At 74.7% G+C, this 56,399-nt stretch carries 50 protein-coding genes; 26 read left to right on the plus strand and 24 right to left on the minus strand.

The window, feature by feature from the left end; all coding sequences use genetic code 11:
• Positions 1–282 precede the first annotated feature (282 nt).
• Positions 283–2,154 (plus strand): putative nucleotidyltransferase substrate binding domain-containing protein, encoded by a 1,872-nt coding sequence (locus G8D98_RS10790; RefSeq protein WP_166102879.1) that lies wholly within the window; start codon positions 283–285, stop codon positions 2,152–2,154.
• Entirely contained in the window at positions 2,151–2,846 is a 696-nt protein-coding gene (locus G8D98_RS10795; protein ID WP_166102882.1) for an exonuclease domain-containing protein, read from the plus strand. The genes G8D98_RS10790 and G8D98_RS10795 overlap by 4 nt, the downstream gene beginning before the upstream one ends.
• Before the next feature lie 24 nt (positions 2,847–2,870).
• On the opposite strand, the gene G8D98_RS10800 is transcribed toward G8D98_RS10795, so the two are convergent.
• Positions 2,871–3,038, minus strand: coding sequence for a hypothetical protein (locus tag G8D98_RS10800; RefSeq protein WP_166102884.1), 168 nt, complete (start codon positions 3,036–3,038; stop codon positions 2,871–2,873).
• Between the two features lie 80 nt (positions 3,039–3,118).
• Between G8D98_RS10800 and G8D98_RS10805 the strand changes: the two genes are divergently transcribed.
• Positions 3,119–4,048, plus strand: a complete 930-nt coding sequence (locus G8D98_RS10805) for a LysR family transcriptional regulator (RefSeq protein ID WP_166102887.1) — start codon at positions 3,119–3,121, stop codon at positions 4,046–4,048.
• A gap of 15 nt (positions 4,049–4,063) precedes the next feature.
• On the opposite strand, the gene G8D98_RS10810 is transcribed toward G8D98_RS10805, so the two are convergent.
• Both G8D98_RS10810 and G8D98_RS15360 read right to left on the minus strand, forming a co-directional pair.
• A complete protein-coding gene (locus G8D98_RS10810; RefSeq protein WP_166102890.1) occupies positions 4,064–6,652 on the minus strand; it encodes an MMPL family transporter in 2,589 nt (862 codons plus the stop codon).
• Between the two features lie 29 nt (positions 6,653–6,681).
• Positions 6,682–7,329: a TetR/AcrR family transcriptional regulator gene (locus tag G8D98_RS15360; protein ID WP_187566631.1), complete on the minus strand. Its 648-nt coding sequence runs from the start codon at positions 7,327–7,329 to the stop codon at positions 6,682–6,684.
• A gap of 114 nt (positions 7,330–7,443) precedes the next feature.
• Here G8D98_RS15360 and G8D98_RS10820 point away from each other — a divergent pair, with 114 nt between their 5' ends.
• Positions 7,444–9,159, plus strand: a complete 1,716-nt coding sequence (locus tag G8D98_RS10820; protein ID WP_166102893.1) for an aminotransferase class V-fold PLP-dependent enzyme — start codon at positions 7,444–7,446, stop codon at positions 9,157–9,159.
• Between the two features lie 27 nt (positions 9,160–9,186).
• On the opposite strand, the gene G8D98_RS10825 is transcribed toward G8D98_RS10820, so the two are convergent.
• The gene (locus tag G8D98_RS10825; protein ID WP_166102896.1) at positions 9,187–9,999 is read right to left on the minus strand and encodes an HAD-IIA family hydrolase; all 813 of its coding nucleotides are present in this window, start codon (positions 9,997–9,999) and stop codon (positions 9,187–9,189) included.
• A gap of 36 nt (positions 10,000–10,035) precedes the next feature.
• Between G8D98_RS10825 and G8D98_RS10830 the strand changes: the two genes are divergently transcribed.
• Positions 10,036–10,539, plus strand: coding sequence for a GNAT family N-acetyltransferase (locus G8D98_RS10830; RefSeq protein WP_166102898.1), 504 nt, complete (start codon positions 10,036–10,038; stop codon positions 10,537–10,539).
• Positions 10,540–10,542: 3 nt separating this feature from the next.
• Here the strand turns inward: G8D98_RS10830 and G8D98_RS10835 are convergent, their stop codons facing one another.
• Positions 10,543–12,627, minus strand: coding sequence for an NAD(+) synthase (locus G8D98_RS10835; protein WP_166102901.1), 2,085 nt, complete (start codon positions 12,625–12,627; stop codon positions 10,543–10,545).
• Between the two features lie 39 nt (positions 12,628–12,666).
• Positions 12,667–13,287: a TetR/AcrR family transcriptional regulator gene (locus tag G8D98_RS10840; protein WP_166102903.1), complete on the minus strand. Its 621-nt coding sequence runs from the start codon at positions 13,285–13,287 to the stop codon at positions 12,667–12,669.
• A 76-nt stretch (positions 13,288–13,363) separates the two neighbouring features.
• On the opposite strand from G8D98_RS10840, the gene G8D98_RS10845 reads away from it, so the two are divergent.
• Complete coding sequence (locus G8D98_RS10845) at positions 13,364–13,996, plus strand: ATP-binding cassette domain-containing protein (RefSeq protein ID WP_166102906.1); 633 nt, start codon at positions 13,364–13,366, stop codon at positions 13,994–13,996.
• Positions 13,993–15,972, plus strand: coding sequence for a YhgE/Pip domain-containing protein (locus G8D98_RS10850; protein ID WP_166102909.1), 1,980 nt, complete (start codon positions 13,993–13,995; stop codon positions 15,970–15,972). Before G8D98_RS10845 ends, G8D98_RS10850 begins: the two co-directional genes overlap by 4 nt.
• Before the next feature lie 12 nt (positions 15,973–15,984).
• Here G8D98_RS10850 and G8D98_RS10855 read toward each other — a convergent pair whose 3' ends face one another.
• Positions 15,985–16,446, minus strand: a complete 462-nt coding sequence (locus G8D98_RS10855; RefSeq protein ID WP_166102912.1) for a DUF2231 domain-containing protein — start codon at positions 16,444–16,446, stop codon at positions 15,985–15,987.
• Positions 16,447–16,602: 156 nt separating this feature from the next.
• Here G8D98_RS10855 and G8D98_RS10860 point away from each other — a divergent pair, with 156 nt between their 5' ends.
• From G8D98_RS10860 to G8D98_RS10875, 4 genes are read left to right on the plus strand one after another with little or no spacing between them, the layout of a single operon-like run.
• Entirely contained in the window at positions 16,603–17,829 is a 1,227-nt protein-coding gene (locus G8D98_RS10860) for an MFS transporter (RefSeq protein WP_229661887.1), read from the plus strand.
• A gap of 4 nt (positions 17,830–17,833) precedes the next feature.
• Positions 17,834–18,631, plus strand: a complete 798-nt coding sequence (locus tag G8D98_RS10865) for a crotonase/enoyl-CoA hydratase family protein (RefSeq protein WP_166102915.1) — start codon at positions 17,834–17,836, stop codon at positions 18,629–18,631.
• 22 nt (positions 18,632–18,653) lie between these two features.
• Complete coding sequence (locus G8D98_RS10870; protein ID WP_166102918.1) at positions 18,654–19,490, plus strand: SDR family NAD(P)-dependent oxidoreductase; 837 nt, start codon at positions 18,654–18,656, stop codon at positions 19,488–19,490.
• Positions 19,487–20,446 carry a 2-hydroxyacid dehydrogenase gene (locus tag G8D98_RS10875; RefSeq protein WP_166102922.1) on the plus strand — a complete coding sequence of 320 codons (960 nt, stop codon included), beginning with the start codon at positions 19,487–19,489 and terminating at the stop codon, positions 20,444–20,446. The genes G8D98_RS10870 and G8D98_RS10875 overlap by 4 nt, the downstream gene beginning before the upstream one ends.
• A gap of 63 nt (positions 20,447–20,509) precedes the next feature.
• On the opposite strand, the gene G8D98_RS10880 is transcribed toward G8D98_RS10875, so the two are convergent.
• Entirely contained in the window at positions 20,510–20,938 is a 429-nt protein-coding gene (locus tag G8D98_RS10880) for a pyridoxamine 5'-phosphate oxidase family protein (RefSeq protein ID WP_166102925.1), read from the minus strand.
• Positions 20,939–21,033: 95 nt separating this feature from the next.
• On the opposite strand from G8D98_RS10880, the gene G8D98_RS10885 reads away from it, so the two are divergent.
• Positions 21,034–22,188 (plus strand): flavin-containing monooxygenase, encoded by a 1,155-nt coding sequence (locus G8D98_RS10885; protein ID WP_205859764.1) that lies wholly within the window; start codon positions 21,034–21,036, stop codon positions 22,186–22,188.
• A 6-nt stretch (positions 22,189–22,194) separates the two neighbouring features.
• On the opposite strand, the gene G8D98_RS10890 is transcribed toward G8D98_RS10885, so the two are convergent.
• The 5 genes from G8D98_RS10890 to G8D98_RS10910 all read right to left on the minus strand — a co-directional run bounded on the left by G8D98_RS10890 (position 22,195) and on the right by G8D98_RS10910 (position 28,236).
• The gene (locus G8D98_RS10890; RefSeq protein WP_166102928.1) at positions 22,195–23,457 is read right to left on the minus strand and encodes a saccharopine dehydrogenase family protein; all 1,263 of its coding nucleotides are present in this window, start codon (positions 23,455–23,457) and stop codon (positions 22,195–22,197) included.
• A gap of 38 nt (positions 23,458–23,495) precedes the next feature.
• On the minus strand, positions 23,496–24,914 hold the full coding sequence (gene xylB / locus G8D98_RS10895) for a xylulokinase (RefSeq protein ID WP_166102931.1): 1,419 nt from the start codon (positions 24,912–24,914) through the stop codon (positions 23,496–23,498).
• A gap of 75 nt (positions 24,915–24,989) precedes the next feature.
• Positions 24,990–25,784 carry a carbohydrate ABC transporter permease gene (locus G8D98_RS10900; protein WP_229661903.1) on the minus strand — a complete coding sequence of 265 codons (795 nt, stop codon included), beginning with the start codon at positions 25,782–25,784 and terminating at the stop codon, positions 24,990–24,992.
• 134 nt (positions 25,785–25,918) lie between these two features.
• Positions 25,919–26,875, minus strand: a complete 957-nt coding sequence (locus G8D98_RS10905) for a carbohydrate ABC transporter permease (protein ID WP_166102935.1) — start codon at positions 26,873–26,875, stop codon at positions 25,919–25,921.
• Positions 26,872–28,236 (minus strand): ABC transporter substrate-binding protein, encoded by a 1,365-nt coding sequence (locus G8D98_RS10910; RefSeq protein WP_166102938.1) that lies wholly within the window; start codon positions 28,234–28,236, stop codon positions 26,872–26,874. Before G8D98_RS10910 ends, G8D98_RS10905 begins: the two co-directional genes overlap by 4 nt.
• A 140-nt stretch (positions 28,237–28,376) precedes the next feature.
• Between G8D98_RS10910 and G8D98_RS10915 the strand changes: the two genes are divergently transcribed.
• The 6 genes from G8D98_RS10915 to G8D98_RS10940 all read left to right on the plus strand — a co-directional run bounded on the left by G8D98_RS10915 (position 28,377) and on the right by G8D98_RS10940 (position 34,888).
• Positions 28,377–29,330, plus strand: a complete 954-nt coding sequence (locus G8D98_RS10915) for a sugar-binding transcriptional regulator (protein ID WP_166102940.1) — start codon at positions 28,377–28,379, stop codon at positions 29,328–29,330.
• Positions 29,331–29,457: 127 nt separating this feature from the next.
• Positions 29,458–30,600, plus strand: a complete 1,143-nt coding sequence (locus tag G8D98_RS10920) for an ROK family transcriptional regulator (protein ID WP_205859765.1) — start codon at positions 29,458–29,460, stop codon at positions 30,598–30,600.
• Positions 30,601–30,721: 121 nt separating this feature from the next.
• Entirely contained in the window at positions 30,722–31,813 is a 1,092-nt protein-coding gene (locus tag G8D98_RS10925; RefSeq protein ID WP_166102946.1) for a substrate-binding domain-containing protein, read from the plus strand.
• 31 nt (positions 31,814–31,844) lie between these two features.
• Positions 31,845–32,639: an ATP-binding cassette domain-containing protein gene (locus G8D98_RS10930; RefSeq protein WP_373868501.1), complete on the plus strand. Its 795-nt coding sequence runs from the start codon at positions 31,845–31,847 to the stop codon at positions 32,637–32,639.
• Positions 32,636–33,910, plus strand: a complete 1,275-nt coding sequence (locus tag G8D98_RS10935) for a sugar ABC transporter permease (RefSeq protein ID WP_166102949.1) — start codon at positions 32,636–32,638, stop codon at positions 33,908–33,910. Before G8D98_RS10930 ends, G8D98_RS10935 begins: the two co-directional genes overlap by 4 nt.
• 72 nt (positions 33,911–33,982) lie before the next feature.
• The gene (locus G8D98_RS10940; RefSeq protein ID WP_166102952.1) at positions 33,983–34,888 is read left to right on the plus strand and encodes a sucrase ferredoxin; all 906 of its coding nucleotides are present in this window, start codon (positions 33,983–33,985) and stop codon (positions 34,886–34,888) included.
• Positions 34,889–34,920: 32 nt separating this feature from the next.
• Here the strand turns inward: G8D98_RS10940 and G8D98_RS10945 are convergent, their stop codons facing one another.
• A complete protein-coding gene (locus G8D98_RS10945) occupies positions 34,921–37,056 on the minus strand; it encodes a DUF998 domain-containing protein (protein ID WP_166102955.1) in 2,136 nt (711 codons plus the stop codon).
• 67 nt (positions 37,057–37,123) lie between these two features.
• Between G8D98_RS10945 and G8D98_RS10950 the strand changes: the two genes are divergently transcribed.
• The 4 genes from G8D98_RS10950 to G8D98_RS10965 are packed head-to-tail and all read left to right on the plus strand — an operon-like array spanning position 37,124 to position 41,415.
• Positions 37,124–37,849: an HAD-IA family hydrolase gene (locus tag G8D98_RS10950; protein WP_166102957.1), complete on the plus strand. Its 726-nt coding sequence runs from the start codon at positions 37,124–37,126 to the stop codon at positions 37,847–37,849.
• 10 nt (positions 37,850–37,859) lie between these two features.
• Entirely contained in the window at positions 37,860–39,536 is a 1,677-nt protein-coding gene (locus G8D98_RS10955) for an FAD-binding dehydrogenase (RefSeq protein WP_166102960.1), read from the plus strand.
• Positions 39,533–40,240, plus strand: coding sequence for a DUF6498-containing protein (locus G8D98_RS10960; protein ID WP_166102963.1), 708 nt, complete (start codon positions 39,533–39,535; stop codon positions 40,238–40,240). The genes G8D98_RS10955 and G8D98_RS10960 overlap by 4 nt, the downstream gene beginning before the upstream one ends.
• On the plus strand, positions 40,237–41,415 hold the full coding sequence (locus tag G8D98_RS10965) for an MFS transporter (protein WP_166102965.1): 1,179 nt from the start codon (positions 40,237–40,239) through the stop codon (positions 41,413–41,415). Before G8D98_RS10960 ends, G8D98_RS10965 begins: the two co-directional genes overlap by 4 nt.
• On the opposite strand, the gene G8D98_RS10970 is transcribed toward G8D98_RS10965, so the two are convergent.
• The 5 genes from G8D98_RS10970 to G8D98_RS10990 form a co-directional block, all read right to left on the minus strand.
• Positions 41,412–42,068, minus strand: coding sequence for a proteasome activator (locus tag G8D98_RS10970; protein ID WP_229661886.1), 657 nt, complete (start codon positions 42,066–42,068; stop codon positions 41,412–41,414). The two genes, G8D98_RS10965 and G8D98_RS10970, sit on opposite strands and share 4 nt — an antisense overlap.
• A gap of 72 nt (positions 42,069–42,140) precedes the next feature.
• Complete coding sequence (locus G8D98_RS10975) at positions 42,141–43,358, minus strand: MFS transporter (protein WP_166102968.1); 1,218 nt, start codon at positions 43,356–43,358, stop codon at positions 42,141–42,143.
• A 115-nt stretch (positions 43,359–43,473) separates the two neighbouring features.
• The gene (locus G8D98_RS10980) at positions 43,474–46,341 is read right to left on the minus strand and encodes an ABC transporter permease (RefSeq protein ID WP_166102971.1); all 2,868 of its coding nucleotides are present in this window, start codon (positions 46,339–46,341) and stop codon (positions 43,474–43,476) included.
• The gene (locus tag G8D98_RS10985; protein WP_166102973.1) at positions 46,338–47,066 is read right to left on the minus strand and encodes an ABC transporter ATP-binding protein; all 729 of its coding nucleotides are present in this window, start codon (positions 47,064–47,066) and stop codon (positions 46,338–46,340) included. Before G8D98_RS10985 ends, G8D98_RS10980 begins: the two co-directional genes overlap by 4 nt.
• Positions 47,063–47,707, minus strand: coding sequence for a PadR family transcriptional regulator (locus G8D98_RS10990; RefSeq protein WP_166103198.1), 645 nt, complete (start codon positions 47,705–47,707; stop codon positions 47,063–47,065). The genes G8D98_RS10985 and G8D98_RS10990 overlap by 4 nt, the downstream gene beginning before the upstream one ends.
• 171 nt (positions 47,708–47,878) lie before the next feature.
• Here G8D98_RS10990 and G8D98_RS10995 point away from each other — a divergent pair, with 171 nt between their 5' ends.
• Positions 47,879–49,411, plus strand: coding sequence for an AMP-binding protein (locus tag G8D98_RS10995; protein ID WP_166102976.1), 1,533 nt, complete (start codon positions 47,879–47,881; stop codon positions 49,409–49,411).
• Here the strand turns inward: G8D98_RS10995 and G8D98_RS11000 are convergent.
• From G8D98_RS11000 to mobA, 3 genes are all read right to left on the minus strand, one after another.
• The gene (locus G8D98_RS11000; protein WP_166102978.1) at positions 49,404–49,763 is read right to left on the minus strand and encodes a DUF1304 domain-containing protein; all 360 of its coding nucleotides are present in this window, start codon (positions 49,761–49,763) and stop codon (positions 49,404–49,406) included. The two genes, G8D98_RS10995 and G8D98_RS11000, sit on opposite strands and share 8 nt — an antisense overlap.
• A gap of 81 nt (positions 49,764–49,844) precedes the next feature.
• Complete coding sequence (locus G8D98_RS11005; protein ID WP_166102983.1) at positions 49,845–50,825, minus strand: NAD(P)H-quinone oxidoreductase; 981 nt, start codon at positions 50,823–50,825, stop codon at positions 49,845–49,847.
• Between the two features lie 9 nt (positions 50,826–50,834).
• Positions 50,835–51,401 carry a molybdenum cofactor guanylyltransferase gene (gene mobA / locus G8D98_RS11010; protein WP_166102985.1) on the minus strand — a complete coding sequence of 189 codons (567 nt, stop codon included), beginning with the start codon at positions 51,399–51,401 and terminating at the stop codon, positions 50,835–50,837.
• Positions 51,402–51,463: 62 nt separating this feature from the next.
• On the opposite strand from mobA, the gene G8D98_RS11015 reads away from it, so the two are divergent.
• Together G8D98_RS11015 and G8D98_RS11020 are read left to right on the plus strand one after the other, a co-directional pair.
• Entirely contained in the window at positions 51,464–51,883 is a 420-nt protein-coding gene (locus G8D98_RS11015; RefSeq protein WP_166102987.1) for a MerR family transcriptional regulator, read from the plus strand.
• 34 nt (positions 51,884–51,917) lie between these two features.
• Positions 51,918–52,913, plus strand: a complete 996-nt coding sequence (locus tag G8D98_RS11020; protein WP_166102989.1) for an aldo/keto reductase — start codon at positions 51,918–51,920, stop codon at positions 52,911–52,913.
• Positions 52,914–52,916: 3 nt separating this feature from the next.
• Here the strand turns inward: G8D98_RS11020 and G8D98_RS11025 are convergent, their stop codons facing one another.
• Together G8D98_RS11025 and G8D98_RS11030 are read right to left on the minus strand one after the other, a co-directional pair.
• Entirely contained in the window at positions 52,917–53,675 is a 759-nt protein-coding gene (locus G8D98_RS11025) for an IclR family transcriptional regulator (RefSeq protein ID WP_166102992.1), read from the minus strand.
• Between the two features lie 43 nt (positions 53,676–53,718).
• Positions 53,719–54,174 (minus strand): MarR family winged helix-turn-helix transcriptional regulator, encoded by a 456-nt coding sequence (locus tag G8D98_RS11030; protein WP_229661885.1) that lies wholly within the window; start codon positions 54,172–54,174, stop codon positions 53,719–53,721.
• Between the two features lie 84 nt (positions 54,175–54,258).
• Here G8D98_RS11030 and G8D98_RS11035 point away from each other — a divergent pair, with 84 nt between their 5' ends.
• A complete protein-coding gene (locus tag G8D98_RS11035; protein ID WP_166102997.1) occupies positions 54,259–56,166 on the plus strand; it encodes an ABC transporter ATP-binding protein in 1,908 nt (635 codons plus the stop codon).
• Positions 56,167–56,399: the final 233 nt, after the last annotated feature.

The following is a 56,399-nucleotide window of genomic DNA, read 5'->3' on the forward strand; positions in this document are numbered from 1 at the left end:
CCGCCGTCGGCTCCGCCGTCGGCTCCGCCGTCGTGCTCGCCGGGGATGCCGGGCTCGCCGGCGCCGCTGTCGGCCGGACCTTCGGCGCCGCCGTCGGCTCCGCCGTCGTGCTCGCCGGGGATGCCGGGCTCGCCGGCGCCGCTGTCGGCCGGGCCCTCGGTCGGGTAGTCGCTCATCTGCTCACCCTTTCCGTCGGGGCGCCCTGGTGGCACCCGCTGACAGCCATTCCAGCAGGTCACCGACGCGTTGTGGGGGTTGGGTCCCGGCTGGGACCATGGGCACATGGCGCTCGAGGTGGAGCTGGCGGAGGTGCGGGACTTCCTCGCGCAGCACGAGCCGTTCGCCGGCCTGCCCGCGCCGGTGCTCGAGGACCTCCCCGCCCGGATGTCGATGCGGTACGTCCGGCGCGGGGCGCCGGTCATCGCCCGGGGGGAGGACAACCACCACCTGGTCCTCCTGCGCTCCGGGGCCGCGGACGTCCACGACGCCCAGGGCACCCTCGTGGACCGGGGGGAGGCGGGCACCTCCTTCGGCTCGATCACCCTGACACAGGGCAACCCCTCGACCTTCGCGGTCACTGCCATCGAGGACTGCCTGCTGCTCCTCCTGCCGGCCGAGGACTTCCACGCCCTGTGTCGCGCGCACCCGGACTTCGCCGCGTTCTTCGACGCCCAGCGCCGCCACCGGATGCAGGGGGCGGTCGCCGCGCTGCAGCTGTCCGCGTCGGGCACGGCGATCCTCAAGACGACGGTGCGCGAGCTCGTCGCGCGCGAGCCGGTGTCGGTGCCGTCGGCGACGAGCATCCGCGAGGCCGCGCGGGTCATGGCCGAGCAGCGCGTCTCCTCGGTGCTCGTCATGGAGCGAGGCCGGGTCGCGGGCATCCTCACCGACCGTGACCTGCGCACCCGCGTCGTCGCCGGTGGGGTCGACGCCTCGGCCCCGGTCGCCCAGGTGATGACGGCCGACCCGGTGACCACCTCGGTGGAGTCGCTGGCCTTCGAGGCGCTGCTGACGATGACGAGCCGGCACATCCACCACCTCCCGCTCGTCGACGCCGAGGGACGGGCCGCCGGGGTCGTCACGACGACCGACCTGCTGCGCCTCGAGGAGGCCAACCCGGTCTACCTCGCGGGGGACATCGTCAAGCAGCCCGACGTCGAGGGGGTCGCCCGCTCGGCCTCCCGGCTGCCCCGGGTCGTCCAGGGTCTCGTCGAGCAGGACGCCTCCGCCGACGACATCGGGCGGGTCGCCACCGCCGTCGGCGACGCCGTGGAGCGGCGCGTCATCGCGCTCGCCGAGGCCGAGCTCGGCCCGCCGCCCGTCCCTTACTGCTGGGTGGCGCTCGGTTCACGCGCCCGGCTGGAGCAGGCGCTGGCCTCCGACCAGGACACCGCGCTGCTCGTCGACGACGCCCTCGACGAGGACGGGCAGGCGTGGTTCGAGGCGCTCGCCGAGCGGGTCACCGAGGGGCTGGTCCGCTGCGGCTACCCGCGGTGCCGGGGCGAGGTGATGGCGACCAACCCCCGGTGGCGCAAGCCGGTCGCCGCGTGGGAGCGGGAGTTCTCCTCGTGGCTGAGCGCGCCGACGCCGGAGGCGGTGCTGCACTCCTCGATCTTCTTCGACATGCGCGCGGTCCACGGGCAGGAGGAGCTCCTCGTCCGGCTGCGGCGGCACGTGCTGCGGGCCACCCCCGGCGCGCAGACCTTCCTCGCCCACCTGGCGCGGCACGCCGGGGCCCACGAGCCGCCGCTGGGCTTCTTCCGGGGGTTCGTCCTGGAGAAGGCCGGCGAGCACCGGGACACCCTCGACATCAAGCGCGGCGGCATCCTGCCGGTCGTCGAGCTCGCCCGGGTGCACGCGCTCGCGGTCGGGTCCGCGGCCGTCAACACCCGGGCGCGGCTCGCGGCGGCGGCCGAGGGTGGCGCCCTGAGCGCCGAGCTCGCCGAGGACCTGCGCGACGCCTTCGAGTTCATCGGGTACGTCCGGCTGCGCCACCAGTCCGAGCAGGTGCGTGCCGGGCAGGTGAGCGACAACTTCGTCGCGCCGGACAGCCTCTCCAGCTTCGAGAAGCGCCACCTGCGCGAGGCCTTCGCGATCGTGCGGTTCGCCCAGCAGGCGCTCGGGCGGCGGTACCTGACCCAGTTCGTCTCGTGACCTGGCCGGGGCGCTCGGTGGCGGCTCGCCGGCGGCGCGCGGCCGGGCGTGCGGCCCCCGGCCCGCTGCGCGAGTACCTCGCCGTGCCGTCCCCGTCCCGCGAGACACCCCTGGAGGACCTGCCCCTTCTCGCGCTCGACCTCGAGACCACGGGGCTGGACCCCCGCTCGGACCGGGTGCTCTCGGCCGGCTGGGTGCCGGTCGACGGCGACCGCATCGTCCTCGGCGGGGCCCGCCGGCTGCTCGTCCGGGACGCCGGCGAGGTGGGGCAGAGCGCCACGGTCCACGGCATCACCGACGACGCGCTGGGGGCCGGGCGGCCCCTCGAGGAGGTCGTCGGCGAGCTGCTGGGCGCGCTCGCCGGCCGGGTGCTCCTGGCCCACTTCGCCCGGGTCGAGACGCGCTTCCTCGACGCCGCCTGCCGACGGTTCTGGGGTGCCCGGATGCCCGTCGAGGTCGTCGACACCCTGGAGCTGGAGCGTCGCCTGCTCCCCGGGGGCGGGGAGGCGCCGCAGGCACCGGGGGCGCTGCGGCTGTGGACCGCTCGCGCCCGTCGTGGGCTGCCGCTGTACTCGGCGCACGAGGCGCTGACCGACGCCCTCGCCTGCGCCGAGCTCTACCTGGCCCAGCGCAGCGAGCTCGAGCACGCCACCCCGGAACGGACGACGGCCCTCCGCCACGTCGTGGCGTGAGGGCCGGTCCTGCCCCGGAGAGGGCTAGATGATGCGGGGCGCGGAGGCCTGCGCGAGAGTGCGTGCCTCCTGCGCCGCGCGGACGAGGTCGTGGTCGACCCGGCCGTCGTAGCCACGGTCGGGGGCGTGCGCGGCACGCAGGTTGGCAGCGAGCGCGCGCGCCTTCTGGACGGAGAGCGTTGCGGCGTTCATGCCTCCATGATGACCCCGCAAACCATCCAGGACAACGTGACTTTGCTTCACTATCGCTAAGCAGAGCTTAAGATAGGTGGATGCTCGACCCGCACCGTCTCACCGTCTTTCGCGCCGTCGTCGCCAGCGGCTCGGTCCAGGCCGCTGCCGACAACCTCGGCCTGACCTCCTCGGCCGTCAGCCAGCACCTCGCGGCCCTCCAGCGGGAGACCGGGCTCACCCTCTTCCAGCGGTCGGGGCGGGGCATCGTCCCCACCGAGGCCGCGCTCGTCCTCGACGCCCGCAGCGACGAGCCGATGAGCCAGTGGGACCGGCTCGAGCGGGTCGTGGCGGACCTGCGGGACGGGCGGGCGGGGCAGCTCTCGATCGGCTACTTCGCCTCGGCCGGCTCGGCGTGGATGCCCCAGCTCGTGGCCCGCCTCCGGGCCGAGTACCCCGACCTCGTCCTCGAGCTGCGGCTCAACGAGGTCGAGCAGCGCGGGCCTCGGCCCGACCTCGACCTCGTCATCGACCCACCGGGCGCCCCGGTGCCCGCGGGGCTGCGCCGGGTCGAGCTCACCGTCGACCCGTTCGTCGCCGTGCTCCCCCGGGAGCACCCGCTCGCCGGCGCGGAGAGGATCGCCCTGACCGACCTGCGCGGTGAGACCTGGGTGAGCAACGACCACCCGAGCTCGGTCGGTCACCGGATCCTCGTCGCGGCCTGCGCGGCGGTCGGCCTGCGCCCCCGGTTCAGCGTCCAGGCCCAGGACCACCACACGGCGATCGGGTTCGTCGCCGCCGGTGTCGGGGTCTCGGTCATGCCGGGGCTCGCGGCGCGGGCGCTCCCGGCGGGCGTCGCCCGCGTCGAGATCGCGCCGCCGGCCCCGGTGCGCCACCTCTCGGCGGTGGTGCGTCCGCTCGGTGGCTCGGCCGCGCCGGTCGAGCGGGCCGTCCAGCTGCTCGAGGAGCTCATCGCCCGTCCCGAGCGCACCGCCGGTGACCCGTACGGGTCACCGGCGGGCGTCGGGTAGGGCAGCCGCTCGCGCTCAGGCGGGGCGCCCGCCGGCGGCCGCCTCGGCGCGCTCGTCCTCGGCTCGCTCCGCGGCGTCCTCGGCCTCGAGGTGGTCCAGGAGGCGCAGGCCCTCGACGTCGAGGTCGGGCAGCAGCCGGTCGAGCCAGCGCGGGATCCACCACGCCCGCTCCCCGAGCAGGTGCATGAGCGCCGGGGTCAGCGTCATCCGCACGACGAACGCGTCGATGAGGACGCCGACGGCGAGCCCGAAGCCGATCGGCCGGACCATGACCAGGTGGCTGAAGGCGAACCCGAGGAAGACCGACGTCATGATGACCGCCGCCGCGGTGACCACCCGCACGCCGTGGACGAACCCGGAGCGGACGGCGGAGCGGGCGTCCTCACCGTGGGCGCGGGACTCGTGCATGCCCGAGACGAGGAACATCTGGTAGTCCATCGCCAGGCCGAACAGGACGCCGATGAGGATGATCGGCATGAACGACAGCAGCGGCCCGGGCTGGGTGACCCCGAGGTAGTCGCCGAGCCAGCCCCACTGGTGCACCGCCACGGTGGCGCCGAACGCGGCGGCGACGGACAGCAGGAACCCGCCGGTGGCCACGAGGGGCACGACGAGCGAGCGGAACACGACGGTGAGGATGACCAGCGAGAGGCCGACGACGACGACGAGGTAGGTCGGCAGCGCGTTGCCGAGCCGGTCGGAGATCTCGATGTTCGCCACGGTCTGGCCGGTGAGCCCGATCTGCGTCCCGTCCTCCTGCTCGAGGTCCTCCGCCGCGCTGCGGATGCCGTCGATGGTGTCGGGGGTCTGCTCGTCGGCGGGGCCGGTGCTCGGGACGACCTGGAAGGCGAGCGTGTTCGTGTCGTCGCTGACGCCGAAGGGCACGACGCTCACGACGCCGTCGACGTCGGCCAGGGCGGTGGCGATCCGGGCCTGCTCGGAGAGCACCTGGGCGTCCGAGCGCGCCTCGTCCTGCTCGGGCAGCTCGGCCACGGCGACGACCGGGCCGTTCATCCCCGGGCCGAACTCGTCGGCCACCTCGGTGTAGGCGGCGTACGCGCTCGACCCGGTCGGCTCGCTGCCGCCGTCGGGCAGGCCGAGGCGCATGCTGAGCACCGGCACGGCGAGGACGCCGAGCAGCGCCACGACGCCGACGATGGTCAGCCAGTGGTGGCGGGTCACACCGGCGACGTACCAGCCGCCGTGCTCTTCGGGCCGGTCCTGCGCACCCTGGCGGCTGCTCGCGTCACCCGGCGTCGAGTACCCGGCCCGGCGCCAGCCCCGCCGGGAGATGACCCGCGTGCCCATGAGCCGCAGGACGGCCGGGCTGACCGTCACCGCGACGAGCACCGCGACCGCGACGGTGGCGGCGGCGACGACACCCATCTCGGCGAGGATCGGGATGCCCGAGAGGACGAGCGCGGCGAGCGCGATGACGACCGTGGAGCCGGCGAAGGTCACCGCGGAGCCGGCGGTGGCGACCGCGCGGGCCACCGAGCGCCGCAGCGGCATCCCGTGGAGGATGTTCGCCCGGTGCCGGTTGACGATGAACAGCGCGTAGTCGATGCCGACGGCGAGGCCGAGCATGAGGGCCAGGGCCGGCGTCGTGCTGTTCAGCTCGACGAGCGAGGTGAACGCCATGGCACCACCGAGCCCGACCCCGACGCCGAGCAGCGCGACGAGCAGCGGGAGACCGGCCGCGACGAGGCTGCCGAGGACGAAGACGAGCACGAGCAGCGCCACGGCGAGGCCGATGACCTCACCGGGGCCGATGAACTCCAGCTCCTGGGTGATCTCGACGCTGTAGGCCGGGGTGATGCCGGCCGCCTCGAGGATCGGGTCGCCGGTCTCGGGGATGCGCTCGCGGTCCTCGGCCGCGATCGACTGGGCGTTGTCGTCGAACTGGATCTGGACGACGGCGTAGCGGCCGTCCTCGCTGACCAGCCGGGTCGACGCCGAGGCCTGCTGGAGCGCCAGGCCGTCCTCGTACTGCTGCTGCCCGGCGTCCAGCTCGGCCTCGTTCTCGGTGATCTGCGTCTGCCCCTGCTCGATCTGGGCCTTGCCCTCGGCCACCTGGGCGCGCAGGGTCGGGATGCGCGGGTCCTGCGGGGCGGCGGCCTGCAGCTGCGCGAGCGCCTCCTCGGCCTGCTCGACCTGGGCCCGGGCGTCGGCGAGCTGGGAGCGCGCCTGCTCCAGCTGGGCCCGGCCCTGCTCGAGCTGCTTCTCGGACGCGGCCAGCTGGTCGGCGGAGGCGTCGATCTGCTCCTGGGTCTCGAAGGGGTCGGTCGCGCCCTCGACGTGCGGCAGCGACGTCCAGGCGTCGATCGCCTCGGCGACCGCCTTCTGCTGGGCGTCGGTGAAGGAGCCCGAGTCGCTCTCCAGGACGATCCGGCCCGACCCGCCGGCGGCGGCGGGGATCTCGGTGCCGAGCTGGTCGATCACCCGCTCGAACTCGGTGCCGGGGATCGAGATCTGGCTGGTCAGCGGGCGGCCGATGGTGCCGGCGAGAGCACCGGCGACGGCGAGGACGACGAGCCAGATGGCGAGCACGGGCCAGGCGTGCGCGGCGCACCAGCGCCCGAGGCGGTACAGGGCGGTGGACATGGTTCCTCCGGTCGGGGTGCAGGGGTCGGTCAGCGAGACCCGACGGCATCGCCGGCGTCGGGGAGCAGCGGGGTGGTGAGCAGGCGGACGGCGTCGGCGAAGCCGTCCTGGAAGCTCGGCGTCGGGGAGGGTGAGCCGTCGACGGCGTGCCGGGCCCAGACCCGCAGGGCCGCCTCGCCGGCGCCCACGGTGGCGCTCGCGATGGTGGCGACGTGCAGCTCGGAGAGCGTGGGCCCGAGGCGCTCGCGCAGCCAGCCCTCGAACCAGTCGAGCCAGGCGTGCAGCTCGCCGAGGATGAGCGCCCTGGCGTGCGGCGAGGCCTCACCCGCGGCGGCGAGGACGCCGATCCGCTCGACGAGCGCGAGGTCGGAGGGGCCCTGCACGACCGAGAGGAGGGCGTCGCGGACGGGGAGGGTCGCGGAGGTGGCCTCGAGCCGGCGGCTCAGCGAGGCGAAGAACTCGCTGACGCTCGCGGTGAGTACGGACTCCACGGAGGGGAAGTAGTTGAAGAAGGTGCGCCGGGAGACCCCGGCCCGGTCGGCGACCGCCTCCGCGGTGACCGCGTCGACCCCCTCGTCGTGGACGATCCGGTAGGCGGCCAGGGCGAGGGCCCGGCGGGTCTGCTCGCGCTTGCGGTCGCGCAGCGAGCCGGTCACGCAGCTCACTGGTCCAGGCACCCGTTCACCGTAGGCTGGCTTGCACGCCGGTGCAAATCTGCACCACGATGCAGTGGCGCCGGGTGGGCCCCGAGGCCCGACCCGGCCGGCCCGGCGGCGTGGGACGCTGGAGGCATGGAGAGCACCGCGGCCGAGCGGCGCGCCGAGGCACTGCTGAGGCTCGTGCGGGAGTCGGTCATCGGGGAGGACCACGTCATGCGCACGCCGTACGGCGCGCGGCGGGTCACCTACGCCGACTACACCGCCTCGGGTCGGGCGCTGTCCTTCGTCGAGGACTTCATCCGCGCCGAGGTCCTGCCCGCGTACGCCAACACCCACACCGAGTCCAGCGGGACGGGGCTGCAGACGACGCGGCTGCGCGAGGACGCCCGGCGGATCATCAAGGACGCGGTGCACGGCGACGACGACACCGTCGTCGTCTTCACCGGCTCGGGCTGCACCGGGGCGGTCGACAAGCTCGTCGGGCTGCTCGGCCTGCGGGTCCCGAGCGCGCTCGAGGACCGCTGGCAGCTCTCCGGGCAGATCCCGGCCGACGAGCGGCCCGTCGTGTTCATCGGGCCCTACGAGCACCACAGCAACGAGCTCCCGTGGCGCGAGACGGTCGCCGACGTCGTGACCATCCGCGAGGACGCCGACGGCCGGATCGACCAGGAGGACCTGCGTGCCCGGCTCGAGGAGCACGCCGGGCGGCCGCTGCTCGTGGGGTCCTTCAGCGCGGCGAGCAACGTCACGGGGATCGTCAGCGACACCTACGGCATCTCCGCCCTGCTGCACCGCCACGGGGCGCTCGCCTGCTGGGACTTCGCCGCCGCCGCGCCCTACGTCGACGTCGAGATGACGGCGCCGCCCGGCGCGGACCCGCTGGCCTACAAGGACGCCGTCTTCCTCTCACCGCACAAGCTCATCGGCGGCCCGTCCACCCCCGGGGTGCTCGCCGCCCGCCGCGAGCTGTTCGCCAACCGGGTCCCCGTCGTCCCCGGCGGCGGCACCGTCGCCTACGTCAACCCCGAGGAGCACGCCTACCTCTCCGACCCGGCCCACCGCGAGGAGGGCGGCACGCCGGCGATCGTCGAGTCGATCCGTGCCGGCCTGGTCTTCCAGCTCAAGGAGGCCGTCGGGGTCGAGACGATCCGCGCCCGGGAGGAGCGCTTCCTGCGCCGGGCGGTCACCGCGTGGCAGCAGGAGCCGGCCCTGGAGATCCTCGGCAACCTCGAGGCCCCCCGGCTGTCCATCGTCTCGTTCGTCGTGCGGGCGCCGAGTGGACGGCACCTGCACCACAACTACGTCGTCGCGCTGCTCAACGACCTCTTCGGCATCCAGTCCCGGGGCGGCTGCTCGTGCGCCGGCCCCTACGGCCACCGGCTGCTCGGGATCGACCTCGAGCGCAGCCACGCCTTCGAGCGCGAGATCACCGGCGGGTGCGAGGGGATCAAGCCGGGGTGGGTGCGGGTGAGCTTCAACTACTTCATCTCCGACACCGTCGCCGACTACGTCGTCGAGGCGGTGCGGATGGTGGCGCGTGACGGGTGGCGGCTGCTCGGCGACTACACCTTCGAGCCCGCGAGCGGTCTGTGGCGTCACCGCAGCGGTGTCGTCGAGCCACCGCTGCGCCTCGACGCGGTGCGCTACGGCGACGACGGCACCGTGACGATGCCGCGCTCGGACGCGACCGGCGGGGAGGAGATGCTCGCGGGGCACCTCGCGCAGGCGGCGCGCATCCTCGCCGCCGCCCGGCCTCCGGCCCTCGACGAGCACGACCGGCAGGTCTCCGCCGACTTCGAGCAGCTGCGGTGGTTCGACCTGCCGGTGGGCGGTGTGACCCCCGGCTGAGCGGGCCCAGCGCGGGCCGGTGCCGGCTCAGCCCTCGACGTCGTCCCCGTCGGCGAGGCGCTCGACGAGCGGGACGAGGTCGGCGACCGAGTCCAGCACCCGCGTCGGCCGGTAGGGGAACTGCTCGACCTCGGCCGCGCCGGTCGAGCCGCTGAGGACGAGCACGGTGCGCAGCCCGGCCTCGAGGCCGCTGACGATGTCGGTGTCCATCCGGTCCCCGACCATGACCGTCGTCTCCGAGTGCGCCTCGAGGCGGTTGAGCGCGCTGCGCATCATCAGCGGGTTCGGCTTGCCGACGAAGTACGGGCGGCGGCGGGTCGCCGTGCTGATCAGGGCGGCGACCGACCCGGTCGCCGGCAGGGTGCCCTGGGCCGAGGGGCCGCTCGGGTCCGGGTTGGTCGCGATGAACCGGGCGCCGGCCTCGATGAGCCGGATCGCCGTCGTGATCGCCTCGAAGGAGTACGTCCGGGTCTCGCCGAGGACGACGTAGTCGGGGTCGCGGTCGGTGAGGACGTAGCCGATGTCGTGGAGGGCGGTGGTCAGCCCGGCCTCGCCGACGGCGAACGCCGACCCGCCCGGCCGCTGTTCGGCGAGGAAGTCCGCCGTCGCCAGCGCCGAGGTCCAGATCGACTCCTCGGGGACGTCGATACCGCTGCGGCCCAGACGGGCCCGCAGGTCTCGAGGGGTGAAGATCGAGTTGTTCGTCAGGACGAGGAAGGGCCGCCCGCTCGAGCGCAGCGCGGCGACGAACTCCGCGGCCCCGGGAATGGGGTCCTCCTCGTGGACGAGCACGCCGTCCATGTCGGTCAGCCAGGTCTCGACCGGTCGCGCAGGGGTCATGCGGTCATCATGGCGGGTCCGCGTAGCCTCGCGCGCATGACCCACGACGCGACGCACCCCGCCTCCGGCGTCCGCCCGGCGGTGCCCGAGGACGTCCCCCACATCCTCCGGCTCGTCCGGGACCTCGCCGAGTACGAGCGCGAGCCGGACGCGGTCGAGGCCACCGAGGAGCACGTGCGGACCGCGCTGTTCCCCGAGCAGGGCACGCCGACGACCTTCGCCCACGTCGCCGAGGTCGACGGCGAGGTCGTGGGGATGGCGGTCTGGTTCCTCACGTACTCGACGTGGACCGGGCGCAACGGGATCTGGCTCGAGGACCTCTACGTCGACCCGGTGCGCCGGGAGAGCGGTCTGGGCCGGGCGCTGCTGGCCGCGCTCGCCCGGGTCTGCCGCGAGCGCGGCTACCGGCGGCTGGAGTGGTGGGTGCTCGACTGGAACACTCCGAGCATCGGGTTCTACGAGTCGCTCGGGGCGGTCGCCCAGGGGGAGTGGACGACCTACCGGCTCGACGGTGCCGCCCTCACCGCCCTCGCCGGCTGAGGCTCACCCGCGCGGGACTCGCTCCTCGAGCTCGGCGAGCCACGCGGCGGCGGCGGCGTCCGAGGGCATCCGCCAGTCCCCCCGGGGGGAGAGCGAGCCCCCCGCGACGACCTTGGGCCCGTTGGGCAGCGCCGAGCGCTTGAACTGGCTGGCGAAGAACCGCCGCAGGAAGACCTCGAGCCACTGCCGGATCTCGGGCAGGGCGTACGCGGTGCGCTCGCGCTCGGGGTAGCCGGCCGGCCAGGCGCCGGAGCCGGCGTCCCGCCACGCGTGCTCGGCGAGGAAGGCGATCCGGCTCGGCCGGCACCCGCGGCGCAGGACGTGGAAGAGGGTGAAGTCGTGCAGGGCGTAAGGGCCGATCGTGTCCTGCGTGGACTGGATGGGCGCCCCCTCGCTCGCCGGGACGAGCTCGGGGCTGATCTCGGTGTCGAGGATGCCGAGGAGGGTCTGCCCGACCTGCGCGTCACCGAGCTCGCCGGAGGCGACGACCCAGCGGATCAGGTGCTGGACCAGCGTCTTGGGCACACCGGCGTTGACGCCGTAGTGCGACATCTGGTCGCCGACGCCGTAGGTGCACCAGCCCAGGGCCAGCTCGCTGAGGTCGCCGGTGCCGAGGACGATGCCCCCGCGGTGGTTCGCGGTCCGGAAGAGCACGTCGGTGCGCAGCCCGGCCTGGACGTTCTCGAACGTCACGTCGTAGACCGGCTCGCCGTCGCCGGCCGGATGGTGCAGGTCGCGCAGCAGCTGGGTGGCCAGCGGGCGGATGTCGACTTCCTCCCACTCGATCCCCAGACCGTCCATGAGCCGCACGGCGTTGCCCCGCGTCTCCTCGCTCGTCGCGAATCCGGGCATCGTCAGGCCGAGGACGTGCTCGCGCGGCAGGCCCAGCCGGTCGCACGCCTTGACCGCGACGATGAGCGCGTGGGTGGAGTCCAGCCCGCCGGAGACGCCGATGACGATCCGCGGTGCCCGGGCCGGGTCCCCGCGGCCGATGGCGCGCAGCCGCTGCTCGAGCCCCGAGACCTGGATGTTGTAGGCCTCGTAGCAGTCCAGGGCCAGGCGGGCCTCGTCGTCGGGGACGAAGGGGAAGCGGTCGACGGTGCGTCGCAGCCCGAGGTCGCCGGTGGGCGCCTTGACCCGGAAAGGCACGACCCGGAAGCCGGCGTCGTCGGCGGAGTAGGCACGCGCGGTGTCGTCGAAGGAGCCCTGGCGCATCCGCTCCTGGCGCAGACGGTCGAGGTCGACGTCGACGACGGTGCGCCGGGGGCCGTCGGGGAAGCGCTCGGACTGCCCGAGCAGGTCGCCGAGCTCGTAGGCCATCGTCATGCCGTCCCAGGACAGGTCGGTGCTCGACTCGCCGGCGCTCGCGGCGGCGTAGAGGTAGGCGGCGTCGCACCTGGCGCTCGCGCTGCGCGCGAGGAGGTGACGGTCCTCGGCGCGGCCCACGGTGATCGGCGAGGCGGACAGGTTGAGCAGCACCGTCGCGCCCGCCAGCGCTGCCTCGTGGCTCGGCGGGACCGGAACCCACAGGTCCTCGCAGACCTCCGCGTGGACGACGAGCCCGTCGAGGTCCTCGGCGGTGAAGAGCAGGTCCGGGCCGAACGGGATCTCGCCGTCGACGTCGGCGCCGGGCCACTGCGGCCGGACGAGGAACTGGCCCTGCTGACCCGCCCCGGAGGCGAACCATCGCTTCTCGTAGAACTCCCGGTAGTTCGGCAGGTACACCTTCGGCGCCACCCCGAGCACCTCTCCGCGATGGATGACGACCGCGCAGTTGAACAGCCGGTTGCCGTGGCGCAGCGGGGCGCCGAGCACGACGAGCGGCGTGAGCGTGGCGGTGGCGCGGGCGACGGCACGGACCGCCTCGTCGACGGCGTCGAGGAGGACGTCCTGGAGGAAGAGGTCATCGAGGGCGTACCCGGAGAGGGACAGCTCGGGGAAGAGGGCCACCGCGACGCCGTCCTCGTGGCACGCCCGCACCTGCTCGACGACGCGCCGGGCGTTCTCGGCCGGGTCGGCCAGGGCGACCGGCAGGGTGCAGGCCGCGGCCCGCGCGAACCCCTGGGCGTAGACGTTCCGGAAGTCCATGCCGTTCAGGCTAGTCGGCGGCGGCGCCGGCCGGCCGCGTCAGTCGGCGAGGACGACCGCCTGCATGAACCTCGACGCGGACTCGACGAGGTCCTCGAGGGAGGCGTCCTCGGGGGTCTCCAGAGCGCGCAGGGCGACCTCGTTGAGGCCTCCGACGACGCAGACCGCCTCGAGGTGGGTGAGCCGGCGCACGGAGGTGCCCGCCGCGCGTGCCTGGTCGAGCATCCGCAGGAGGGTCTCGGCGTGCCGGTCGACGACCTCCTGGCGGGCCGCCACCCCGCGCTCGCCGATCGTCGTGACGTCGACGACGTGGGCACGCCCGAGCACCCGGTCCTCGGTGACGAAGGTGAGGAAGGCGCGGGCGGCGTCGTGCAGCTGCACGGTGGCCGGGGTGGCGCCGGGGCTCAGCGCGGCGTCGACGGCGGCCATGAGCTCGTTGCTGCGCGCGTGGTAGAGGGCGAGGAAGCACTCCTCCTTGTCGGCGAAGTGCTCGTAGAAGGTGCGCTTGGAGGTGCCGGCCAGGCGCGCGATGTCGGCGATCGTGCTCGCGGCGAGCCCCTTGCGCGCGACCGCCTCCGCCAGGCCCGCCGTCAGCCGCTCACGCACCGGCGTCGACCGGTCGGCCGGCGCGGTGACGGTGCTCCGAGTGGCGGTGTCCATGGCGGTACCGTACAGTACCACCGATCCGGTACCGCTGGGTACCGCCGTCCCCGTCCGTCCTCCCGAGGAGTCCTCCGTGCAGCTCGTCGCCGACGAGGTGACCGTCGCCGGCACCCGTAGCCCGCTCGTGCGCCCCACGTCGTTCACCGCGCCTCCGGCCCGGGTCACCCCCGTCGCCGGAGACCCCGGCTACGGCCAGGTCGCGCTCGCCCTGGCCCTCGCGGGCCGGATGCCGCTCGCCGCGGGCAGCGTCCTCCTCGACGGTGTCGCCGACCCCCGCCTCCTGCAGCGGCACGTCGCGCTCGTCGACGTCCCCGAGGTCTCCGCGCCCGAGGACGGGCTCGCGCTGCACCACGTCGTCGCCGAGGAGCTCGCGTTCGCCGGGCGCCCCTCGGGACGAGACGCCGTCGCCGAGTTCCTCCGGCGCCACGGGGTGCTCGCCGCGGCGGGCGAGCCGTTCGAGCGGCTCGCGCCCGAGGAGCGCGTGCGGGTGCTCACCTCCGCCGCGGCCGAGCGGGCGGCCACCCGGGTGCTCGTCGTGACCAACCCCGACCGCCGCGGAGGCGACCCCACCCGGTGGTGGCCCCTGCTCACCGAGCACGCCGCCGACGGGCTCACCGTCGTCGTCCAGCTCACCCACGCGACGATGCGCCAGCTCGGCCTGCCGGTCGGCGCCGAGCTCGGCTCGACGGACGTGGTGGCGGCGTGACCGCGCTCCGGCTCGCGCTCACCGAGCTGCGGCGCATCGCTGCCAGCCGGGTCGGGCGCCTCGCCCTGGTCGCCATGGTCCTCGTCCCCTCGATCTACGGAGGGCTCTACCTCTACGCCAACGACGACCCCTACGGGCGGCTCAGCGAGGTGCCCGCCGCGCTCGTCGTCGAGGACGAGGGCACGACCCTCTCCGGCGGTGAGCGCCTGGAGGTCGGCGACCAGGTGGCCGACGAGCTGCTCGAGGCCCGCACCTTCGACTGGGCACGGGTCGCGCGCGAGCGGGCCGAGACGGGCCTCGAGGACGGCGACTACGACCTCGTCCTCGTCCTGCCCGCGCAGTTCTCGGCCGACCTCGCGAGCAGCGCGACGAACCACCCCCGGCAGGCGACCCTGGAGATCCGCACCAACGACGCGAACAACTACCTCGCGCGCACCATCGCCAACACCCTCGTCAGCCAGGTGACCGCCTCGGTCGCCGAACAGGTGAGCAGCACCGCGGCCAGCCGCTTCCTCGAGGGGTTCGCCGACATCCACGCCGAGGTGTCCGACGCCGCCGACGGAGCCGTCCAGCTCGCGAAGGGGGCCTCCTCGGCGCACGACGGCGCCGGCACCCTCGCGACCGGAGCCGACCGGCTCGTCGGCGGCCAGGAACAGCTGGCCTCCGGAGCGGACGACCTCGCCGACGGCGCCGACGACCTCGCCGACGGGCTGGCCACCCTGCGCTCGAGCACCACCGAGCTGCCGAGCCAGACCCGCGAGCTCGCCGACGGCGCACGGCAGGTGGCGCAGGGCGACGCCGAGGTGGCGGCGGCGGGACGGCAGGTCGCCGACGCCACCGACGACCTGCTCGCCGACCTGAAGCAGACCCGTAGCCGGCTCGCGCAGGACCTGCAGGACGCGGGCCTGACGCCGGAGCAGCGCACGGCCGTCCTCGAGCGGGTGGACGCCCTCTCCGGGCCGGTCGAGGAGGCCAACGCCCGCGTGCAGTCCACCGCCGACGACCTCGACACGCTCTCCGAGGGCGCCGACCAGGTCGCCGACGGTGCCGAGCGGCTGGCCGCGGCCGCGCCCGAGCTGACCGACGGCATCGCCCGGGCGGCCGACGGCAGCACCCAGCTCTCCTCCGGTGCCCGGCGGCTGGCGGACGGCGAGCAGGACGCGCTCTCGGGGTCGCGCCGGCTCGCCTCCGGGGCCCACGACCTCGACGACGGGCTGGACGAGCTGTCCTCGGGTGCCTCGACGCTGGCCGACGGGCTGGCCGAGGGCGTCCGCGACATCCCCGACCCCTCGGCGAAGCAGCGGCGGGCGATGGCCGAGACCATCGGCAGCCCGGTGGCCGTCGACCGGGACGCCGAGGCGGCGGCCGGCAGCTACGGCGCGGGCCTCGCCCCGTTCTTCATGAGCCTCGCCCTGTGGATCGGCGGGTTCGTCCTCTTCACCCGGATGCGGGCCCTGTCCACCCGGGCCCTCGCGGCCGGCCAGCCGGCCTGGCGGGTGGCCCTCGGCGGCTGGCTCGGGCCGGCCCTGCTCGGGGCGGCGCAGGCGGTCGTCGCGTTCGGTGTCGTCGCCCTCGGCGTCGGCATCGACGTCGCGCACCCCGTCCTGCTCGTGCTGTTCATGGTCGGGGTCTCGGCGGCCTTCCTCGCCGTCATCCACGTCCTCATGGCGCGCTTCGGCGTCGTCGGGCAGTTCCTCGCGCTCGTCCTCATGGTGCTGCAGCTCGTGAGCGCGGGGGGCACCTTCCCGTGGCAGACGCTGCCTGGGCCGCTGCACCCGCTGCACCACGCCCTGCCGATGTCCTACGCCGTCGACGGGGTGCGCCGGCTGATGTACGGCGGCCCGCTGCCCCAGCTGGCCCTCGACGTGGCCGTGATCGGTGGCTGGGCCCTGGGCGCCCTCGCGCTCGCGACGCTGGCAGCGCGGCGGGCCGGGACGTGGACGGCCTCCCGGGTCAAGCCCGAGCTGGCCGCCTGAGAGGCGGGCGCGCTACGGCGCGGGCTGGGAGCCGATGCCGCTCCACACCGCCTTGGCTCCCGAGTGCCCGACGAGGGTGACGTCGACGGCGAGGCCGAGCGCGGCGAGGACCCCGAGGACGGCGAGGATGCGGAACGCCCCGACGGCGGTGCCGCGCCGCCAGAGCCACCACAGGAGGACCGCGACGACCGTGGCGGCCAGGGTGACCCAGGGCAGGACCTCCCCGAGCTCGGCGTGCTCCTCGACGAGCCCGCCCGAGCCGACACGGTGCTCGAGCTCCTCGCCCGAGGACGCCGCGACGAACGCGGCGAGCGTCGTCAGCGCACCGACGGCGGGGGTGAGCCAGCCGCTCCAGGTCCGGAAGCGTCCGCTCACCGAGAACGCCAGCAGCAGGAGGGCGGTGAGCGGGGCGAGCACGACGACGGCGTGCACGACGAGCGCGTGCACGGGGATTCCGGCGATGGTGTCGAACACGAGGACCTCCTCGTCGGGCGCGGCAGGCTCCGCGGCTGGGTCCACTGTGCCCGGTCGCCGCGCCCCGTGCATCACGTCCGGGTCACGGCTGGCCGAACTGACGATGGCCGAAGGCGGCGGCGGAATGCCGGCGGCGCCCGGGACCTTGCAGTCCTCGTGCCCGACGCCCGCCGCCCCGCCCTCGCCATCACCGCCCTCGTCCTCGGCGGCGTCGCCATCGGCACGACCGAGTTCGTGACGATGGGGCTGCTGCCCCAGGTGGCCGACGGCGTCGCGGTCTCGATCCCCGAGGCCGGCCGGGCGATCTCGGCCTACGCCGCGGGCGTCGTCGTCGGTGCGCCGCTCATCGCCGCGCTCGGCGCGACGCTGCCGCGCCGGGCGCTGCTCGTCGGGCTCATGGTGGCGTTCGCGGTGGGCAACGCGCTGAGCGCGCTGGCCCCCGGCTTCGGCACGCTCGTCGGGGCCCGCTTCCTCACCGGGCTGCCCCACGGGGCGTACTTCGGGGTGGCGGCGCTCGTCGCGGTCGACCTCGTCCCGCGGGGGCGCGCCGGCCGCGCCGTCGGCCGGGTGATGCTCGGCATCCCCATCGCCAACATCCTCGGCGTCCCCGCCGCGACCTGGCTGGGCCAGCATCTCGGCTGGCGGAGCGCCTTCTGGGCGGTCGGCGCCCTCGGGCTGCTCACGGTCGCCCTCGTGGCGACGCAGGTGCCCCACCTGCCGGGCGACCGGTCCCGGACGGTGCGGACCGAGCTCGGGGCGCTCGGCAGCCTCCAGGTCGTCCTCACCCTGCTCGTCGGCGCGGTCGGGTTCGGCGGGATGTTCGCGATGTACTCCTACATCACCCCGACGGTCACGGGCGTCACCGGCCTGCCCGACGCGTCCGTCCCCGCGGTCCTGCTCCTCTTCGGCGCCTCCGGGTTCGCCGGCAACCTCCTCGCCGGGCGGCTCGGCGACTGGTCGGTCCTGCGCGGGGTGGTCATCGGGATGTTGGGCCTCGCGGTCTCGCTGGCGGCCTTCGCGCTCGCCGCCCCCCACCCGGTGCTGGCGCTGCCCGCCCTCGCCCTGACGGCGGTGCTCACCTCGGTGCTCGTCGTCAACCTCCAGCTGCGGCTCATGCAGGTCGCCGGAGCGGCCCAGACCCTCGCCGCCGCGAGCAACCACGCGGCCCTCAACGTCGCCAACGCGCTCGGTGCGTGGCTCGGCGGCGTCGTCATCGCCGCCGGCTACGGCTACACCGCGCCGTCGTGGGTGGGTGCGGGGCTGGCGCTGCTCGGCCTCGGGGTGCTCGCGGCCTCGGTCCTCCTCCACCGCCGCGACACCCGGCGGGCGGGCGTCGCGAGCGGCCCGCACAGTACGGCCCCCGAGCCGGCGCCCGTACGCTGAGCCCATGCCCTCCACCGTCACCTGCACCGTCGAGGGTGGCCTCGCCCAGGTGCGCCTCGAGCGCCCGGACAAGCTCAACGCCCTGACCCTGGACACCCTCGAGGCGCTCGTCGCCACCGCACGCTCGCTCCGGGGGGACCGGACGCTGCGAGGCGTCGTCCTCGCCGGCTCGGGTGACTCCTTCTGCGCCGGGCTGGACTTCGCGGCCGTGCTGAGCGAGCCGCCGCGGGTCGCCCGCGCGTTCCTTCCGCGACCGTGGCGGGGCACCAACCTCTTCCAGGAGGCCTGCTGGGCCTGGCGCCGGCTGCCCGTCCCCGTCGTCGCGGCCGTCCACGGGCACTGCTACGGCGGGGGCCTGCAGATCGCACTCGCCGCGGACCTGCGGATGACCACGCCCGACGCCCGGTGGTCGGTGCTCGAGGCACGGTGGGGCCTGGTTCCCGACATGAGCGGCATCCAGGCGCTCGCCCAGCAGGTCCGGATGGACGTCGCCAAGCGGCTGACGATGACCGGCGAGGTCGTGAGCGGCGCGCGCGCGGTGGAGCTCGGGCTGGCCAGCGAGGTGCACGACGAGCCGGTGGCCGCCGCGACGGCGCTGCTCGAGCAGGTGGCCACCCGCTCCCCGGACTCGGTCGCCGCCACTAAGCGGCTCTTCGAGCGCACCTGGAGCGCCGGGGCACGGCGCACGTTCGCCCGTGAGCGGGTGGAGCAGGCCGTCCTCCTCGCCCGTGCCAACACGCGGGCCGCGCGCGAGGCTGCCCTGCGGGGTGCCACCCCCACCTTCGGTCCCCGGGCCCGCTGAGCCGGCGGGATATCGTCGGCGGATGCCCACCGCACGCACGACCGCACCGCGTCGCGTCCTCGTCACCGGCGGGGCCTCCGGGCTCGGCCGCGCGCTCGTCGGCCTCCTCGCGGCGCGCGGAGAGAGCGTCCTGGCCGCCGACCTGGCGAAGGACCCTCCCGAGGACCTCCCCGACGGTGCCGGCTACCAGCGGCTCGACGTGCGCAGCCAGCAGGACTGGGACGCCGCGCTCGCGCGGGTGCGCGAGGAGTGGGGCGGGCTGGACCTGCTCGTCAACAACGCGGGGGTGGCCACCGGCGGGCGCATCGAGGTCGAGGCGATGGCCGACTGGGAACGCGTCGTCGACGTCAACCTCCTCGGCGTCGCGCGCGGCTGCCACACCGTCACCCCGCTGCTCAAGGAGCAGCGCAGTGGACACATCGTCAACGTCGCCTCGCTCGCCGGGCTGGTCCACGCCCCGGGGATGAGCAGCTACAACGCGACCAAGGCCGGCGTCGTCGCGCTGAGCGAGACCCTCGGCTTCGAGCTGGCGCCTTGGGGCATCGCCGTCTCGGTCGTCTGCCCCGCGTTCTTCAGGACCAACCTGCACGCGTCGTTCGCGGGCAAGGACACGGCGATGCAGGAGATCGGCACCCGGCTCATCACCGGGGCCGGCGCGGACGCCGACGAGGTCGCCCGCACCGTGCTCGACGGCATCGACCGGCGGCGCCCGCTCGTCCTCACCGACCGCGCCGGGCGGGCCGCCTACTACGGCAAGCGGTTCCTGCGCCCGCTGTACAACCGCACGATGGCTGCGCAGGCCGCGCGGCTGGCCCGCCGGGCCGAGCGCGGGACGAGCGACCCCAGGAGCGTCGGATGAGCCACGTCGTCGTCCCGAGCCGCCTGCCGGGCACCGCCGTCGAGCGCCTCCGGGCGGTGCACGACGTCACCTACCGCGACGAGGACGTCCCGCTCCCGGCGCAGGAGCTCTCCGAGCTCGTCGCCGGCGCGCACGCCCTCGTCGTCACGCTCGGCCAGCGGGTCGACGCGGCGCTGCTCGACGCTGCCGGGCCCGGGCTGCGCGTCGTGGCCAACGTGGCGGTCGGCTACGACAACGTCGACCTCGACGCCTGCCGCGAGCGCGGTGTCACGGTGACGAACACCCCCGGTGTCCTCACCGACGCCACGGCCGACATCGCCTTCGCGCTCGTCCTCATGGTGACCCGCCGGCTCGCCGAGGCCGAGCGCGAGGTGCGCAGCGGTGAGGCGCCGCCGTGGGGGACCTTCCACCTGCTCGGTACCTCGGTGCAGGGCAAGACGATCGGCATCCTGGGCCCGGGGTCGATCGGACTCGCGACCGCCCACCGGGCCCGGGCGTTCGGGATGCGGGTGCTGCTCTCGGGCCGGTCCGAGCCCGACCCGGCAGCGGTCCGGCGCCTCGAGGCGCGGGTCGTGCCGTTCGAGGAGCTGCTCGCCGAGGCGGACGTCCTCTCGGTGCACACCCCCCTGACGCCGGCGACCCGGCACCTGCTCGACGCGGCCGCGCTCGCCCGGATGAAGCCGAGCGCCGTCCTCGTCAACACCGCTCGGGGCCCGGTCGTCGACGAGGCCGCGCTGGCGGCCGCGCTCGAGGCCGGGACGCTCGCCGGGGCCGGGCTCGACGTCTTCGAGGACGAGCCGCGGGTGCACCCGGGGCTCCTCGAGCGCGACGACGTCGTCCTGCTGCCGCACATCGGGTCGGCGACCATCGAGACGCGCACGGCGATGGCCGACCTCGCGGCCGACAACGTCCTCGCCGTGCTCGCCGGCCGGGCGCCGCTCACCCCCGTCCCCTGACCCCGCCGCGAGTGCGGAGGTGGTCGCTCTGGCGACCACCTCCGCACTCACGGCGGGTCGGGGTCAGTCCTCGGGGATCATGTGGCGCCACGGGCGGGTCAGCGAGAAGCGCCGACCGCTCAGCTCGTCGACGGTGATCGCCACGACGTTGAGCTTGACGGTGTCCACCCACGGCCGCAGCGGGAGCTGCTCGACCTCCTCGGCCTCGTGCCCCTCGAGGGTGTGGGCCCGGCCACGGACGACGACGCTGCGGGCCTCGTCCTCGTCGATCTCGTCGATCTCGAAGGCGACGTCGGCGTTCATCGTCAGCCCGAGGAGCTTGCTGCCCTCGGCGGTGCGCACGACGATCCGGTCCTGCGCGTCGATCGCGTAGTTGATCGGCGTGATGTGCACCTCGTCGGCCAGGTGGAAGGCCAGCCGCCCGAACTCGTTGCCGCGCAGCATCTCCCACGCCTCCTCCGGGGCGATCTTGGCGACGGGCGACTCGGTCATCGGGGCCTCCTGGGGCGCGGGGAGAGTACTACGAAGTGTAGTGGAATTCGCCGGGACTGTCCCCCGCGCAGGCCCTCCGGCGTACGCTCCGGGACGTGGCGAAGGACACGGCAGCCGAGCAGGTCGTCGTCGTCGGTGCGGGCCCCGGGGGTCTCGCCGTGGCCGCGGCGCTGCGGGAGCGTGGCGTCGACGCGCTCGTCCTCGAGCAGGCCGACCGGGTGGGCCAGTCCTGGCGGGGGCACTACGACCGGCTGCATCTGCACACCCCCCGTGGGTGGTCCCACCTGCCGGGCTACCGGATCCCCCGGCGGTTTGGCCGCTGGGTGTCCCGGGACGACGTCGTGCGCTACCTCGAGGAGTACGCCGCCCACCACCGGCTGCGGACGCGCCTCGGGACGACCGTGCGCCGGGTCGAGCGGTCCGGCGCCGGACCGACCGGTGGGTCGCGGTGGCTCGTGCACACCACGGAGGGCGAGCCGGTCGCCGCGCGGCACGTCGTCGTCGCGACCGGCTACAACCACACGCCGGTCGAGCCGTCCTGGCCCGGCCTGGACGGGTTCGAGGGCGAGCTCGTCCTCGCGCGGGACTACCGCAACGGCCGGCGCTGGGCCGGGCGCGACGTCCTCGTCGTCGGGACCGGCAACACGGGCACCGAGATCGCCACCGACCTCGCCGAGCACGGTGCGGCACGGGTGTGGCTCGCGGTGCGGACCCCGCCGCACATCCTCTCGCGCACCCGGCTCGGGGTGCCCGCCCAGGCGACCGGCATCGCGGTGCGCCGGCTGCCCCCGGCGTTCGTGGACCGGGTCGGCGGGGTGCTCTCGGGCATCCAGGAGCCCGACCTCACCGAGTACGGGCTGCCACGAGCCGGCAAGGACCTCTACTCCCGGGTGCTCGAGGGGCGCATCCCCGTCCAGGACGTCGGCGTCGTCGGCGCCATCCGGGCCGGCCGGGTCGAGCCGGTCGCTGCCGTGGAGTCCTTCGCCGGCCCCGAGGTCACCCTCGCCGACGGCGCCCGGCTCACCCCCGACGCCGTGGTCGTCGCCACCGGCTACCGGGCCGGGCTCGAGCCGCTCGTCGGCCATCTCGGGGTGCTCGACGGACGAGGCCTGCCCACCGCCCACGGCGCGCAGAGCCCGCAGGGGGCGCCCGGGCTGTGGTTCACCGGCTTCACGAACCCGATCTCGGGGATGCTGCGCGAGCTGCGCATCGACGCCGAGCGGATCGCGCGGGCGGTCACCCGCGGCTGAGGCCGCTCAGGCCTCGAGGCGCTCGACGTCGAGGGTGAAGCCGTGGGCCCGCAGCCGGTCCACGAGGGGGTGGCCGAGGGCGGTCGCGGGCGTGAGGACGCCGGCCGCGTCGGGCAGGCCGGGGTCCTCGGCAGCGAGGGCGAGGGCGCTCTGGCCGAGCATCACCGCCGTGCCCGAGTAGCCCGGGTCGTACGGCGCCGCGACGACCGAGCGGTAGCGCGCGCCGGTGCTCGCCGTGGCCGTGACCTCCATCCGGAACCGACCGGCGGCCATGGCCTGCGGGCTCGGGCCCTCGCCGGGTGAGGGCAGGACGCGCCCGAGCAGCGCACGCGTGGGTGCGAGGGCGAGCCCACCGAGGACGGCGAGCAGGCCGGCCGAGACGGCACCGGCGACGGCCGCACCCCGCGGACCGGGGCCGTAGTCGGTGTACTCGGCGTAGCGGAACCGGGCACCGTAGTGCAGCAGCGAGGCGGAGCGGGCCACGATGCGGGTGTTGAAGGCGGCCATGACGAACGGCCCGGTGAAGTGGCCCGTCTCCGGCTCGCGGCGGACCGGTGAGGACCTCGTGAGGCGCGCACCCAGCCCGGCGAGGCCGGTGCGCCGAGTCGACGGGGTGGCGCTCGGCCCCGCCGGCCGGCCGCCCTCGGCGAGGGCCCACGGGTCGGCGGCGACCCGACGCGCCTGCGGGTCGGCGCGCATCGCGACGGCCTGCCCCCGGACGGAGTCGACGGTGCCGCCGCTGAAGCCGCCGCTCATCCGACGCACCGCGAGCCGGGTGGTGGCGAGCTCGGCGCCGTCCGCCCAGGCGGCATCGGCGCAGAGCAGGACCCCGAGGTCGCTCGGCACCGAGTCGAACCCGCAGGCGTGGACGATGCGGGCACCGGTGCGCTGCGCGGTCGCGTGGTGGGTGGTGACGCTGTGGTGGACGAAGAGGACCTCGCCGGTCAGGTCGAGGTAGTGCGTCCCGGCTCGCGCACACGCAGCGACGAGCGCCCGGCCGTACCTGTCGTAGGGGCCCACCGTCGTGACGAGGACGCGGGTGCGCCCGGCGAGGTCGGCGACCGCGTCCTCGTCGAGCACGTCGAGCACGACCAGTGGCCAGTCGGACGCCTCGCCGGGCAGCTCTACGCGGACCTCCTCGAGGCGCTCGCGCGAGCGCCCGGCGAGGGCGACCCGCAGCCCGGCGGGGGCGTGCTCGGCGAGGTGACGGGCGGTGAGCCGGCCGACGAACCCGCTGGCGCCGACGAGGACGAGGTCGAGGTCGCTCATCCGGTCAACCTACCCGCGCCCGCCACCCGGGCCGGGGGTCAGGCGGACGTCGGGTAGGTGCTCGCGAGGACCTCGGCGTAGCGCGCCTTGGCCTCGGCGCCGCGCTCGGGCGCCGAGGGCTCGGCGGTCGCCTCGACGGGGACCGACCACTCCGGGGCCGCCGCCGCGCCCGAGAGCGCCCACGCCGCCTGCCGGGCGGCGCCCACCGCGACGTACTCGCCGGGGGCGGGGACGGCCACCGGTGCGCCGAGGAGGTCGGGGGCCACCTGCTGCACGGCGGCCGAGTTCGCCGCACCACCGATGAGCAGCACTCGCTCGACGTGACAGCCGGCGTCACGGACGGCGTCCACCGCGCTCGCGAGCCCGAGGAGCATGCCCTCGACGACCGCGCGGGCGAGGTTCTCCGGGGTGGCGTTGGCGCGGGTCAGCCCCTGGATCGCGCCGGTGGCCTCGGGCAGGTTCGGCGTGCGCTCGCCGTCGAGGAACGGCAGCAGGGTGAGCCCGCCGGCCCCGGGCTCGCCGGCGAGCGCCAGCCGGTCCAGCCCCGGCAGGTCGACCCCGAGCATCGCGGCGCCGGCGGTGAGGACCCGGGCCGCGTTGAGGGTGCACACGAGGGGCAGGAAGCCGTTCTCGGCGTCGGCGAAGGACTGGACGAACCCGCGGGCGTCGGCCGTCGGGTGGTCGTGGCGGGCGAACGCCGTCCCGCTCGTCCCGAGGGAGACCACGACGTCGCCGCGGCGCAGGCCGAGCCCGAGCGCGGCGCCCATGTTGTCCCCGGTCCCCGCCGCGAGCGCGAGCCCCTCGCGGGTCCGGCCGACGATCTCGGCGGGCCCGGCGACCCGTGGGACGCCGAGGTCACGGCCGGCCGCCAGGCGTAGCAGGTCGGGCCGGTACTCGCGGGTGGCGGCCGAGAAGTACCCCGTGCCCGACGCGTCGCCGGCATCGGTGGTCCACTCCGTGAACCCGCCACCGGCGGCGAGGATCCGGCCGGTCAGCCAGTCGTGCGGGAGCACCACCCGCGCGGCGCGCTGCATCGACTCCGGCTCCTCGTCCCGGACCCAGCGCAGCTTGGCGGCCGTGATCGCCGCGAGCGGGACGATGCCCACCGCGTCGGCCCAGGCCTGGGGGCCGCCGAGCTCGGCGACGAGGTCGCGTGCGGTGCCGGCCGAGCGGGTGTCGTTCCACAGCAGCGCGGGGCGGACCACCTCGTCGGCGTCGTCGAGCAGCACCATGCCGTGCTGCTGGCCGCCGACGGCGAGCGCGGCGACGCCCTCGAGCAGGCCGTCGGCGGTCGCCTCCTCCCAGGCGCTCCACCAGTGCGCGGGGTCGACCTCGGTGGCGTCCGGGTGGCTGCCGCGACCCATCCGCACCACCTCACCGGTCTCGGCGTCGCACACCGCGACCTTGCACGACTGGGTCGAGGTGTCGACCCCGGCGACGAGTGGGCGGTCGGTCATCCTGGTCCTCCGGTGGTCGGCGTTGGCTCCTGCTCATCCTGTCAAAAGCCCAGCCGCGCCGGGGCTCGGGGCGACCTACTTCACGGCCCCCATCGAGAGCCCCTGGACGAGCTTGTCCTGGGCGGCGAAGCCCGCGGCGAGGACCGGCAGGGACACGACGAACGACGCCGCGCACACCTTCGCGAGGAAGAGCCCCTGGCTCGTGACGAACCCGGTGAGGAAGACCGGTGCCGTCTGGGCCACGGTCGAGGTGAGCACGCGGGCCAGGAGCAGCTCGTTCCAGCTGAAGATGAAGCAGATGAGCGCCGCGGAGGCGATCCCGGGCATGACGACGGGTGCGATGACCTTGCGCAGCGTCGTCGCGAGCCCGGCGCCGTCGACCTGGGCGGCCTCGAGCATCTCGACGGGGACCTCGGCGAGGAAGGAGCGCAGCATCCACACCGCGATCGGCATGTTCATCGACGTGTAGAGGATGACGAGCAGCCAGATGTTGTCGAGCAGCCCGCTGGCCTGGGCGAACAGGTAGATCGGCAGGATGCCCGCGACGATCGGCAGCATCTTGGTGGAGAGGAAGAAGAACAGCACGTCGGTCCAGGCCTTGACCGGCCGGATGGACAGGGCGTACGCGGCCGGGAAGGCCAGGACGATGACGAGCACCGTCGAGAGCACGCTCGCCGTGAGCGAGTTGAGCAGCGGCGGCCACGGCCCGGCGTCGAAGAAGGTCCGGTAGCCCTCGAGGGAGAGCGGCGCGAACAGGTCCGGCGGGTTCTTCGCCGCGTCGGTCTCGCCGTGGAAGGACGTGAGGATCATCCAGGCCACGGGCAGGGCGAAGAGGATCCCGGCGAGCCAGGCGGCGGCCGTGAGCAGCATCGCGGCCCGGGGCTCCTTGCGGTGGCGATACTGCTGGGCGCGCCGACGCTCGGTGGGCTCCTCGGCGCCCGGCGCGGTCCGCATCTCGTCCTTGCGGGCGTCGATGGCGCTCTCGGTCGTGCCCTCGCTCGTGCTCATCGGGACTCCTCCTTGAACAGCGTGAAGGCGGTGCGCAACGCGAGGGTGGCGATGATGATCGTCCCGATCACGACGACCACGCCTGCGGCGGAGGCCCGCCCGTAGTCCTGCGCGGTGTAGAAGGTCTGGTAGATGAAGTACGGCAGGTTGGCCGTGCCGAGACCACCGCTCGTGATCGTGAAGACGTGGTCGAAGTTCTGCACGACGTAGATGGCCCCGAGCAGGGCGGACAGCTCGATGTACTGGCGCAGGTGGGGGAGGGTCATGTGGGTGAAGATCTGCCAGGCGCTCGCGCCGTCGATCCGGGCCGCCTCGACGACGTCCATCGGCCGGCTCTGCAGCCCGGCGAGCAGGATGAGCATCATGAACGGCGTCCACTGCCACACGAGGGCGGCGACGATGGCGATGAGCGGGTTGTTGCTGATCCAGTCCGGCTGAGGGGCGTCGTCGCCGAACACCCAGGTGAGCATGCCGTTGAGCAGCCCGTACTCGGGGTTGTAGAGGGCGTGCTTCCACAGCAGCGCGGCCGCGACCGGCACGACGAGGAACGGCGTGATCATCAGCGTGCGGACCACCCCGCGGCCCCGGAAGCGGCGGTCGAGCAGCAGCGCGATGAGCAGGCCGAGCACGAGGCTGACGAGGACGACCGAGACCGTGAGCAGGATGGTGACGAACACCGCGGACCGGGCGTTGGTGTCGGTGAAGACCCGCGCGAAGTTGTCGACGCCGGCGAACCCGCGCTCGTCGGGGTAGTAGGCGTTCCAGTTCATGAAGGAGACGATGATCGTCCCGAGGAACGGCAGCTGGGTCAGGACGATGACGAACACGAGCGCGGGCAGCAGCGGCAGGCGCCGGGCCCACTTGCCGCTGCCGGCCGGCTGGGTCGTGCGGCCGTCGTCGTCCTCGGAGGTCTCCGGGGCGTCCAGCGGGGTCTCGGCGGCCGACGTCGTCATGAGCTGCTCCGATCCTGGTACCGCTCCGCGACGTCCTCGGCGAGCTCCTGACCCTGCTCGAGGGCGTCGGCCACGCTCATCTGCCCGGCGATCGCGGAGCTGACGTACTGGCTGACCTGCGTTCCGAGGGAGGGGAACTCGGGGATGTCGACGAACTGGATGCCGATCGCGGGCCGGGGCTGCACCCCGGGGTCCTCGGGGTCGGCGGCCTCGATCGCGGCCTTCGTCGGTGCCGCGAACGCCTCGGCCACCTGGAGGTAGTCGGGGTTGTCGTACGTGGAGGCGCGCTTGCCGGCCGGCACCCGGGCCCAGCCGAGCTGCTCGCCGACGAGCTTCTCGTACTTCGCGCTCGAGGCCCACGAGACGAACTTCCAGGCGTTGTCCTTCTTCGTGCTCGCCTGCTGGATGGCCCACGACCAGGTGTAGAGCCAGCCCGAGCTGTCGGTCTCGACGACGGGGGCGGGGGCGTAGCCGATCTTGCCCTTGACCGGAGAGTCCTTGGCCTCGAGGGAGCCGGCGGCCGACGTCGCGTCGTACCACATCGCCACGTTGCCCTGGGTGAGGTTGTTGAGGCACTCGACGAACCCGGCCTGGGGGGCGCCGTTCTCGCCGTGCTCGCGCACGAGGTCGACGTAGAACTGGACCGCCTTCTCGAACTCCGGGGCGTCGACCTTCGGGGTCCAGTCGGCGTCGAACCAGGTGCCGCCGAAGGTGTTGACGACGGTGGTCAGGGGGGCGAAGATCTGGCCCCAGCCCGGCTGGCCGCGCAGGCAGATCCCCTTCATGCCCGGCCGGACACCGTCGACGGCGGCCGCGATCCGCGCGACGTCCTCCCACGTCGGCTTCTCGGGCATCCGCTCGCCGGCCTCCTCGAGGACGTCCTTGCGGTACATCAGGAAGCTGGACTCCCCGTAGAAGGGCTCGCCGTAGAGGGAGCCGTCGCTCGAGAGCGACGTCGTCATCGAGGGGAGGATGTCGTCCTGGTCGAAGTCGGGGTCCTGCGCGACGTAGTCGTCCAGCGGCGCGATCCACTTGGCCTTCGCGTAGATGGGGATCTCGAAGTTCGACAGCGACGCGACGTCGTACTGGCCTGCCTGGCTGGAGAACTCCTGGCTGATCTTGTCGCGCACGTCGTTCTCGGGCAGCACCGTGAAGTTGACCCGGATGCCGGTCTCCGCCGTGAAGTTCTTCGCCGTGAGGTTCTGCAGGTCGACCATCTGCGGGTTGTTGACCATGAGGACGTTGATCGAGTCGCCGCCCCCGCCGACCGCTCCACCGCCCCATCCGGCGCAGCCGGTGAGGACGCCGACCGAGGCGACCACCGCCCCGGCCAGGGCCCTGCGTCGTGCCGTGGGCCTCATTGCCCCTCCTCGCTCAGGTGAGCCGTGCTCCGCTCCTTTGATTAGAGTGGTGGGCGTCACACCTGTCAACCCGAGCGGCTGCGGGCCGCCCGGGCCACCTGCCTGTCATCGCCGAGCCGGCGGGGCGAGAGGATGGAGCCGTGATCGAGCCCTCCGCCCTCCGCGCGACGGACGCCGCCCTGGCCTCGGAGGTGGCCCGGCGCCACTACCTCGGCTCGGAGCGCAAGGTCGACATCGCGGCGTCGATGGGCATCAGCCGGTTCAAGGTCGCGCGGCTGCTCGAGGCGGCCCGCAGCTCGGGCATTGTGCGGATCGAGATCGTCGACCGCGGTGGCGTCGACGGGGAGCTGTCGGCCCGGCTGCGCACGGCGTACGGCCTCCGGCGGTGCATCGTCGTCGACTGCTCCGACGACGCGCCGCGGCTGCGCGAGCACGTGGGCTCGGCCGGCGCCGACGTGCTCCACGAGGTCGTCGGGCCGCAGGACGTCCTCGGGCTGCCGTGGGCGCGGACCGTGAGCGCACTGGTGGAGGCCCTCCCCGAGCTGCCCCCGGTGCCCGTCGTCCAGCTGAGCGGCTCGATGGTCATCCCCGGTGAGCGCAGCCCCGTCGACATGGTGCGGGCGGCGGCCGGGCTCGCCGGCGGGGAGGCGCACCTGTACTACGCGCCGTTCATCCTCGACGACGCCGCGAGCGCGGCCGCGATGCGCCGGCAGCCGGCGGTCGCGCAGGCGATGGCCGAGGTCGAGCGGGTCACCGTCGCCGTCGTCAGCATCGGCGCCTGGGAGCCGGGGCACTCGACGATCCACGACGCGGTCGACGAGCGCGACCGCGCCGAGGTCGCCGCCGCGGGGGCGGTCGGCGAGGCACTCGGGGTGTTCGTCGACCGCGAGGGACGGGCGGTGCACCCCTCGCTCGTGGACCGGATGGTGACCATCGGGGACGAGGAGCTGCGCCGGGTCCCCGAGACCGTGGCCCTGGCGACCGGGGCCGCCAAGGCCGGTGCGGTCCGCGCCTTCCTCACCGGCGGCTGGGTGGACACGCTCGTCACCGACCGGTCGCTCGCGACGGTGCTCGCCCGCTCCGCCGGCTCCTGAACCGCCGGTTCCGGGTCACCGCGTTCCACGAGCGGGCCCGACCTTTCCGGGGGACCCCTCCCTGCCTTATGTTTATCGCGTGAATCCAACGGGTCCAGCGCCGGGCTCGCAGGCATCCCTCCGGGAGATGAACCGCCTGCGGGTCCTCGACGCCGTCCGTGAGCACGGTGCCCTGACCCAGGTCGAGATCGCCGGCGTGACCGGCCTGTCGGCCGCCACCGTGTCCAACCTCGTGCGCGAGCTGGACGTCGCCGGCGCCGTGCAGCTGCGCCCGAGCATCCGCAACGGCCGTCGGGCCACCCAGGTCTCGGTCGCGACCTCGAGCGGCCTCGTCGGTGCGGCCGTCTTCGGGGACCGCGACATCCGGGTCGCCATCGCGACCGGGCCGGGGGACATCGTCAGCCACAAGCGGATGCCGCTGCCGGCCGACCACGCGGCCGACGAGGGCATCGCCCGGGCGGCCCGGCTGGTCCAGGAGCTGCTCGAGGGGGCCGGGCACGCCCCGGCCGACCTGCGCGCGCTCGTCGTCGGGCTGCCGGCGCCGATCGACGCCGTCTCGGGCGAGGTCGGCTCCGAGGGCGTGCTGCCCGGGTGGCGGGGGGTCGCCGTGGCGGCCGCGATGGAGGAGGCCCTCGCCGTGCCGGTCAGGCTCGACAACACGGCCAACCTGGCGGCAGTGGGGGAGGCCAGACTCGGTGCGCTGCAGGGGATCTCGACGGGCATGTTCCTCAAGGTGTCCTACGGGGTCGGTGCCGGCATCATCATCGGCGGTGAGCTCTTCCGGGGCAGTGCGGGGACCGCCGGGGAGATCGGCCACGTGACCATCGACGAGAACGGACCGGTGTGCCGCTGCGGCAACCGGGGGTGCCTCGACACCTTCGTCGGGGCGAACGCCGTCCTCGGCGCGCTGCGCCCGAGCCACGGTGCGCTCACCCTGCGCGACGTCATCGCCCGGGCGCTCCAGGGCGACGCCGGGTGCCGGCGGGTCTTCGAGGACGCCGGGCGCCATCTCGGCGTCGCCCTCGCGGGGGTGGTCAACCTGCTCAACCCCGAGCTCGTCGTCCTCGGCGGCCAGGTGGCCCGGCTGGGCGACCTCGTCCTCGCGCCGATGCGGGAGGCCATCGAGCGGTGCGCCATCCCGAGCGCCGCCGCGACGGTGCGGGTCGCGGTGGCCGGCCTGCCGCCCGACGAGGCGGACGTCCGCGGTGGGCTCACCGTCGCCGACCAGCTGCGCGAGAGCGCCGAGCGGGCCGCGCTCGCGGTGGGGTGAGGGCCGTGACCGGATCGTTGCGCCGGCGTTGAGTTCAAGTCTTGACGTCAAGTCGTGAAGCGAGTTGAATCGTCAGGAGCCGCAGCAGAGAGGCTGCGGATGTCAGGCACAGGAGAGACACATGACCACTCGACTCACCCGACTCGCCGGGGCCACCCTGGCGCTCGGTCTCACGATGACCGGCCTCGCCGCCTGTGGTGACAGCGGCTCGGGCTCGGGGTCCAGTTCGGACTCCGGCTCCGACGGTGGTGGCGGCAAGAAGATCGCCCTGCTCCTTCCCGAGAACAAGACGGCCCGCTACGAGGCCTTCGACCGGCCCATGTTCGAGGAGGCCGTCTCCTCCGCCTGCTCCGACTGCGAGGTCGTCTACAGCAACGCCGAGCAGGACGCCGCCAAGCAGCAGCAGCAGGCCGAGGCGGCGATCACCCAGGGGGTCGACGTCCTCGTCCTCGACGCCGTCGACGGCAAGTCGGCCGCGACGATCGTCCAGAACGCCAAGTCCCAGGGCATCCCGGTCATCGCCTACGACCGGTTCGTCGCCGGCTCGGACTACTACGTCTCCTTCGACAACGAGAAGGTCGGCCAGCTGCAGGGCCAGGGCCTCGTCGACGCGATGAAGGCCGCGGGCAACGACAAGGGCGACATCGTCATGATCAACGGCGCGCCCACCGACGCCAACGCGGCCGACTTCAAGAAGGGCGCGCACAGCGTCCTCGACAACAGCGGCTACACCATCAAGGCCGAGTACGACACCCCCGACTGGAGCCCGGACAAGGCCCAGTCGTGGATGGAGGGCCAGGTCGCCAGCGTCAAGGACAGCCTCGTCGGGGTGTACGCCGCCAACGACGGCACCGCCGGGGGCGCGATCGCCGCACTCAAGGGCGGCGGCGTCAAGCCCCTTCCCCCGGTGACCGGGCAGGACGCCGAGCTGGCCGCCATCCAGCGGATCATCGCCGGCGACCAGGCGCTGACGATCTACAAGGCGATCAAGCCCGAGGCCGAGGACGCCGCGCAGAACGCGCTCGCCCTCGCCGGCGGGGAGGACCCCTCCTCCGCCACCGACAAGGAGGGCGTGCCGGCCACGCTGCTCGAGCCGGTCGTCGTGACCAAGGACAACATCAAGGACACGATCATCGCCGACGGCTTCTACTCGGCCTCGGACATCTGCACCGCCGAGTACGCCGACGCCTGCTCCAGCCTCGGCATCAGCTGACCCGTCCCCTCACGAAGGAGTGAGCCGACCCGTGACCACCACCTCCCCGGCGCCCGTGCTCTCGATGACCGGCGTCTCCAAGCGCTTCGGAGCCGTCCAGGCGCTCAAGGACATCGAGTTCCACGTGAGCACCGGGGAGGTGGTGGCGCTCGTCGGGGACAACGGCGCCGGCAAGTCCACCCTCGTCAAGGCGATCGCCGGCGTCTACACCACCGACAGCGGCGAGGTGACCTTCGACGGCGCGCCGGTCACCATCACCTCCCCCAGCCAGGCCCAGTCCCTCGGGATCGCGACGGTCTTCCAGGACCTCGCCCTGTGCGACAACCTCGACGTCGTCGGCAACCTCTTCCTCGGCAACGAGCTCAAGCGCTCGGGGGCCCTCGACGAGGTGACGATGGAGCAGGAGTCGTGGCGGCTGCTGCGCGAGCTCAGCGCGAAGATCCCGAGCGTGCGCATCCCCGTCGCGAGCCTCTCCGGCGGGCAGCGGCAGACCGTCGCGATCGCCCGCTCGCTGCTCGGTGAGCCCAAGGTCGTCATGCTCGACGAGCCGACCGCCGCCCTCGGGGTCGCGCAGACGGCCGAGGTGCTCAACCTCGTCGAACGGCTGCGCGAGCGGGGGCTCGGCGTCATCCTCATCAGCCACAACATGAGCGACGTCATGGCCGTCGCCGACCGGGTCTCCGTCATGCGGCTCGGCCGCAACAACGGCGACTTCCGCGTCGCCGACACGAACACGAACGAGATCATCGCGGCCATCACGGGCGCGACGACCAACGCCGTCACCGCCCGAGCGGCCCGGCGCACCCCGCACGAGGAGCAGTCGTGACCGCATCGCAGACCCCGCCGTCCACCGACCCGACCGCGTCGGTCGAGGCGCCGGCCGACCTCCAGGACGAGCGGCTCATCGCCTCCCAGGGCCTCGGCGGCTGGGCGGCGGCGACGTGGGACCGGATCCGCAGCGGCGACCTCGGCTCCCTGCCGGTGGTCATCGGGCTGGTCATCATCTGGGCCGTCTTCTACGCGCTCAACCCGGCGTTCATCAGCAGCCGCAACCTGGTCAACCTCACCCTGCAGATGGTGCCGATCGGCGTCCTGGCGATCGGGGTCGTCCTCGTCCTCCTCCTCGGCGAGATCGACCTGTCGATCGGCTCGATGTCCGGGCTCTCCGGCGCCGTCCTCGCCGTGCTCTTCGTCAGCCATGGCGTGAGCGCCTGGCTCGCGGTCCTCGCGGCCCTGGCCACCGGTGCCGTCGCCGGGCTCGTCTACGGGCTGCTCTTCAACCGCTTCGGGGTGCCGAGCTTCGTCATCACCCTCGCCGGCCTGCTCATCCTCCTCGGCCTCCAGCTGCGGGTGCTCGGCACGGACGGGACGGTGAACATCCCCTTCGAGTCCTCGCTCGTGCAGTTCGCCTCCCAGCAGTTCCTGCCGGCGTGGCTCGCCTACCTGCTCGCCGTCGCCGTGCCGGCGCTCTACCTGCTCGCGCGGGTGCGCACCAACCAGCGCCGCAGCGCCGCCGGTCTCTCGGCCCCGACGTTCGCCGCCGTCGCCGTGCGCGCCGTGCTGCTCGCGCTCGGGCTGGCCCTGGCGGTGTACGTCCTCGGCCGCGACCGCGGGCTGTCCTACATGGTCCTCCTCTTCCTCGTCCTCGTCGTCGTCATGGACCTGGTGATCCGGCGCACGACGTGGGGCCGCTCGGTCCTCGCGATCGGCGGGAACGTCGAGGCCGCGCGACGCGCGGGCATCAACGTCAAGCGGGTCTACCTCACGGTCTTCACGCTGTGCTCGACCTTCGCCGCGCTCGGCGGCATCCTCGCCGCCTCTCGCCTGGCCTCGGCGAACCAGAGCAGCGGCGGCGCCGACACCAACCTCAACGCCATCGCCGCCGCCGTCATCGGCGGCACCTCCCTCTTCGGCGGGCGCGGGTCGGCGTACTCGGCGCTGCTCGGCATCTTCGTCATCTACTCGATCAGCAACGGCCTGGCCCTGCTGTCGGTCTCGGCCGACATCCGCTACGTCGTCACCGGAGCCGTCCTGCTCCTCGCCGTCGTCGTCGACAGCCTGAGCCGCCGCAGCCGGGCCGCGCACGGGCGCGCCTGACGCCCGCCGGCCCCGTCGCCCTCCCCGGGGGCCACCCCCGGGGAGGGCGACGGCGCGCGTAGAGTCGCCGCGATGACCCTCGACCTCTCGCGCTGCTCGGCCGCGGCCCGCGACCGCGGGGAGCCGCTCGCCGGCACCGCACCCGTCGCCAGCCGCTGGCTGCTCGTCGAGCACCCCGGCCCGTGGGCCAAGAAGCCGCTCGAGACGCCCCCGCTGCTCGGGCGCGCCGGCGAGGAGGTCGAGGCCACGTGCGCCTCCTTCGGCGGCAAGGCGCTGCTCATCCGCCGCCAGGGCCGCCGCGGGCCGGACCCCGACGACGCACGGCACTGGTTCGCGGTCGACACGGTCCGCGGGACCTGGGTGCGTGGGACCTGGCGTACCCCCGAGGACGTCCTCGCGGCGGCCCGGGCGCTCGGCAGCGAGCTGTCGGCGAGCGACACCGACGCCGACCCGATGGTGCTCGTCTGCACCCAGGGCACGCGCGACGCCTGCTGCGCGGTCCGCGGCCGTCCCATCGTGGCCACCCTGGCGCGCGAGCGGCCGGACGAGGTGTGGGAGTGCACCCACCTCGGGGGGCACCGGTTCGCGGGGACACTGCTCGTCCTGCCCGAGGGGGCCTGCTACGGCTACCTCGACCCGGACACCGCCGCCGGGGTCGTCGGGGGGCACCTCGCCGGGCACGTCGACGGGCCGCGGCTGCGCGGGGTGACCCGGTGGGAGCCGGCGGTCCAGGCGGCGCTCGCGGCCGTGCACAGCGCCCACGGGCCGGCGGCCCTCGATGACGCCGTCCCCGGCCGGGTCGACGTCGACCCCGACGGCGGGGTCACCCGCGTCGAGGTCCTCGGCTCCGGGCCGGTCCCCGACCGGCTCGTCGTCGAGGTCCGCGAGGAGCGCCTGCCGGACGTGCCGCTCAGCTGTGGTGGGCCGCCCAAGCCCGACGTCGTCCAGCGGGCCGTGGTCCTCGACCAGCCCTCCTGAGCCCCCGGCCCCGGCGCGCCGAGCGGGACGCGTCAGGAAGCGGCGGGAACCGTCGTCACCACCGGCTCACCGCCCGGCTCGCAGGTACGGCCCTCCTCGGCGGGGCGGGTGTCGATGCCGCTGCCGTTGACGATCGCGACGTCGTCGTAGGAGGGTCGGCCCTCGATGACGTCGTGGAAGCGGTAGCGGGTCAGCGACGAGAGCCGGCAGTCCGTGCCGAAGGTGAGGATGTCGAACGAGGACCCCTGCCCCTCGAGCTCGGCGCCACCGCCCTCGGCTTCGCCGGCGACGAAGTGCGCGAAGGGGCCACCGCCGGTGAAGGTGCCGACCTGGACCCGGTTTCCCTCGAGGTCGGTCGAGTGCATGTGGCCGTTGAGCAGCACGCCGCCCTCGACCCCCTCGAGTGCCCAGGGCTCGTGGCTGGCGACCACGTCGGGAGCCGCCAGGTCGGCGAACGCCGCCTCGAAGGCCTCACGGGCAGGGACCTGGGCCTCCCGGGTCCCGGTGCCGGAGTCCCCGAAGTAGCGCGGGTCGTTGAAACCGGCCAGGGTCAGCCCGGCAACGGTCACCTCCTGGTAGCCCCCGTCGGCGGGCTCGAGGAGCACGACGTTCGGCACCCGCGCCATCCGCCGCAGCAGCGCGGTGTCGCTCGCGCTCGTCGCGTCGTGGTTGCCGCGCACGAACAGGTAGGGGACGCCGAGGGACTCGATGCCGGAGAAGATGCCGGCGGCCTCGCCCTCCTGCACGGTGCCGAAGTTGACCAGGTCGCCGGTGTCGACGACGAGGTCGATGCTCTGGTCCTCGACGATGGTGCGCATGAGCGGGTACTGGTTGCCGCCGTGGATGTCGCTGACGAAGAGCACCCGCAGCGCGGGCTCGGCCTCCAGCGCGCCGCCGGCGTACTTCTGCTGCAGGGCGGTCGAGAGCGCGAGCAGGTTGCGCAGGTAGGGCGTCACCTGGCTCGCCCGGGTCTCGACGTCGTCGAGGAGGCCCTGGTTGCGCTGGAGGGTGCCGAGCACCTGGGTCGCGGTGAACGACCGCTGGCGCTCGGGCTGGTAGGTCGTGTACAGCGAGGCCGCCGTGCCGAGCGTCGCGACGATCCACGCGAGCAGCGCGCAGACGACGAGCGCCCGGGGCGGTCGCCGCCGGCGGGCCAGGGCCCAGGAGCCCACGACGACGAGCGCCAGGAGGAGCGCGCCGGCAGCGAACCGCGCGAGGACGCCGACCGCGACGTCGCGGATCGCCGCGTTGAGCTCTTCGGGGCCCGGGCGCAGCCCGGCCAGGCTGATGTTCGGGCGGGAGAGCAGGTCGGCGATGTTCGCCTTGACCTGGGGCACGGCCCGGATGCCCGGCGCGAGCCCGGAGAAGGCGACCTCGACGTCGCCGAAGGTCGTCTCGGCGACGAGCTCGCCCGCGCGGCCCGGTGAGGCGTCGAGGGAGACCGTCGCCTGGTAGGTGCGGGTCTGCGCGGTCGCCGGCAGCGCCGCCGTGGCCGCGACGCCGGCAGCGACGCAGGCGAGCGTGAGCAGGACCGTCCCGAGACTCTGGCGGACCCGGCGGGAGCCGACCCGCCGACCCGCCGACCACCAGACGCCGACCGCGGTGACGACCGGCCACAGGGCGGTCAGGGCCGCCACCACCCGCTCGTGCAGGCCGAACCAGCCCTCACCCGCGGGCGCTCCGACGGTGAGTGCCAACGAGGCCACCGCGGCCAGCAGGACCACCGCGGCCGGCCGCGCGACGCGGGGCCGCAGCACCGGCGGACCGTCCGGGTCGGCGGCGAGCAGCGGCCACGCCGCGAGGAGGACGAGGGAGAGCGTCGCGACGCTCGTGTGCACGAGCGTCGAGCCGGTGCGTGAGGGTAGCGGGACGAGGGCCACGAGGGCGGTCGCGACGCCGCCCGCGGCGAGCACGAGCCGGCCGCGGGAACGGGCGCCCCCGAGGGCGGTCGCGGTCACCACGTGACCGGCACCGGTGAGCAGGAGGGCGAGGGTCATGACCCAGCGGTGTGGTGTCTCGAGGGAGGCGAGCGCGCTGATCGACTCCGTGCGTGCGTCGTACCCGGGCCCGACGAGGTCGGCGGCCCACGACCACCCGCCGACGAGCACGAGCACCGTGGCGCCGGCGCTGACGACGGCGGTGCGCAGGTGTCCGGTGGGGCGGGGCATGGCTCCCACCCTAGGTCGGTGCCTCCGGCCCGCCGGAGCCGCCGCGGGGGCGGCCTAGGGTGGCGACATGCCCGATGCCGCCTCGCTGCCCGCCGCCCTGGGCCGGTCCTTCGAGGCCGTCCTGCTCGACATGGACGGCACGCTGGTCGACTCGACCCCCTCGGTCGAGCGCTCGTGGCTGCGGTGGTGCACCGAGCACGGCGTCGACCCGCGCCGGCTCGCCGGGTCGCACGGGGTGACCGCGCGCAACCTCATCGCCGACCTGCTGCCGCCGGCGCAGCACGAGTCGGCCTACGCCCGGATCGTCGAGCTCGAGGTGGGCGACGTCGCGGGCACGCAGCTGCTCCCCGGGGCGCTCGAGCTGCTCGGCGCGCTGCGGGACGCCGGCGTGCCGACCGCCATCGTCACCTCCTCCAACCGGGAGCTCGCGCGGGCCCGGCTCGAGGTGACTCGCCTGCCCCGGCCCTCGGTCGTCGTCACCGCCGACGACGTGGCGCGCGGCAAGCCGTTCCCCGACCCGTGGCTGCTCGGGGCGACGCGGCTCGGGGTGGCGAGCGCGGACTGCCTCGTGATCGAGGATGCCGTCGCGGGGCTGCGCGCGGCGCGCGCGGCCGGCTGTGGGGGGCTCGTGGCGGTGCCGACGACGACCTCCGCGGAGCAGCTGGAGGCGGTCGCCGACCTCGTCGTCGGCGGGCTCACCGAGCTACGGCTCGACCTCGGCGACGGACGCGCCCGCGTGCTCCCCGGCCCCGGACGCCCCGGACCCGCCCCACGGGGGCCCGTGAGCGCCTAGGGTGCTCCCCGTGGATGCCGACGCCCTGGTCGTGGGAGCCGGGCTGGCCGGCCTCGTCGCCGCGTGCGAGCTCGCCGACGCGGGGCGCACCGTGCTGCTGCTCGACCAGGAGTCGGAGGCGAACCTCGGCGGACAGGCCTGGTGGAGCTTCGGCGGTCTCTTCCTCGTCGACAGCCCCGAGCAGCGGCGGATGGGCGTCCGCGACAGCGTCGAGCTCGCCTGGCAGGACTGGCAGGGCAGCGCGGGCTGGGACCGGCTGACGCTGCCCGACGGCTCGCCGGGACCGGACCACTGGGGGCGGGAGTGGGCCCGGTCCTACGTCGAGTGGGCCGCCGGCGAGAAGCGGGCGTGGCTGCGCGAGCGGGGGGTGTCCTTCTTCCCCGTCGTCGGCTGGGCCGAGCGCGGCGACGGCACGAGCAGCGGGCACGGGAACTCGGTGCCGCGCTTCCACATCCCCTGGGGTACCGGGACCGGCCTCGTCGCCCCGTTCGAGCAGCGGGTCCGCGCGCACGTCGCGGCCGGCCGGGTGGTCTACCGGCCCCGGCACCGGGTCGAGGCGCTGGGGACCAGCGGGGGTGCCGTGACCGGGGTACGCGGCGTCGTGCTCGCCGACGACGACGCGCCGCGCGGCGCCCCGAGCAGCCGCGAGGTCGTGGGGGACTTCGCCCTCGAGGCACCGACGGTGCTCGTGGCCTCGGGCGGGATCGGCGGCAACCACGACCTCGTGCGCGCCCACTGGCCCGAGCGCCTGGGAGGCCCTCCCGAGACCATGCTCACTGGAGTGCCCGCGTACGTCGACGGCAGCATGCTCGCCGTGGCCGAGGAGGCCGGGGGCACGGTCGTCAACCGCGACCGGATGTGGCACTACGTCGAGGGGGTCCGCAACTGGGACCCGGTGTGGCCGGGGCACGCCATCCGGATCCTGCCGGGTCCGAGCGCCATGTGGTTCGACGCCCGGGGCGAGCGGTTGCCGAGCCCCTACCTGCCGGGGTTCGACACCCTCGGGACGCTCGCGTACCTGAGGCAGAGCGGGTTCGACCACTCGTGGTTCGTGCTCAACCAGTCCCTGGTCTCCAAGGAGGTCGCCCTCTCGGGCTCGGAGCAGAACCTCGACCTCACCGAGCGCCGGTACCGCGAGGTGGTCGGCCGGCGGGGCGCGACGGTCCCGCCGGCGGTCCAGGCATTCCTCGACCACGGGGAGGACTGGCTGAGCGCGCCGAACGTCGCGAGCCTCGTCGCGCAGATGAACGCGCTCGAGCCGGACACCCCGCTCGACCCCGCGCACCTGGAGCGCCAGCTCGTCGAGCGCGACCGGCAGGTCGAGAACGCCTTCGCCAAGGACGCCCAGGTCGCCGCGATCCACGTCGCCCGGCGCTACCGCGGCGACCGGCTGACCAAGCGTGCCTTCCCGCCGCACCGGATCCTCGACCCCCGGCACGGGCCGCTCGTCGCCGTCCGGCTGCGGGTCCTCTCCCGCAAGACCCTCGGCGGCCTGCACACCGACCTCTCCGGCCGCGTCCTCGGCGTCGACGGTGCGCCGGTGCCGGGCCTGTACGCCGCGGGCGAGGCGGCGGGGTTCGGCGGCGGTGGGGTGCACGGGTACCGCTCGCTCGAGGGGACCTTCGTCGGCGGCTGCCTGTTCACCGGACGGCAGGCCGGGCGGGCGATGGCCGCCGCGCTGCGGTGAACGCGCTCCTCGGCGGGCTCGGGCGGCTCGTCGGCCTCCGGCTCGTCCTGCGGATGACCGCGGGCCTGCCGCGGCGGGCGGCCCGCGCGCTGCTGCTCGCGACGGTCCTCGTGGTCAACGTCGCGCCGGCGGTCGCCGTGCTCACCGGAGCAGTCGGCTACGGCGACGTGTGGCTCTGGCTCGCGGTCGAGGTCGTGACGATCTACGTGTGGACGCTCGCGCGCGCGCTCGCCACCCGTGAGCCCGGCGGCCCGGCGCTCGGGGTGGCGTTCTTCGGGGTGCACTACGGGATGTTCGCGCTCGTGCCGTTCCTCCTCGGGGCCCTCCTCGTGCTGCCCGCGGCGCCGCTGCGCAGCCCGCTGCTCACGGTGCTCGTCCTCGGTGGCCTCGGCTTTCTCGCCGTGGGCTGGTCGGTGGCCGGTGCCGTCGTCGCGGGCCGGCGGCCCTCCGTGGGCGACTACGTGCGGGCCTACGCCCGGATGTTCCTCGCGTACGCGGCGCTCTTGCTCCCCCTCGTCGCGGGGACGAAGGACGGGACGCTGCTGCCGCTCACCGACTCGCGGCAGCGGCTCCTCGCACTCGTCGTGCTGCTCGCCAAGCTGGCCCTCGAGCTCGTGCTCGTCGTGGGCATCGAGCGGCGGCCCGACGGTCGCACGTACCTCCTCGGCCGACCCATCGTCGTGTCCACCCGGCGGAGCTCGTGACCGCCCTCGGGGCCGGCACGCCCCGGCGGTCACGATGGGCGCTGCTCGCGGCCTTCGGCCTGCTCGTCGCGACCACCCAGGTGCTCTGGCTGACCTTCGCCCCCGTGACGGTGGAGACGGCCGAGGCCCTCGGTGTCTCCGAGGGCCTCGTGGGCGACCTCGCGGTGGTCAACCCGCTCGTCTTCGTCCTCCTCGCGCTCCCCGCCGGCCGGCTGGTCGACCGGGGGCTGCACGCGACCCTGGGGGCCGGCGCGGTGCTCACCGCGGCCGGTGCCCTCGTGCGGCTCGTCGACCCCGGGGCCTACGGCTGGCAGCTCACCGGCCAGCTGCTCGCCTCGGTCGCCCAGCCGCTGGTGCTGGCGGCGACGACGACCGTGGCCGCCCGGTGCTTCCCGCCCCCGGAGCGGGCGGCGGCCATCGCCGCGGGCAGCGCCGCCCAGTTCGTCGGGGTGCTCGTCGGGGCGCTGGCCGGCCGGCCCCTGGTCGAGGCGGGCGGCCTGCGCCGGCTGCTCGAGGCCCATGCCGCGCTCGCGGTCGTCGCGGCGGCCGCCCTGCTCGTCCTGCTGCGCGTCGCCGACGTCGCACCGGTCGAGCACCGGGACGCCCACGGCCTGGGCTGGCTGCGCCACGAGCCGTTGCTGTGGCGGCTCGGCGGGCTGCTGCTCGTCGGCGTCGGGGTGTTCAACGCGCTCGCGACCTGGCTCGACCCGGTGATGGCCGGGCTGGGCCACCCGGGGGTCGGGGGCGCGCTGCTCGCCGTGGCCACGCTCGCCGGGGTGGCCGGCGCCGCGACGCTGCCCGGCCCGGTCGCCCGCGCCGGCCGGCGGCGGCTGCTGCTCGTCACCGCCACGACGGCGACCGGCGTCGTCTTCGGGCTGCTGACCGTCCTGCACACGCCGGTCGTCGCGGGGGTGCTGCTCGCCGTCCTCGGCGCCGTCCTGCTCGCCGGGCTGCCCGTCGCGCTCGAGTGGTCCGAGGCGCACGTCGGGGTCGCCCGCTCGGGCACCGCGACCGCGGCCCTGCTGCTCGCCGGCAACCTCGGCGGCGTCCTGCTCGTGCTCGCCGTGCAGCCGGTCGTCGGCTCGCCCCGCGCGGCGCTCGGGGTCATCGCCCTGGCGGCCGTGCCCGGCCTGTGGCTGGCACTCGGCCTGCCCCGGCGCGAGGAGGAGGCCTAGAGATACTGCCCGGTGCCCGGGGTGGGGCCCGGGCCGTGGGTCCCGCGCTCCTGCGGCGGGTGCGGCATGGCCGCCGGATGCGTGCCGGGGGTGCCGGGGCGCACGCCGGGCGGCAGGGCGCGCATCTGCTGCAGCTGGGCCTGGGCGGCCATCTGCTGGGCCACGAGGGCGGTCTGGATCCCGTGGAAGAGGCCCTCGAGCCAGCCGACGAGCTGAGCCTGGGCGATCCGCAGCTCGGCGTCCGAGGGCTGCTCGTCCTTGAACGGCAACGCGATCCGCTCCAGCTCGGCGACGAGCTCGGGGGCGAGGCCGTCCTTGAGCTCGGCGATCGAGCGGTCGTGGATGTCGGCGAGCCGGGCGCGGCCCCGGTCGTCGAGCGGCGAGCTGCGGACCTCCTCGAGCAGCTGCTTGACCATCGAGCCGATGCGCATCACCTTGGCCGGCTGCTCGACGAGGTCGGCCGGGCTCGGGGTGCGCTCGGCCTCCTCCTCCGGCCCCTGCTCCGGCGGCGTCGCCGCCTGCTCGCGGGGCGCCACGCCCATCCCCTCCGGGGTGACGACGACGATGCGGTCGGGGTCGCCGACGACGGTCGCGGGGACGGTGCGCGACTGCTCGTCGTCGGGCTCGCGGTCGGTGCGGGGTTCGTCGGTCATGCCCCCCATCCTGCCTCCTGCTGTGGCCGGCGCGCCCCCGGCCACCGGCCGGGTGTCAGCCCTCGGGCGCCGTCAGGGGCCGGTGGTCCGGCCCACCGATCGCAGCGCGGGCTGGGCGAGAAGGGCGAGCAACGCGGCACCGACGGTGGCGGACACGGTGACGGCGAAGGCCGCGTGGTGGCCGTGGGCGTCGGCGAGCCGGCCGGCGAGGGCCGAGCCGAGCGCGTAGCCGACGCCGGTCACGGCGGCGAGCAGCGTCATCGCGGCCCCGACGCGGGAGGGCGGGACGGCCCGCTCCCCGAGGACGAACACGCTGATCATGTAGGGCGCGACCGCGAACCCGAGCGCGAGCACGACGAGCACGAGATGCCCGACCGTGTCGACGAGCAGCAGGGGGGCGCTGAGGACGGCGAGCCCGGTGGCCGCCGCGAGGACCCTCGAGGGCACGGTGAACCGCTCGGGCAGCCCGGCGACGGCCAGCCCCGCGAGCACGGACCCGACGCCGAGGGTGGCGTGCACGATCCCGGCGAGGCCCGCGTGCCCGGCGAGCGTCGTCAGGACGGTCGTGCCCGCCTGGACCGACCCGAAGAGGACCCCGACGAGCAGCTGGGCGAGCAGGAGCAGGCCGAGCACCGGGGTGAGCACCCGTCCGTCGGCGAGCCGGGCCGGCCGGTGCGCGTGGGTGACGGCCGCGGTGGGGTGCAGCGCGAAGGCCGTGCCGAAGCCGAGCAGCACCACGGCCGCCGTCGCCACGGCCAGGGCCGGGCTCGCGAGGACGGCGAGCAGCCCGACCAGAGCCGGCCCCATGACGAAGGAGGCCTCGTCGGCGGCACCCTCGTAGGAGAAGGCCGTCTCGAGCAGCCGCGGCTGCTGCTCGCCCTGGTGGCGGGTCAGGGGTCGCCAGCGGACGCGGGCGAGCGGGCCCACCTGCGGCAGGAGGAGCCCCGCGACCGCGGCCGCGGCGAGCAGAGCAGGCGACGGGGTGCCGGCGACGGCGAGCGCGACGAGCACGAGCAGCCCCCCGCCGCCGGCGAGGGACTGCACGAGCACGACGGGTCGCTGTCCCACCCGGTCGCTCAGGGCGCCGGCGGCAGGTGCCCCGGCGGCGTTGGCCACCGCGAGGGCGCCGGCCGCTGCCCCGGCCGCGCCGTAGGAGCCGGTGGTGTCGGCGACGAGCAGGAGGGTGCCCATCTGGCTCATGGCGAGCGGGAGGCGCCCGACGAAGGCGACGAGGACGTAGCCGGGGCCGGCGAGGTCGAACAGCCGCCGGTAGCTGGCGATCGGTGACACGGGGTGCTGCCTTCGGGGTCGGCGCCCGGGTGGGCGCGAGCGGTGCGCGCCGTCCCCACCACCACGACGCACCGAGACCCTGTGCTGCGCCCCAGCCTACCGGGCGCACCGGTGCTTAGGTGGCGCGGCGGGTGACCCGGGGGGCGCGGCGGATGCCGGCGGCGGCGAGCAGCGCGGCGAGGACCGGCACGAGCACGCCCACGGTGGCCAGCTCGGCCCACGGGATGGCGAGGATGGTCCCGGTCTCGGTCTCCGTGAAGGTCAGCGGGTCCCAGCTGGAGGCCGTGAGGGGCCGGGCGATGGCGATCCCGGGCACGAGCCCCACGCCGACCCCGAGGACGCACCCCGCCGCGGCGAGGACGAAGGCCTGGGCGCCCGCCATGACCCGCCGGGTGCCGCGCGTCGCACCGAGGGCGGCGAGGGTCGCCTGGTCGGTCTGCTGCTCGGCGACGGTCAGCGCCGTGGAGGTCAGGACGACGACGAGGATGAGCAGGCCGAACACCGCGAGCAGGATGGCCACGGCGAGCCGGTCCCCGCGCTGGAAGCCGTCCTCGCGCTGCACGCTCACCTCGTCGCCGAGGACCTCCTGGAGCCGCTCGACGACGTCGTCGGGCACCGAGGCTCCCGGCTCCCGGACCGTCCAGGACTCCACCCGGGTCGGCCAGCCCTCCGTGGCGGTGGTGCCGGAGGCGAACGCGAGGCTCGCACCGAGCAGCCGGCCGCTGTTCTCCCTGGTCAGCGGCAGGTGCACGACCGGCAGCGTCGTGTCCGAGGTGACCCGCACGCGCGGGTCGGCCGGTCCGTCACCGTCTGGGTCGACCCGGTAGGTCCCCTGCGCGACGCGGACGCTCCCGCCGGTCCCGCCGAGCAGCACGGCGGCACCCTCGCGCACCTTCTCGGCGTCGCTTCCGGACAGCTCCGCCCGCCGGATCAGCTCCTCGGCGGACAGGGCGAGGACGGTGTTCGAGGTGTTGCCCTGGGACCCGGCGACGCTGCACTCCACCGCTCGGGTGCTGTCGGTGACCCAGCCGAGGGTGTCCTCGACGTCGCAACCGGGCGGGACGACACTGACGAAGTGCGCCCGGTAGGGCGTGGTCGGCATGTCCATCGCGTACATCTGGGGGTCCCCGGCGAACACCTCGTTGGGCGTGACGACGGTCGACGGCGCGGCGGCCTCGAGGGCGGCGGTGTCCAGCGGCTGTGCGGCCCGGATGACGACCTCGCCGGGGACGGTGGTGGGCAGGTACTCCTGGCGGCGCTGCTCGGTGTCGCTCTCCAGCCCGGTGAGGCCGAAGGTCAGACCCGCGACGACCGCGAGCACCGCCGCGACCGAGGGGGCGCTGCGCGCCCGGTGCCGGGCGAGGTCGCGCGCGGCCATCCGCAGTGCGGTCGGCAAGCGGCTCCCGAGCCTGCCGACGCCCGCAAGGACCACGGGCACGAGCAGCAGCGACCCGACGATGAGGACCACCGCCCCGACGACCACGGGCATCTCGGCGTTGTCGCGCAGGACCTGGGGGAGGTGGCGGTTCACGTCGAGGACCCCGGTGCCGCCGAGGGTGAGGACCGCGCCCGCGGCGACGAGCAGCAGCCCGGCGCCGAGGACGAGCAGGCTCGGGCGCGGCGAGACGCTCTGGCCGCGCATGACCCCGACGATGTCGAGGCGTCCGAGACGTCGCGCGGGGATGAGGGCCGCGACGAACGTCGACCCGGTGGCACACAGGGCCACCGCGGCGAGGATGCCGTAGCGCACGTCGAAGGGCCCACCGAAGGGCGGGTACTCGGCATCCGCGGTGACGCGCGTGACGACCCACGCGGCGAGCACCCCGAGGGCCACGCCGGTGACGGCCGACGCGGCTCCGAGGACGAGGGCCTGGGCCAGCACGGTGCGGCGCAGCACGGGTGTGTGCGCCCCGTTGCTCGCGGCGAGGGCCAGGGTGCGCCGCTGCCGGGTCGCGCTCACGGCGAACGCCGGGCCGACGAGCAGGGTCGTCGAGACGAGCAGCATGACGACCGCGAGACCGACGACGAGCGCCATCTGCTGCTGCCCGGAGGAGGCGTCCTGGAGCAGCTCGGGGGGCAGGTCGGCCAGCGCCGGCGGGTTGCGCAGGACCTCTGCGGAGGTCACCCGGAAGCCGTACGCCCCCAGCTCCTCGACCTCCTCCCAGGTGACGGGGTCCTCGCCGAGGACGATCCAGCCGCCGTCGGCGTAGGCGGCCGTCGTCCCCACCGGGCCGGCCGTCACGACGCCGGGTGTGGCCCACGTGTCGTGGGCCTCGGCGACGCCGACGATGCTCAGGGTGCGCTCGGTGCCGTCGACGGACACCTGCACGGTCCCCTGCTCGGGGAGGCCCTTGGCCAGTCCGACGGGGGTGGCGAGCGCCTCGGCCGGGGCGTTCGGGTCCGCGGGCGGCGGCGCCGGCCACCGGCCGGAGGTCAGGCGCAGCTTGTCGCCGAGGCCGCGCGCGCCGTCGAGGGCGAGGCCGTTGAGCGTGACCCGGCGCTGGTCCACGGTGAAGCGCACGCCGTACCGCTGGAGCGGGGCGACGTCGGCCCCGACCAGGCGGGCGACGGCGTCGGCGTTGGCGAAGGTGGATGCCTGCCGGTCGAAGCCGGCGATGGTCTTGGCCGTCCGGTCGGTGCCGAGGGTGCCGTCGGTGGGGTCGGGCAGCTGGCTGGTCCGGAACGGGTCGGGGCCCTCGAGGAGGGCCTGCCCGGTGCCCATCGCGGCCGGGATCTTCTCGGCCCCGCTGACCTGCGCGGTGTAGGCCAGCGTCACGACGGTCGAGAGCAGCAGCGTGGGCAGCAGGACCATGACGACGACCAGGGCGCTGCGACCGCGGTGGCGCCGTACGTCGCGGCGGGCCATCCGCAGGGCCAGGGTCCACGACGAGCGCCACTGGGCGAACCGGCCACGCTCCTCGGGCTCGTCGGTGGTCGGGCTCGCGCCGCCCGTGCCCGCCGACGAGGGGGCGAGCAGCGTCACCGGGGCCCGCCGGAGACGAGGAGGTCCTCGGCGGTGCCGGCCTCCCCGGTGGAGTCGACCACCCGGCCGTCGCGCAGGAAGACGACCCGGTCGGCCCAGGCGGCGTGCCGGGCCTCGTGGGTGACGAGCAGCCCGGCGACCCCCTCGTCGCAGCGTTCGCGCAGCACGCGCAGCACCTCCTCGCCCGTGTGGCTGTCCAGGGCGCCGGTCGGCTCGTCGGCGAGGACGAAGCGGCGGCTGCCGACGAGCGCCCGGGCGATGGCGACCCGCTGCTGCTGGCCCCCGGACATCTGGTCGGGGTAGCGGTCGGACAGGCTCATCAGGTCCATGAGGTCGAGGGTGTGGCGGGCGCTGCGCCGGGCCTGGCGGGCCCGCATGCCGTCGAGCTCGAGGGGGAGCGCGACGTTCTCGGCGGCGGTCAGGCTGGGGATGAGGTTGTAGTCCTGGAAGACGAACCCCATCCGCCGCCGGCGCAGCTTGGCCAGGTCGCGCGGGGTGAGCGCACCGAGGGTCTGCTCACCGATCCGCACCGTGCCCGAGGTCGGCGCGTCGAGCCCGCCGGCGACGTTGAGCAACGTCGACTTCCCCGACCCGCTCGGGCCCATGACGGCGACGAGCTCGCCGGCGTGGATCTCGAGCGAGACGTGGTCCAGGGCGACCACCCGCGTCTCGTCGTGCCCGTGGACTCGGGTGACGTCGTCGAGGACGACATGTGGGCTGCTCATCGGATCTTCCCCTCCCAGTGGACCGGTCGTTCGCCGGTGGTGTGCTCGCTCGTGGCGGGCTCGGGCCCGCGTGCCGGCCGGGGGGTGCGCGCCTGGCGGGCCAGGACGGACTCGACGTGGTCCAGCCAGCGGACCTCGGCCTCGGCGGCGAAGACGAGGTTCTCCAGGACGAGCAGCCACGCGAGCCCGTGCTCGGCGTCGCGGGCGCCCTCGACCCGCCCCTCCACCGCGTCGAGGGCGTCCCGCTTGAGCCGGGTGAGGTCGCGCAGGTGCCGCAGGGCGGCCGTGCGCTGGCCCTGCACCACGCCGTGCACGTCGACCCCGGGAGCCGTCACCGCGAGCGCGAGCTTGATCGTCAGCTCGTCGCGGGGCGTGCTCGTGCGGTCGACCGGGGTGACCCACCACTGCGCCAGCTCGCCGCGGCCGGCGTCGGTGAGCCGGTAGGCGATCCGTCCCTCGGCGTCGGCCTGCCCGGACTGGGCGACGAGCCCGTCGCGCACCAGCCGCTCGAGCGTCGTGTAGACCTGCCCGACGTTCAGCGGCCAGGTGCCGCCGGTGCGCTCCTCGAACGCGGCGCGCAGCCGCGCCCCGTAGGACTCGCCCTCGGCGAGCAGGGCCATCAGGCCGAGCCGGACCGACATGCTCGCCACCTCCGCCGCTGTATACCCAGTATGTCGTACGTGCGAGGGCATGTATACCGAGTATCTGAGAGCGGGTCAAGGCGAACGGCTGGCGAGGCCGGAGGGCGCGGTGAAGACTGCCCTGAGCACCCCCGACGCTCGCAGAGCACCCCCGAGGAACAAGGAGCACCGATGCTCGTCCCGATGACCGTGTGTGACTTCATCGACCGCGCGAGGACGGTCTACGGCGACCGGGTGGGGGTCGTCGACGAGCCGGACCAGGTCGCCGCGCCGCTGCCCGACCTCACGTACGCCGACGTCGCTGCCCTCGCCCGGCGGCAGGCCGCCCGGCTGGACGAGCTCGGCATCGGGGTCGGCGAGCGGGTCGCCATCGTGTCGCACAACGCCGCGCGGATGCTCGTGTCGTTCTTCGGGGTGTGCGGGTCGGGCCGGGTGCTCGTCCCGGTCAACTTCCGGCTCAAGCCGGAGGAGGTCCGCTACATCGTCGAGCACTCCGGCGCCCGCGTGCTGCTCGTGGACCCCGAGGTCGACGAGGCCCTGGCCTCGGTGAGCGCCGAGCACCGGGTCGTCCTCGGCGACGACGAGGCGCTGTACGCCCCCGAGGGCGTCGAGCCTCGGCCCTGGGAGCCGGACGAGAACGCCACCGCGACGATCAACTACACCTCGGGCACGACCGCCCGGCCCAAGGGCGTCCAGATCACCCACCGCAACATCTGGACCAACGCGCTGACCTTCGGGCTGCACGCCGGTGTCTCGGACCGCGACGTCTACCTGCACACCCTGCCGATGTTCCACGCCAACGGGTGGGGGATGCCCTTCGTCGCCACCGGGCTCGGCGTCACCCAGGTCGTGCTGCGCAAGGTCGACGGTGCGGAGATCCTCCGCCGGGTGCGCGACCACGGCGTCACCTACCTGTGCGCCGCCCCGGCGGTCGTCAACGCCGTGCTCGACGCCGCCCGCTCGTGGGAGGGCGAGATCCCCGGGCGCGACCGGGTCCGGATCATCGTCGCCGGCGCGCCGCCCCCGACGACCACCGTGGCCCGCGTCGAGTCCGAGCTCGGCTGGGAGTTCATCCAGATCTACGGGCTCACCGAGACCTCGCCGCTGCTGACGATCAACCGACGCCGGGCCGAGTGGGACGGGCTGTCGGTCGAGGAGCGGGCCGAGCGGCTGGTGCGGGCGGGGGCGCCGGCGCTCGGGGTGTCCCTGGCGCTCTCACCGGACCACGAGGTGCTCGCCCGCTCCAACGTCGTCCTCGAGGGGTACTGGGAGCAGCCGGAGGAGTCGGCGCGGGCGCTCGAGGACGGGTGGTTCCACACCGGCGACGGCGGCACGGTCGGCAAGGACGGCTACCTGACGATCTCGGACCGCAAGAAGGACGTCATCATCACCGGCGGCGAGAACGTCTCCTCGATCGAGGTCGAGGACGTCATCTTCAGCCACCCGGCGGTCACCGAGGTCGCCGTCATCGGTGTCCCGGACGAGAAGTGGGGCGAGACGATCAAGGCGCTCGTCGTGCTCGCGCCGGGGGAGAGCCTCACCGAGGCGGAGCTCGTCGCCTGGTGCAAGGAGCGGGCCGCCGGCTACAAGGCGCCGACGTCGGTGGAGTTCCGCGAGCAGCTCGCCCGCACGGCCACCGGCAAGCTGCAGAAGTTCAAGCTGCGCGCGCCGTACTGGGAGGGCCGGGAGCGGCAGGTCAACTGAGCAGCCACGCCCCGAGGGCGAGCACGGCGGGCACGGCCTGGACCCACAGGATGCGCCGGCTCACGGTCACCGCGCCGTAGGCACCGGCGACGACGACGCACGCGAGCGTGAAGACGGAGAACGCGAAGCGGTGGTCGGCCGGGCCGAGCAGGCCGAGGACCAGCCCCGCGACAAGGAAGCCGTTGTACAGGCCCTGGTTGGCGGCGAGTACCGCGGTGCTCGCCGCCTCCTCGGGCGTGGTCCCGAACGTCTCCCGGCCGCGTGGGGTCTCCCAGAGGACCATCTCGAGCACGACGATGTAGACGTGGACCAGGGCCACGGCGGCGGTGAGGACGACGGCGACGGTGTGCACGGCAGTTGTCTACCGCACCGCTACCCCCGCGGCCAGCGGGGCCGCCGGCCCGCGCAAGCCGCCGGGCGTGAGCTCGGTGCGTCAGCCCACGGTGAGGAGGATCTTGCCGACGTGGCCGCTCTCCTCCATCTCGCGGTGGGCCTCGGCCACCGCCGCGAGCGGGTACCGGGAGTGCACGACCGGCCGCACGACGCCGTCCTCGACCAGGGGCCACACGTGCTCGCGCACCGCTGCGACGATCGTGGCCTTCTCGTCCGCCGGGCGTGCCCGCAGGGAGGTGGCGACAACGGCGGCGCGCTTGGCGAGCAGCGCGCCGAGGTCGAGCTCGCCCCTGCGCCCGCCCTGGAGGCCGATGACGACGAGCCGCCCGTTCGGCGCGAGCACCTCGACGTTGCGGGCGAGGTACGCGGCGCCCATGTTGTCGAGGACGACGTCCGCCCCGGCCCCGCCGGTGGCCTCCCGGACGCGCTCGACGAAGTCCTCCTCGCGGTAGTTGACGAGCACCCGTGCGCCGAGGGACCGGCACGCCTCGAGCTTCTCGGCCGACCCGGCGGTCACGGCGACCGTGGCGCCGAGCGCGGACGCGAGCTGGGTGGCCATCGTCCCGATACCCGAGGAGCCGCCGTGGACGAGGAGGACCTCACCGCGCTGGAGGTTGGCCGTGAGGAAGACGTTCGACCACACCGTGCACACGACCTCGGGCAGCGCCGCGGCCTCGACGAGCGGCACCCCGCGCGGCACGGGGAGCAGCTGGCCGGCGGGCACGACGACGTCCTCGGCGTACCCGCCGCCGGCGAGCAGCGCGCAGACCTCGTCGCCGACGGACCAGCCCTCGACCCCCTCGCCCAGGGCGGCGACGGTGCCGCTCACCTCGAGCCCGGGGACCTCGGACTCCCCGGGCGGGGGCGGGTAGTGGCCCATCCGCTGCATGACGTCGGCGCGGTTGACCCCCGCCGCGGCGACCCGCACGAGGACCTCGCCCGCGCGTGGCTGCGGGGTCGCGACGTCGGACAGGACGAGGGCGTCGGGCCCTCCGGGCTCGGGGATCGTGACGGCCTTCATGCCTCGAGGCTAGGCCTCCCGCTCGACGGCGGCGAGGTCGGCGGGGGTGTCGACGTCGTGCGCGGCCGGGCCGGGGACGACGACCTCGAGGTGTGGGATCTCCAGGAGCGAGCGCGCCGGCACCCCGGCGCTCGGCAGGGCGGCCCGTGCCGCCAGCGCGGGTGTCCGGTAGGCGGCGAGCAGGGGGTTGGGGATGCCGTCGTCGTCGACCCCGACGGCGGCCCCGACGTCGGCCGCGGCCGCCGCGAGCGCCTCGACGAGGCCGACCAGCGCCGGCGCCGCGTCCGGCATGTCCCCGGCCACGACGGCGGCGACGGGCGTGCGCACCAGCGCGGCCCCGGCGAGCAGGGCAGCGAGCGGTCCGGTGCCGGGCGGCTCCTCCCGGGTCCAGGTCACCGCGCGTCCGGCCGGGCGGGGCTCGCCCACCCCGACGAGCGGCCAGGCCGGGGGCAGGGTGTCCAGGAGGTGGGCCAGCACCGTCGTCCCCCGCAGCGGGGCGCCCAGCTTGTCCGCGCCGAACCGGCGTGCCCGGCCCCCCGCGAGGACGACCGCGGTGACGGCGGGCGCATCGTCCATGGCCCGAGACTAGTCCCGGCACCGGTTGACCTGGAGTGCACTCCAGGGTCGAGGATGGGGCGATGACCCGTCCCCGTGCCGCGCCGGCCGGCGTCCCGATCGCCGAGGCCGCCGCCCGCACCGGGCTGAGCATCGACGCCCTGCGCTACTACGAGCGCGACGGACTGCTGCTGCGACCGGTGCCCCGCTCGGCGACCGGCCACCGCCGGTACTCCGCCGCGGACCTGCGATGGGTGGAGCTGCTCACCCGGCTGCGGGCCACCGGCATGCCGATCCGCGACATGCGCAGGTATGCAGCCCTCGTGCGCGCGGGCGCGGGCAACGAGGCCGAGCGGCTCGAGCTGATGCGCGCCCACCGGCGGCTGGTCCTCGACCGGCTCGCCGAGGTCACCGAGCACCTCGGGGCCATCGAGCACAAGATCGGGGTCTACGAGGACGCCCTCGCCGAGGCCGCGGAGGCCCGGCGCGCTGCCTCCGCTTGACCTGGAGCGCGCTCCAGGGCGTTGGCTGGGTGCCATGACGACATCGACACGCACCCTCGGCACCGTCTCACCCCTGACCGTCTCCGCTCTCGGCCTCGGCTGCATGGGGATGAGCGAGTTCTACGGCACGGGCGACGAGCAGGCCGGCATCGACACCATCCACCGCGCGCTCGACCTCGGGGTGACCTTCCTCGACACCGCCGACATGTACGGCCCGTTCACCAACGAGCGCCTCGTCGGTACGGCGATCTCCTCCCGGCGCGAGCAGGTCCAGCTGGCGACGAAGTTCGGCAACGTCCGCGGCGAGGACGGCTCGCGGCTCGGGATCGACGGCAGCCCCGAGTACGTCCGCAGGGCCTGCGACGCGAGCCTCGAGCGCCTCGGCGTCGACCACATCGACCTCTACTACCAGCACCGCGTCGACCCCCAGGTCCCCATCGAGGAGACCCTCGGCGCGATGAAGGAGCTCGTCGACGCGGGCAAGGTCATCCACCTCGGGCTCTCCGAGGCCTCGGCCGAGACGATCCGCCGGGCGCACGCGGTCCATCCGGTCACGGCGCTGCAGACGGAGTACTCGCTCTTCACCCGCGACCTCGAGGACGAGATCCTGCCGACGGTGCGCGAGCTCGGCATCGGGCTCGTGCCCTACAGCCCGCTCGGCCGCGGCATCCTGACCGGGGCCATCAGCTCGCACTCCTCGCTGGAGGAGAAGGACTCCCGCCGCACCGGGTACTTCCCGCGCTTCCAGGGCGAGGCGCTCGAGGCCAATCTCGCGCTCGTCGCGAAGGTCCGTGAGCTGGCTGACGAGAAGGGCTGCACGGCAGGGCAGCTCGCGCTGGCCTGGGTGCTCGCCCAGGGTGACGACGTCGTCCCGATCCCGGGCACCAAGCGGGTGCGCTACCTCGAGGAGAACGTCGGCGCGCTCGACGTCGAGCTCACCCCCCGGGACCTCGCCGCGATCGAGGAGGCCGTGCCGCGCGGCGCCGTCGTCGGCGAGCGGTACGGCGACATGTCGACCATCGACCGGTGAGCCTCAGCGGCGGCCGAGGCGCGCGGCGAGCGCCTCGGCCGTGTGCCGTACCTGCACGACGAGCGTGTCCCGCAGGGTCGCGTCGACCTCGTCCTCGGGGTAGGTGACGGCCACCGCCGCGACCGGGTAGTCGTTGGCGTCGAGCACGGCCACGGCGACCGACCCGAGCCCCGGCGTCACCAGGCCGTCCTCGACGGCGTACCCGCGTTGTCGCGCCCGCTGCAGCCACGAGCGCAGCTCGGTGGTCGAGGAGGGGCCGCGCCCGTCGCGCCGTACGAGCGCGTCCCGGTCCGGCAGGAGGGCTCGCACCTGGCGCGCCGGCAGGGCGGCGAGCATCGCCAGCCCGGTCGCCGTCAGGGGGGCCGGCAGGCGGACCCCGACGTCGGTCACGAGCAGGGGCCGGCCGGGAGCGCGCTGCTCGACGACGTAGAGCACGTCGGCGCCGTGCAGCACCGCGAGGTGCGCGTTGTGGCCGGTGACGTCGACGAGCCGGTCCATCGGCCCGCGGGCCAGCCGCTCCAGCGGCGCCTGGCGCTGGTAGGCCGACCCGAGCTCGTAGGCCGCGAGGCCGAGGCCGTAGCGCCGCTGCTCGGGCAGGTGGCGCACGTAGCCCCGGCCGGCGAGCACGCCGAGCAGGTGGTAGACGCTCGAGCGGGGCAGCCCGAGGTCACGGGCGATGGCCGCCGCCGGCACCGGCTCGCCCCGGCGGGCGATGAGGCCGAGGACGTCGAGGGCGTGCCCGGCCGCGGGGGCGTTGGCCATGGCCCAAGTCTCGCACCCGAGACGACGCGCGCGGCCGCCCTGCTCAGGGCTCGCCCGCGCGCTCGAGGCGCTCGAGGATGCGCCGCAGCGCGGCCCGGTCGCGCTCGGGGAGCCGGGCGAAGTACCCGTCGGCCTCGGCCCGGCGAGCGGCGTCGACCCGGGTGAGCAGGGCCTGCCCCTCCTCGGTGAGCCCGACGACCTGGGCCCGGCGGTCGGTCGGGTCGGGCGAGCGCGCGACGAGCCCGCGCTCCTCGAGCGCGTCGACGACGTCGGTGACGGACCGCGGGGCGACCCGGAGGTGCTGGGCGAGCTCGCCGAGCCGCATCGTCCCGTGGTGGCCGACGACCCGCAGCGCGCGGGCCTGGTGCGGCGCCAGCTCGTACGGCTCGTAGGCCGCGGTGCCGCGCCGGCGCAGGGTGCGGGCGACCCGCATCACGAGGTCGCCGAGGTCGAGCTCGGCGGCCGGGACGTCGTCGTGAGGGGGGCGGGCGTGGCGCACGCGGGGAATGCTACCCCGGGGATGGTGTGTTTGACTCATTGTGAGGTAACCTCATCAATGAACCGACCGACAGGAGGGGTGCCCATGACAGCGGCCCCGACCCAGACCCCCGTTCCCGCGACCGCCCGGCCACGGGCCGGCGGCGCCGACTCCCGCCGCACCGGCGAGCCGCCGGGCCACGGTGGCGGCCGTGGCGGGCGCGGCGTCCTCACCGTCGACCCACGCGACCGCGCCCGTCTCGAGGAGGCGCCGGTCAGCATCCGGCGCGTCCTCGCCCTCTTCGGCCCGCACCGGGCGCGGATCGCGGTCGTCGTCGCCATCATCGTCGTCACGAGCGTCGTCGGGCTCGCTCAGCCCTTCCTCGTGCGCGAGGTCGTCGACGTCGCCATCCCGCAGCAGGACGTGCGCCTGCTGATGCTCGCGGTCGGCGCGATGGTCGCCGTCGCCGCCGTGACCCAGCTGCTCGGCGTCGTCCAGACGTGGCTGTCGACCCAGGTCGGCCAGCGGGTCATGCACGGCCTGCGCACCCGGGTGTTCGGGCACCTGCAGCGCCAGTCGCTCGGCTTCTTCACCCGCACCCGTGGGGGCGAGGTGCAGTCCCGGCTCGTCAACGACGTCGGCGGCATGCAGGGCGTCGTCACCTCGACGGCGACGTCCATCGCCTCCAACGTCACGACCGCCGTCGCCACCGCCGTCGCGATGGTCGCCCTCTCCTGGCGGCTGTCGCTGCTCTCCCTCCTCGTCGTGCCGCCGGCCCTGTGGCTGACCCGCAAGGTCGCCCTCATGCGGCGCGAGGTGACCGCGCAGCAGCAGCGTCGGCTCGCCGACCTCAACGCCCAGATCGAGGAGGGACTGTCGGTCTCGGGCGTCCGGCTGGCCAAGACCCTCGGGACGGCCACCCGCTCGGCCGAGCGGTTCGCGTCGACCTCGGCCGACCTCGTCGGGCTCGAGCTGCGCTCACAGCTCGCCGGCCGGTGGCGGATGGCGACGATGCAGATCGTCTTCGCCGTCATCCCGGCGCTCGTCTACCTCGCCGCCGGCCTGCCGGCTACCTCGGGTGGGATGACCATCGGCACGCTCGTGGCCTTCACCGCCCTCCAAGGCTCGATCTTCCGCCCGCTCATGGGGCTGCTCAACGTGACCGCCCAGTGGGTCGCGTCGATGGCGCTCTTCTCCCGGGTCTTCGAGTACCTCGACCTCGTGCCGGACGTGCCGGCGCCCGAGCATCCTGTCCCGCTGGACCCCACGCTGGTCTCCGGGCACGTGCGCGTCGACGCGGTGTCGGTGCGCTACCCGGGGGCATCCCGCGACGCCCTGCACGAGGTGACCCTCGAGGTGCCGGCCGGCTCGACACTGGCGCTCGTGGGGCCCACCGGGTCCGGGAAGTCGACCCTCGCCGCCCTGCTCGGGCGCCTGCTCGACCCGGACTCCGGCCGGGTGAGCATCGACGGGGTCGACGTGCGCGACCTCGACCCGGACGTGCTGGCGTCCGTCGTCGGAACGGTCTCCCAGGAGAGCTACCTCGTCCACGCGTCGGTGCGTGACAACCTCCTCCTCGCCCGCCCGGAGGCGAGCGAGGCCGAGCTGTGGCGCGCGCTGGGGGCGGCCCAGGTCGCCGACCTCGTCGCCTCGCTGCCCGAGGGGCTCGACACCCTCGTCGGGGCGCGGGGGCACCGCTTCTCCGGTGGCGAGCAGCAGCGGCTGGCGGTGGCCCGGACCATCCTGCGCGACCCGCCGGTCCTCGTCCTCGACGAGGCCACCTCGGCGCTCGACACCGCGACCGAGCGGGCCCTGCAGGCCGCGCTCGACGAGCTCGCCCGGGGCCGGACGACGGTGACCATCGCCCACCGGCTCTCCACCGTGCGGCGCGCCGACCGGATCGCGGTGCTGGACCAGGGCCGGCTCGTGGAGTCCGGCACCCACGAGGAGCTCCTCGCCCACGGCGGCCGGTACGCGGCCCTCGTCACCGCCGACGCCCCCACCCACCCCTAGCCCCCCACCCACCCCTAGCCCCCACCCCGACCCGCCCCGTCCTCGAATCGACCAATAGGTCACGTCAGGTACGGGTGCGTGTGCCTGAATCGACCAATAGGTCACGTCAGGTACAGGGGCGTGTGTCCGGATTGACCTATTGGTCACCTCAGGTACGGGTGGGGTGGTGCCCAGGTGCCGACGGAGTGGTTGGGCGGACTCGTGGTCTCGCGGACGAGACACGGCGTCGTCGC

It is taken from the genome of Phycicoccus endophyticus (assembly GCF_011326735.1).
GTDB lineage: Bacteria > Actinomycetota > Actinomycetes > Actinomycetales > Dermatophilaceae > Phycicoccus > Phycicoccus endophyticus.

Excerpts from the sequence above, each read along its gene's own strand:
- G8D98_RS10890 (WP_166102928.1), bottom strand. The coding sequence starts at position 23,457 with ATGAGCGACCTCGACCTCGTCCTCGTCGGCGCCAGCGGGTTCGTCGGC.
- G8D98_RS10990 (WP_166103198.1), bottom strand. The coding sequence starts at position 47,707 with ATGTCGGTCCGGCTCGGCCTGATGGCCCTGCTCGCCGAGGGCGAGTCC.
- G8D98_RS11005 (WP_166102983.1), bottom strand. The coding sequence starts at position 50,825 with ATGAAGGCCGTCACGATCCCCGAGCCCGGAGGGCCCGACGCCCTCGTC.
- G8D98_RS10820 (WP_166102893.1), top strand. The coding sequence starts at position 7,444 with ATGGAGAGCACCGCGGCCGAGCGGCGCGCCGAGGCACTGCTGAGGCTC.
- G8D98_RS10825 (WP_166102896.1), bottom strand. The coding sequence starts at position 9,999 with ATGACCCCTGCGCGACCGGTCGAGACCTGGCTGACCGACATGGACGGC.
- G8D98_RS11035 (WP_166102997.1), top strand. The coding sequence starts at position 54,259 with ATGACAGCGGCCCCGACCCAGACCCCCGTTCCCGCGACCGCCCGGCCA.
- G8D98_RS11015 (WP_166102987.1), top strand. The coding sequence starts at position 51,464 with ATGACCCGTCCCCGTGCCGCGCCGGCCGGCGTCCCGATCGCCGAGGCC.
- G8D98_RS10905 (WP_166102935.1), bottom strand. The coding sequence starts at position 26,875 with ATGACGACGTCGGCCGCCGAGACCCCGCTGGACGCCCCGGAGACCTCC.
- G8D98_RS10970 (WP_229661886.1), bottom strand. The coding sequence starts at position 42,068 with ATGACCGACGAACCCCGCACCGACCGCGAGCCCGACGACGAGCAGTCG.
- G8D98_RS10810 (WP_166102890.1), bottom strand. The coding sequence starts at position 6,652 with ATGTCCACCGCCCTGTACCGCCTCGGGCGCTGGTGCGCCGCGCACGCC.
- G8D98_RS10950 (WP_166102957.1), top strand. The coding sequence starts at position 37,124 with ATGCCCGATGCCGCCTCGCTGCCCGCCGCCCTGGGCCGGTCCTTCGAG.
- G8D98_RS11025 (WP_166102992.1), bottom strand. The coding sequence starts at position 53,675 with ATGGCCAACGCCCCCGCGGCCGGGCACGCCCTCGACGTCCTCGGCCTC.
- G8D98_RS10880 (WP_166102925.1), bottom strand. The coding sequence starts at position 20,938 with ATGACCGAGTCGCCCGTCGCCAAGATCGCCCCGGAGGAGGCGTGGGAG.
- G8D98_RS10790 (WP_166102879.1), top strand. The coding sequence starts at position 283 with ATGGCGCTCGAGGTGGAGCTGGCGGAGGTGCGGGACTTCCTCGCGCAG.
- G8D98_RS10910 (WP_166102938.1), bottom strand. The coding sequence starts at position 28,236 with ATGAGGCCCACGGCACGACGCAGGGCCCTGGCCGGGGCGGTGGTCGCC.
- G8D98_RS10925 (WP_166102946.1), top strand. The coding sequence starts at position 30,722 with ATGACCACTCGACTCACCCGACTCGCCGGGGCCACCCTGGCGCTCGGT.
- G8D98_RS10900 (WP_229661903.1), bottom strand. The coding sequence starts at position 25,784 with ATGCTGCTCACGGCCGCCGCCTGGCTCGCCGGGATCCTCTTCGCCCTG.
- G8D98_RS10920 (WP_205859765.1), top strand. The coding sequence starts at position 29,458 with ATGAACCGCCTGCGGGTCCTCGACGCCGTCCGTGAGCACGGTGCCCTG.
- G8D98_RS10995 (WP_166102976.1), top strand. The coding sequence starts at position 47,879 with ATGCTCGTCCCGATGACCGTGTGTGACTTCATCGACCGCGCGAGGACG.
- G8D98_RS10875 (WP_166102922.1), top strand. The coding sequence starts at position 19,487 with ATGAGCCACGTCGTCGTCCCGAGCCGCCTGCCGGGCACCGCCGTCGAG.
- mobA (WP_166102985.1), bottom strand. The coding sequence starts at position 51,401 with ATGGACGATGCGCCCGCCGTCACCGCGGTCGTCCTCGCGGGGGGCCGG.
- G8D98_RS10945 (WP_166102955.1), bottom strand. The coding sequence starts at position 37,056 with ATGCCCCGCCCCACCGGACACCTGCGCACCGCCGTCGTCAGCGCCGGC.
- G8D98_RS10805 (WP_166102887.1), top strand. The coding sequence starts at position 3,119 with ATGCTCGACCCGCACCGTCTCACCGTCTTTCGCGCCGTCGTCGCCAGC.
- xylB (WP_166102931.1), bottom strand. The coding sequence starts at position 24,914 with ATGACCGACCGCCCACTCGTCGCCGGGGTCGACACCTCGACCCAGTCG.
- G8D98_RS11020 (WP_166102989.1), top strand. The coding sequence starts at position 51,918 with ATGACGACATCGACACGCACCCTCGGCACCGTCTCACCCCTGACCGTC.
- G8D98_RS10985 (WP_166102973.1), bottom strand. The coding sequence starts at position 47,066 with ATGAGCAGCCCACATGTCGTCCTCGACGACGTCACCCGAGTCCACGGG.
- G8D98_RS10865 (WP_166102915.1), top strand. The coding sequence starts at position 17,834 with ATGCCCTCCACCGTCACCTGCACCGTCGAGGGTGGCCTCGCCCAGGTG.
- G8D98_RS10835 (WP_166102901.1), bottom strand. The coding sequence starts at position 12,627 with ATGGACTTCCGGAACGTCTACGCCCAGGGGTTCGCGCGGGCCGCGGCC.
- G8D98_RS10800 (WP_166102884.1), bottom strand. The coding sequence starts at position 3,038 with ATGAACGCCGCAACGCTCTCCGTCCAGAAGGCGCGCGCGCTCGCTGCC.
- G8D98_RS10870 (WP_166102918.1), top strand. The coding sequence starts at position 18,654 with ATGCCCACCGCACGCACGACCGCACCGCGTCGCGTCCTCGTCACCGGC.
- G8D98_RS10840 (WP_166102903.1), bottom strand. The coding sequence starts at position 13,287 with ATGGACACCGCCACTCGGAGCACCGTCACCGCGCCGGCCGACCGGTCG.
- G8D98_RS10940 (WP_166102952.1), top strand. The coding sequence starts at position 33,983 with ATGACCCTCGACCTCTCGCGCTGCTCGGCCGCGGCCCGCGACCGCGGG.
- G8D98_RS10830 (WP_166102898.1), top strand. The coding sequence starts at position 10,036 with ATGACCCACGACGCGACGCACCCCGCCTCCGGCGTCCGCCCGGCGGTG.